Here is a 57,671-nt window from a genome sequence, read left to right as displayed (position 1 = left end):
AGTTAGACGCAGAATCAGGGGCGGTGCAAGGGAAAAAGCGGCGGCGGGGGTGAAATAGTCCGCTCGCCGCTGTTTCCGGTCACGCCGTTCTCTCTGTCCATTTCATTATGGAACCATGTAGGGCCTCATGCCAGTGGAGGGGAAAAGGCCCGTGGGGCCCAGCTCCGTCGGATATTGAGGCCGCGAGAGGAAGCGGACGAAGAAACCGACCGTCTGCTCGTTGTAGTCGCGGGAGTTGTTGAGGCTGAGGAAGCCCCCCACATACCAGTGGTCGGAGATGTTGTACGCGCCTTCGGAGTGGAGGTCGTAGTTAGCTCCGACACTGGAGGTCGTCGGATAGTAGGGATTCGAAACTGCGAACTGCAACGTCGGGTCCAGAGGGAAATAGGGGGTGGAGCCCTCCTGGAAGGCCTGAATGCCAAAGCTGCCGTTGACGGTGTAGTGGAAGTTGGGACCGTACTGGCCGGTCCAGCTGAGGGGGACATTGGCCAGCACGTAGGCATCGGGGCTGAAGTAGCCGCCCTGCCCATAGGTGAAGTAGCGGATGTTGTGCGAATAGTGCATGCCGAAGAAGTTGGCCCCGATGTTGAGGTTTCCTTCGTCAGGCAAGGTGAGAACGCGCCAGTACGAGCCGGCATCTCCGTCGATGCGGTTGTTGGTCTGGACGTGCGTGCCGGTGATGTACTGGCCGCCCATCTGGACGTAGAGGCCGGATTTGGCGTCGCCCTTCGCGTATTGCAGGACGCCGCTGTTAGCGATGACTCCACCCCAGATGTTGCCGCTGTAAGTGGGCGAAGCGGAGCCGGGATCGCGGAGCCCGGCGTAAGAGAGCTGGGTATCGCGGATGGAGTCACGGTTGAAGGTAAAGGTGACGGGCCCGCCAGCAGGATGCCAGAAGAAGCGCCCGGTGTAGTTCTTAACCAGGAAGCCGTAAGGGGTGTAACCGACGGCGAAGCCGAAGTTCTGGGTGGTGAGCTGAAGCTCGCCGCCTACTCCTGCTGCGTTCTGCTGGCTGAGGGTGGAACCGGCCGGCAGAGTGCCGAGGCGGGTGGTGGCGGTGGTGGGCACGGCTGCGCCGCTGGAGGTGCCGGCGTCGAGGAATGACGGGCGAGCGATGAGCGTGAGCCGGGCAGCGCTGCCGAGCGGGGTGGATGCCTCGAAAGGCGCTTCAAAGATGGTCAGCTGATCAAGACCCGGCGTGCCGGTGCGGTGGTCAAGGAGAGCAGTGCCGCCAAGCCAGGGGCTGAGGCCGCCTTGAATCATGGCAAGCTGCATCTGCGCCTCTTCGCGCGGGGTGTGGGTGGTCTGCTCGTGTCCCTTCTGATAAGGACCGCGCAGGGGTGGGAGATTCTGCTGCATGAGCTGCTCGTCGCTGGCACCCTGCTGGGGAGCCTGCTGAGCATTGACGCCGTAGCTGGATGGGCGCTGGTACTGGGGCTGCTCGACGGGCCCGAGCGGAGCGCTCTGCTGCGCGTAGTAGATGGGCGCGGCTTGAAGCTGCTGCTGAGGCACGGTGTACTGCGCCGGAAGGTACGCGGGCGACTCCCCGATGGGCTGGGTGGCGGCGGCGAGGGTGCGAGTGACCTGCTCCATGCGCGCGTTGGGGAGCGGAGTGATGGAGGCGCTGGTGTCGTAGGTGGAGGCGCTGGCCGGCTCGCTGGCCGGCTCCGGGTCAGGCTGATCGTTGTAGATCAGCGGAGTCGCCGGAAGTGTGGGCGGCGGCGTGGATTGGGCGGTGGACGGAAGCACCTCAGGCTGTGGCTCCGCTGGTGCGGCCTCCGCCTGCTGGGTGAGAGGGCCGCTGTCGGAGCCGCTGAAGACGGGCGCGTCGAGGGCGGCCTGCGGGACGTATTCGCCGAGGGTGCGGACGCGCGGCGACTGCGGAGCAGGAGTCCTGCTGTAGGTCGAAGGGCTATTGGCGGGGGGGACGACGGGTACGGGAGGGGTTGAGACCTCTTCCGGGTCAGGGCCGTAAGGCGCAGTGGAGGCCTGGGCCACGGGAGCGGCCGCGTACCCGGCCGAGTTATAGCTGGGCAATGCGGGCATGGCCTGGCGCGCGCTCAGCTCCTGCGCATCGGCGTCGGGACTGAGCAGGCTGGCGAGATCGGTGGGAGCTGCATTAGAGGCCTGTGTACGACGCACGGGATCGGGCGTGCGCAGGGCGTTAGCCAGCGCGTTGGCCGGGCTGACCTGCGGCATGGCGTCGAGCGAGGCGCGCCAGTAAGAAGCTGCACGGGCGGAGTCGCCGCGCGCCTGCTCAAAGCGGGCGGCCAGCGAAAGCACCTGCGGATCGCGGGGATACTGCTCGAGGGCGCGGCGCAGCCAGTCCTCGGCCTGCTTCATGTTGCGGGCAGCGAGAGCGGAACCGACCATACCCTGATAGTCGCCGCTGGCGGGAGCGGCGAGCAGACCCGCCTGATCGAGAGACTGATAGATGGCGAGGGCCTGCTTCGGATCTCCGGACTTGAGGTAGCCGGAGGCCAGCGCCTTGCTTACATCGGGATTGCCGGGGAAAGCCTGAGCGGCGGCGCTGAGAATCTGCTGCGAACGGCGGACATTGCCCGCCTCGGCGGCCTGGCCTGCGCGGCGAACGCTCCAGGAGGCCCAGATGGTCTGTACGGTGCGACGCTGCTCGGCGGTGAGATCGGTGCGGCTGCCGAGGGCCATGAGCTCACGATAGAGCTCGCGGTCAGACTGAGCGTTGTAGAGCAGCCATGCATCCTGAACAGCAACATCGGGCGGAGGCATGACGTTCTGCGCGCGGTAATGTGCCTGCACAATGCGGAGCTGCTGAAGCGCAGCCTGGGTGTTGCCTGTAGCTGTGTAGATACCGGCGAGGGTCTGCTGGTATTGAACATCCTGGTTGAGCAGCTGGCGTACTGGAGCGGGAATCTGGGAGATCTGGGCGAGGGCTTCGCGATCGTGGCCGGTCTGGTGGAGCGCGGAGAGCAGTCCCTTCCACCCGTCGGCGTGATCGGGATGCTCGATGAGCACGCGGCGATAGATTGCGTAGGCCTGCTGGGGATTGCTGCGCTGCAGATAGATGGAGGCCAGCTGCAGCTCCAGCTGCGGCGCGGGGGGATGCTGCATGCCGACGGCCCGCTCGAGGAAGTTTTGGGCGATGTCGAGATGGTTCTGCTGCTGATAGATGGAAGCAACCATGGAGAGGAAGCCGGCGGATTGCAGGGCTGCGTCGTAAACATTTGGCGGCATCTGCTCGACGACGCTGACGGCCTGCTGGTCGGCACCCATCTGATGCTCGACGCTGACCAGACCCTGCCAGGCGCTTACGTTGGAGGGATCCTGATTGATGATGTCGTGATAGATGCCGGCGGCCTGCGGGTAGTGCTTGCCAGCCTCAAGGAGCGCGGCGTACTGCAGCCGGGTTTCCGACTTCATGTTGCGGCCGTTGTCAGGATAAGGAAGGCTGAGGGCCTGGGCCAGCACCTGCTGGGCCAGAGCATCCTGGCCGGTGGCCGAGTAAGCAGAGGCGAGTGAGCGAAGGAACTCAGGATCAGTGCTGAGAACCCGATGAACTGCCGGGGGCAGGCGGCGCGAGGTATCGATGGCGGCCTGCGGGTTGCTGGACTGCGCCTGCGCCATGAAGAGGCCGCGCCATGCAGCTTCCGAACCAGGCGTGGTCTTGACGAGCTGCTGATAGATGCCTGCCGCCTGCCCGGGCTGCTGCGCCTTCATGTAAACACCGGCTAGCCCTTCAAGGGCTTCCGGGCTGGTGGGGCGAAGGCTCAGAGCGGCGCGATACTTGTCCACGGCATCGGCAAGTTTGCCGCTGTTGAGGGCGGTTGTGCCGTACTGCATGGTCTGCCAGAAGCGCGAGGTCTTGAGCGCCTGCTCGACGGCGGAGCTCTTCAACCCGTGCTGCTGTGCGCCCTCCAGAAAGGTGGTGGCAGAGGCGAAGTCCCCCTGCTTCATGCGCAGAAAGCCCATGCCGGCGAGGGCCTGAGTGTTGTCAGGATGGCGGGCGAGGATCTCTGAGAAGCCGCTCTGCGCTTCGTCAAGCTTGTTGGCTCGCAGGGCGGCGTAGGCGCGGCCCTCGGCCGGGTCCTGGGGAACCACGGATTGCGCCTTTGCCTGACGAGCCTCGGTAGCGGCAAGTTCAGAGGCCAGCTGGGAGTCCTGATGCTGCTTGAGATAGTCGCGGATGGCCGGGATGGAGCCGGGATTCTGCGCGTCCCATCCGAGGGCCTGCCGCAGCGCTGCCTGCGCAGCGCTGTTGCCGGGAAATTGACGGAGGATGCCTATGCCCTCTTTGCGAGTGGTGGGCTGATAAGTAAGAATGCGCCCCAGGGTGACCGAATAGCGGGGGTCGGAGGGGTACTTCTTCGCCAGAGCACGGAGACCGCTGATGGCGTCTTCGCGACCGGTGTTGGTGGAGGCCTCCGTGTCGTAATAGGCCAGAGCCCAGTCCCCGTCGGGCGGATGGGTGCCCCAGACTTCGCGGTAGATGCGCAGAGCGGCTTCGGGCTGGCCTGCCTGGGCCAGCTTCGAGGCCTGCTGCAGGCGGGCGGTCTGGGTCTGGGTGCTGACCATGGACTCGACCTTGCCGATATCCGGGCTGTTGGGGCTGAGCTGGCGGAGACGATCGAGATACTTAGAGGCCAGCGCGTTGTTGCCGCTGGCCTTCGCAGCCCGCGCAAGGCCGGCGATGGCCTCAACATTATTCGGATCAGAGAGCAGCAGCTGCTGCCAGGTTTGAGCAGCGAGATCGATATGCCCGGAGGATTCAAGCGAGCGCGCCTTGTCGAGCAGCATCTTCTCGCCTGCTGACTGAGCCAGGCCGGTCGCCGAAGTCAGGGCGAGAACTGCCAGCAATGTCGTAGTCGTTAGCCTCATAGTCGCTTCCATTTCACGTTGAGCTCTCCGTCCGGGGAGAAGGAGAAGCGTTGCGTCGCCCATCCTCTTCCGAACATGGCGAGGTTCTGATCGTAATAAGTTGGCTGCTGCCCGAAGAGACCGGTAGACGGGTTCTTCTCCTGCGAGAGCCGGGATTGCTGCCGCCGAAGAGCGTTCTGAAGCCCGAGAGCCTGGAGAAAAGGCACTGTCGCAGCCGAAAAGCCCACCGGGCCATTGGCGCTGAGGATGGAGCCGTCAGGGTTCACCTTTTCAGGTGGCAGCGGATGCGAGCGGAGATAGGCGGCCATTCCCGACAGGGATTCCAGGACGGCGGCTCTGCCGGGGGCAGCGGGAGCAGTGATGCCAGCCCAGAGGTAGACACGGATGGCGTCATAGCTGCCGGTGGGTGCGGCGAACTGTCCCGGCGCGGGGGCAGGGCGGAAGCCTTCGCCGGGGCGATAGGTGACCCAATCCATGGCAAAACCATGGCTCGCGCTCTGGGAGAGAAAGCGCGGGAGATCGGCGGCGAGCCTGCGCCATGGTCCCTGCGGATCGACGGCGGCCATGCGTGCGATGAGCGGCTGGGGAAGGTAGCAGGGGTTAAGCACCCAGGTGTCCGCGTTGGGGTGAAAACCCGTCTCGCCGGGGAGCAGCATGGGACCGAAACCGGGCAGGTCAGCGACCTCCGTCGAGGCGATGCGAGCGGCGAGCGCCTTGCCGATGGCGGTATAGTGCGGCTGCTGCCAGAGTCGGCCCGCTTCCAGGAGCGAGTATGCGATCCAGAGATCGGAGTCCGCGGCGGAGTGCGAGTCGAGGAGCTTCCATTCGCCATCGCCAGCGCGGCCCCACTGCCAGCCGGGGAGGCGTGCGGTGAGATCGCCGCCGGCGAGGTTGTTCTGCGTCCAGTGGAGGAGCTTATCGAAGGTCTGGCGGTCGTTGGCAACCAGCGAGAAGAAGAGGCCGTAGCTCTGCCCTTCGGACGTGGTGCGGTCTCCCGCCTGGTGATCGACGACGCGGCCCTGCGCGTCGATGAAGACCGACGAGTAATCCTGCCAGAGAGGCCATCCCTGAGCGAGGCAGGAGATCGGCGCAGCGAGGAGTGCCGCGGCGAGAAGCACAGTCCTGAACGAACGCTTCCGACGGAATTCCACGCTAGCCTTCCATGATCTGCAGCCGCAACCGGGCGCGGCGGCGAAGCCAGGTTCTGGTCCACACCGCAAAGATGAAGGAGAAGAAGACGATTCCGAAGGCCATGGACCACGGAACCTCGGTGAACCACAGGTTGATTGCGTTCCACCAGGGAAGACTGCCTACGTGGTAGACGGAGTCGCCGATGCGGAAAGACTGGAAGTCGGAGCCATGAAGGACGGAGACGGTTCCGGAAATGTCACTCGACTGGGCGTTCTTGAGGAACGCGCTCATCATGGGATCGAAGGCGGCTGCATCCTTGACAGCGATGACGACGATGCTGCGTCCCCGGGAGTAGGGGGATTCCATCCCCTCGATCACGGTGTCTGCGACGCCGGTCGTCTCAAGCACGCCGGAGACGGACTGCTCGGTGGGTTTCATCTTCCACCAGGCGTTGCGGAACTGCGCGAAGAAGCCAGCCGTGTCCTGGACCTTGAGACCGTCGGGAGAGATAAGCGCGGGCATGGAGGCCGAGAGCTTGTTGAAGGCCGGCTGATCCTGATTGGCGCCAATGACGAGGAAGTCGCGATCGACACCCTGCTGCATGGCATCGGCATTGGCAACTGTGACCCGCAGCGCGGGGAAACCGGTTTGCGCACCGAAGTGGCCGAGGAGGGTGAGGTAAAGCTCGATTTCCTGAGGAGAGGCATCGTCCGGCAGAACGATGGTGGTCTGGCTCAGATCAGCGAATCGCGTGAAAGGAAAGCCGGAGTTGCTGAAGAGCTCGAGGTCAGGTAAGGCGGCCCAGTGCGGCAGTCCCCGCAGGTCAAGATAAGAGTCGCGCAGGATGGAACCCTGCATGTTGATGGGAGTCGTATCGACGCAGCCCGGCTTCTTGAGCAGCTGGAAGATGAAGTTGAACGACAGAGAGTTAGAGAAGGGACGCAGGTCGACGGCGGGAACTGCGACGCGAATGCGGTTCACCTTGGACGCCTGCTGCGCGGGCACCAGCGGCAGCGAAGCGATGTAGGCATCGTTGGCGCGAAGCTGAAGGCTGGACGCGGGTCCGATCGGGATGGAGTTGTAGCGATAGTCGAGCGAGAGCGCGACGTTGCTCTTGTCCGCGAAATAGAGGTCGGGAGGGAGACGCAGATAAGTGTTGAGCGGGCCGGAGCCGTCTCCCTGCAGGGAATCGACATTGGCGTAGTTCCACAGCGGAACGTTCCTGTCGGTGCGCGCCCAGCGGGGAGCGTCGTCGGCTTCGCGGAGCTGAGGCGGGAGAAAGGAGTTGATGGTAACGGTCGCCCCCTGAAGTCCGTTCCAGCCCATGGCAAGGGCGCGGGCCGCGGTGAGCAGCTGGTCCTGGTCGCCACCGGTAACGATCAGGAGTTTTCCGTAAGGGTCGCTGGGGTTGGCGCGGATGGCGAGGGTGGGGCCGTTGACTGATGGGAGGTTGGCGCCGGCGGGCAGTGTGCCGGAGTTCTCGGCGATCAGGATAGCGTTGCCGCGTGGAATGGAGCCAATCGAGACGGGAAACCGCATGGCGCGATAATCCCCCAGCATGCCGAAGTAGGAGGTGACGATGCCGGCGGCCTCAAGGGCCTTGGCCGAGGGCTGCGCGCTGAAGACGATGGGCACAACGGGCGGGGTGGTCAGCGCCGAGTCAAAGAACGGGAGGGGCAACACCTTGAGGTCATCGGCGAGGGGCAGCATGTCGCCAGACATCGATATGGTGGAGTTGTTATCGACGCGGCTCCAGAGAGCGGTGTTTGCCGGGTCCTCACAGGTCATGACGTAGTGGCCGATGAACTCGAAGGAGAGCTGGTTGTTGCGCACCAGCAGCTCAGCCGGCAGGGTGAGGGTGGCGTTGAGGATCGCGTCGTGATCCGGCCCCGGCTCGGGAGCCTGCAGGGTGGCGAAGAGCGTGCCGTTGAGCATCACCTTGATGTGGCTGAGGTGCGCGATGAGGCCCGGAGAGAAGTGATAGATGACATGGAGGCTGGCCTGCCTGACAATCTCGTTCTGCGGCAGCGAGAAGGAAAGATCGCGGCGGCTGTCAATGCCTCGCATCTCAAGCGGCTGCGATAGACCGATGTCTTTCAAGGTGAACTGGCTGGTGAAGGCGCCCGCGGTCTGGGTTGCGGTGGCCGATGGCGTGGGAATGTTTGCCGCGCGAGCAGTGGAGGCTGCGCCGCCCAGCAGAGCCATGGCCAGCAATAACGGAGCTACGCGTTCGACTGCCAGGTTGCGGCTTCTGGCTTTCTTAGGCTTGCGGAAGGTAACGGTGTTGAAGGCCTCACGCAGGCCAAGCCCGGACAACTGCACGATGCGGAAGAAACTGCGCATAGGCTGATCGGCTTCGCGGGACTCGCCCCAGCCGAGCCAGGTGTCAGCACGTGAGTAGAGCACCATCGTCAGCAACTCCTCTTCAAAGATGGTGAGGTCGTCGAACTGCAGTCGCAGCATGTTGCCACTGTGCCCGACAACGGTCGAGGGCAGATCGGCATCGCCGATGTGCAGAGGGAAAATGATGCGGGTTGTGTCTCCCATTTTGAGCGGGACAGATTCAGACATGGTGAGGGCAGCGCCGCCGCTCGACACGTCAATGGTTTCGCCAGAGATCAGAGTTCCCTCCGCAAGCTTGATTTTTGCCGGCACCTGCACGGCAATGCGTACCTGCTCGCGACGCTGCTGCGATTCACGGGCGACGGCAGTGGCGGTACCCAGGATGATGATGTTGAAGACGGTCCACAGCGCATTCATCACGATGGTGCCGGGATGTGTGCCGTCCCACAGCCAGTTGAAGCCGGGGATGTGAACGAAACGCGGCAGCACGGAGAGAAGACCGATGAAGTTGAAGACAAGCATGACGATGAAGGGCTGGGCGATGCGCGAGTCGAAATAGGTGCGGTTCACGGTACCGCCCTTGTCAGTCACGTTGAACTTGCCGAGCTTGGGATTGACCATGGCGAGCAGGGTCGGAAGCAGGATGTAGGGTGAGAGCACGGTCTCGTAAATTTCATTCCAGAAGGAGTGCCTGTGCTGGCCCTGGATGCGCGAATTCGTGATGTTGGAAAGCGTAAGGTGCGGCAGCGCATAGGCGAAGATGGCAGCCCAGTAGCCGGGTACATTGGTGTGCGAGAGCAGCAGATAAATGAGCGGCGCGGTAAGGAAGATGAGCCGCGGCATCGCGTACATGAAGTGGGTCATCGCGTTGAAGTAGCAGAGTCGCTGCGGCAGCTTGAGCCCTTTGGCAAAGAGGGGGTTATCCGTGCGCAGAATCTGGATCATGCCGCGAGCCCAGCGGATGCGCTGCTTGACGTGGCCTGAGAGGCGTTCGGTGGCGAGGCCGGCGGCCTGCGGAATATTGATGTAGGCGGTGTTCCAGCCATTCATCTGCATGCGCAGCGAGGTGTGGGCATCTTCAGTGACGGTCTCGACGGCGATGCCGCCGATCTCATCCAGAGCCGTCCTGCGAAGCACGGCGCAGGAGCCGCAGAAGAAGGTGGCATTCCAGAAGTCGTTGCCGTCCTGCACGATTCCGTAAAAGAGCTCGCCTTCATTGGGAATGGTGCGGAACTGATGGAGATTGCGCTCGAAAGGGTCAGGCGAGTAGAAGTGATGCGGCGTCTGCAGCATCGCGAGGTTCTTATCGCGCTGGAACCAGCCCATGGTGACCTGCAGGAAGCTGCGCGTGGGGACGTGGTCGCAGTCGAAGATCGCGACATAAGGCGAATGAAGCTTTTTGAGAGCGCGATTGATGTTGCCGGCTTTGGCATGGGCGTTGTCGTCGCGCGTCATGTAGCCGATGCCGGCCTCTTCTGCAAACCGGCGAAACTCCTCGCGCTTGCCGTCGTCGAGGATGTAGACGTGCAGCCTGTCGGAGGGCCAGTCGATATTCATCGCAGCCAGCGCGGTGTAACGAACGACGCTGAGGGGCTCGTTATACGTGGGAATGACGAGATCAACATCCGGCCAATCCTCGGGATCCTCAGGCATGGGCACCGGCGCGCGGCGCAGCGGCCAGATGGTCTGCATATAGCCGAAGAAAAGGATGACAAAGGCATAGGCCTCGGCAGCGACCAGGACCCAGATGAAGAGCGCATCAAGCGGACCCCACTTGTTGCCGGGGTCGTGGAAGAAGCCGATCACCGTGCCGATGCGCCACCATGCGTAGCGCACGGTGGAGAACATGGACATCATCATCAGCGTGAGGGTGATGAGATAAGAATCAGAGGAGCGCGCCAGCCACATGCCAAGGATCAGCAGGACCAGGCCCATGACCGCCTGCTGCGGCCAGGTGAGCTGCACGGTGGCAAAAAAAGCAAAGCCGATCAGCCCGGAGAGCATGAGCAGAAAGCGGATCAGGGAGGGGAAAAATCCGTCGCCAGATTCAAGCGCGGAGAAGAGCCTTGACGTCATCGCTCGCTCCAGCGAGTTGCGCGGAAGTCCGTGGCGTTCGATGTTGAGAGCTGTTGAAGCCAGGTGGCCAGGTTGGAGAAATCCTCAATCGCAGCCGTACCGGGAGCGTAGTCGACTACGGTCATGCCTTCGGCGAGCGCCTCGCTGAGGGAGTAGCTGCGTCCGATGGAAAACGGCAGCAGGCGATCTCCGAGCTGCTTGCGCAGCACCTCGCGTACATCAAGATGCAACGGTACGGCAGCATCAAACTGATTGAGCACAAAGTACGGTTGCACCGGCTGCCCGAAGCTGTCCTGCTGCGAATGGAAAAAAGCGTTGAGGGCCTGGAGGGTGACCACTGAATTCATGTCAGGCACAACAGGAACGAGCACGACGGGATCAAGCCGCAGCAGGCGGCGCATGGAGGCCATGGAGCCTGTCTGCACGTCGATGAGGACGCGGCCTACTCCGCGAGCGTCCCGCTGAATCTCGTCGATCATGCGGTCGCGCTCGGAGTTCTCACGGCCGAAGCGCTCCACGTCGAGACTTACTACGCTGACGGGCTGGTCTTCGCAGCTGCAGGAGAAAGTCCGAACCGTGTTCGGACGGAGGTCGCGCGCGCCGAAGTAGAACGGCAGCAACCCGTACGAGGTCGTGTCAACCAACAGAGTGCGCTCACCCTGCGCCGCGAGGACGCGGCCGAGGGTGGCGACCAGGCTGGTCTTGCCAACGCCTCCGGCGATGGAGAAGACAGCCAGTGCGGGAGCCCGATGTTCCGATCTGCGGCCAGCGGGACGGTCTCCATGATCCTCGCGATCGAAGACCCCTTTCAAGGCGAACCAGCGCGAGGCTACATCTTCGCGGGATTGCTGCAACGTGTCCTGGGCGTCGGAATATAGATCGTGCTCCAGAGCAGCAGGCCAGCGGGAGGATTCACCCTCAAAGTCGAACTGCTGCACCGGCACGGGACGCCACGTGGGCTGGCTGCCCGCGGCGGGACGCACCGCGCGAGGCGCTGCGAAGGCCGGTACCGCGGGAAATTGAGGAGCAGAAGGCAGTTCAGGGACAGGCTCCGGCTTTCGTTCGGAAGCAGCAGCGGCAATGGCAGGGGGCAGAGGAACGGGCGCCTCAGGAACCGGAATCTGACCGGAGTTTTCCTGCGCGACCTTCTCAACAGCCTCACGGGCGAGAGCATCCTGCTCGCTCTGCGCGCGATGGCGATTCTGGGCCCGTACCTGCTGACGGGAGTCCCCGAAATCGCGGTACTTGACGCCGTGCATGTTTGCCCAGGAATAGAGTGTGGCGATATCTGCGGGGGGCTGCTGCGGTTCCTTGCCGGACTGACTTTCCGTCATTACCCTGACCTCTTCCTTACTTAAAAATCTCCTGTAGAGCCGCGCTTCACGCTCGTTCAGGTTGCTGCATCGCGGGGGATTTAACAGCAAGAGTAATGTCAGGCGATGTGCACCGCAATAACACTGATGGGCCAGATGTATGCTCCTCCGTTGCATATCTATCCTCCGGAAGAGCGACTTTAACCTATTTACCTCCAGAGACTTGTGGCCTGGTAACAGCTTCGGGCCGGTTCCTCCTGCATGCACCGCTGGTCACCCTGAAGGCCGGGCAGATGCAGGCGAGACCGCACACAGGTAACCCTGCTGGAAGGTTACCTGCATTTGCGGTATCGCTGTGATATTTTTGAGTAGAGAAGTAGTGACGTGAGCTCGTAGCTCAGTTGGTAGAGCATCGCCCTTTTAAGGCGTGGGTCCTGGGTTCGAGCCCCAGCGAGCTCACCACCCGGCTAGCGCCGGGTGAAGTGAGTATCAGACACAGCACGCAGCCGTTCGGCTGCACTCTCAGGGGTAATGTCGCGCTGCGGCATGCCCAGCATCTCAAATCCCACCATAAACTTACGGACGGTAGCCGAGCGCAGAAGCGGCGGGTAGTAGTGCGCGTGGAAGTGCCACTCCTCGTGATCGCCGCCTTTGCAGGGCGCCTGGTGGAAGCCCATGGTGTAAGGGAAGCTGGTCTCGAAGAGGTTGTCATAGCGGACGGTGGTCTGCTTGAGGATATCGGCCAGGGCCGCGCGCTGGGACTGGGTGAAATCGGCGAGGGAGCGGAGATGCTGCCGGGCGATCACCAGGGTTTCAAAGGGCCAGACTGCCCACCACGGAACCACAACGAGGAACTCGTCATTTTCGGCAACGATACGGGTTCCCTGCCCCGCCTCAGTCTTCTGATAGTCGCAGAGGAGACAGGAGCCGTGCTCGGAGCGGTAGGCGAGCATGGCCTCGGTCTCCTTGGCGGGCTCGTCGGGAACGTGCTCAGTTGCCCAGATCTGGCAGTGGGGGTGGGGGTTGCTGGCGCCCATCATGGCGCCGCGGTTCTCGAAGATCTGCACGTAGCCGGTCTGAGGGAGGGCGCAGAGTTCGTTGTACTGGGCGGTCCAGGCGTCAACGACGCCCTCGATCTCAGCATGAGACATGAGGGCAAGGGTGAGGCTGTGGTCAGGGTGGAAGCAGACGACCCGGCAGCGGCCCCGCTCGGCCTCAGCGCGCAGCAACGGAGAGGCGGTAGCGCCGGGCGCAGGCGAGTCAGGCAGCAGGGCGGCGTAGTCATTGTCAAAGATGAATACGCTTTCATAGGAAGGGTTGGTATGGCCGCCAGCGCGGGTGTTTCCCGGGCAGAGGTAGCACTGCGGATCATAATGCAGATCGGAGAAGCCGGAGGCTTGATTGACTTCGCCCTGCCAGGGGCGCTGGGTCCGATGCGGAGAGACGAGGACCCACTCCCGGCGGAGGGGATTGTAGCGGCGATGCGGAAATGCCAGATCAGACACCAGAGTTCCTTTCAATCGGTCGGTTTATCGGGGACGGGAGCGGAGGCCAGATACTCTTCTGCGAAGCGCTGACTGTAGTCTTCGAGGAGGGACTCGACCCGTTGAGGGTTGGGCGACTGCAGGATGAGTCCTGCGTGGTGATGCTTTTTCATGCGGAAGACGATCTCCGGCGCATCGAAAGCGGTCGTATCCGGCTCAGCGGTGCGCGCGAGGCAGAGTACGCTGCCGGAGTAAAGGGCGTTGACAGGCGGCAGGGTGTAGGGGTCTCCGCGAAGGGAGCAGACCTCGATGCGCGCCCATTCCGCCCAGAGGTTGACGCCGGTGGCGTATTCAACCACCTCGGCGATGAAGGCGCCCCCCACACGGGCGGCAGCCTCAAGGAAGTAGTAGCGGCCGTCTTCGGCACGGATATATTCGGCGTGGGAGACGCCACGAAGCAGCCCCATGGCAGGCATGAGATGTGCGTTGAGGGCCGTGAGTTCCTCAGAGTCGTGCGAGCTGCGGTCCAGGACGCGAGTGGTGAAGACACCTCCCTCATGCATGACCTGCATCGGCGGCTTGCCGTAACCACAAACCGTGGAAAAAACGACATGGCGCTCGCTGGTGATGGCGTCAACATGGAAGATGTGGCCGGGGATGAACTGCTCCAGCAGATAGAAGCTTTGGCGGTCGCCAAGATCGTCCAGGATGCGCCAGAGCTGCTCGGAGTCGTGGACCTTTCTGATGCCGATGGCGGAGGCCTCGGAGCGGGGCTTGAGAACCCAGGGAGCGGGAACGCTGGCCATGTAGGCGCGCAGCTCGTCGTAGTTAAGGATGGGGACGAACTCCGGGACGAGGACGCCTGCGCGTTCAGCTACATCGCGCATGGTGAGCTTGTCGCGAAAGTGAGTCGTAGTGGTGCGGCCCATGCCGGGGATGCGCATGTGTTCCCGCAGATGCGCGGCGGCCTCCATATCAAACTCGTCGAGGGCTACGATGCGGTCGAATTTTCGGCTGCGGGCAAGATAGGTGACGGTGTTGGTCAGCTGCTCGAGGGTCAACCCCTCGGGCATGGTGATCAGCTCCTCGAGGGCATCCAGCGGCCAGTCGGCATGACGCAGCTTATCGACGGTAAGCAGGATGACGCGGCAGCCCATTGCAGCGCACTGGCGCAGAAAGGCCTGTCCCTTTTCATAGGTCGAGATGCAAAAGATCGTCTCACGTCGGTCCATCGTCATAGATCTGCGCCCATTTTCACTGCGGTTAGTTCTACCATAAGGAGGCACCGCCACCCATCGGCTGTTTTACTTATGATTGAGCTCTCTGCGAACGAACTTATTGTGATGCACGACCGGCTGACGGCGGAGTGGCATCGTGTCCTGCCACCCGGCGAGCTGCCTGCGCACGATTTTTCTGCAGCGGCAGCCGCTCAGCACCTGGCCAATTTTGAGCTGTGGCATACGGAGGATCGCGCTCGCGCGCCGTTAGCGACCGATGGTGAAATTGCCGCGGTGAAGCGTTCGATTGACCGCATCAATCAACGACGAAATGACCTGACGGAGCGCTGCGATGAACTGCTGCTCCAGGATCTGGCCTCACGGAGGCTTCCTGAGCCGGAGGCTACGCTGCACTCGGAGAGCCCTGGGTTGATGATCGATCGGCTGTCGATCCTGGCGCTGAAGATTTATCACACCGCAGAGCAGATGAGCCGCCCGGACGCGCCGCCCGGCCACGCTGAGCGGAACCGGGAACGACAGCGCGTGCTGGTGGAGCAGCGAAGCGACCTTGCCGCCTGCCTGGATGAACTGTGGCGGCAAGTGCTCGCGGGCGAGAGACGCTTCAAGGTTTATCGTCAGCTGAAGATGTATAACGATCCGCAGCTGAACCCTGCCATTTACAGGAAGAGCTGAGGGCTCAGTTCCCTACTGGGGCGTGTCGAGCGGGTGCTGCGACTCCTGAAAGAATTGGTTCTGCAGCTTGAGGCTTTCGTCATCTGCCTTCACTGCGCGGATGACATCGGCTATGCCCTTGATCCAGGCGTCCATGTCGGATTTGCCGAGAGCAAGGTTGGCATGCGAAGCATCTCCGGCGTAATGGTTGGGGAAGCGGGCATACCACCAGATACCGGTATAGACGCCATCGGGCAGATGAAGCCGCTTCTGATCGGCCCCGGACTCGCTGGGGACGCGATCCATGTGCAAGAGCTCAGGATGCGAAACCATGATGTGCGAGGTTTCGGACTCGCCTGCGTGCATATCAACGGTGGAATGCTCAGCGGGACGGCCGGGCTGGTTGTGACTCCACCAGTAGACGTAGACAACATAGCTGTGGGGTGACTGCATCTGTGTTTGAGCGAAGTACGGAAGCAGGTTTTCATTGCCTCCGTGCCCGTTGACGATAATGATCTTCGTGCAGCCGTTGCGGCCCATCTCATCGGTGGTTTCCTGCAGAAGGCTGAGCTGCATGTTGGCACTGTAGGCCAGAGTTCCGGGCTGGTGCCTGGCTTCACCGATCTGACCGAAGTAATAGGCGGGAAAGACGACTGCGTATTCTTCTTTGGCAGCGCGCGCCGTGACGTAGCGAACGTTGAGCAGGTCGGTGCCGAGGGGCAGATGCGGTCCGTGCTTTTCGATGATGCCGAAGGGGAGAACGCAGACGCCTTTGGATTGATGGATAGCGGCTGCAAAATCGGCAGCGGTCAGCTCTTCCCATTGCGGGGAGAGCGTGGATTGCGCCCGGCAGACACACGACAGCGAAAGGCATAGGATGGTGAGGAATACACGATACACTCTCGATTCTCCTTCGCGAGCATCATAGTCTTGACTGCCGGACTGATGAACAGACTGGGTAGAAGCGGACGGAATTTGACGCAGCACCGGCTTCTGCGTATAAAAACGAGGTCATAGGGAATGTCTGAAACGAGCGCCATGGGCGCCAGGCTTTCCACGCTCTCTCCAACCGAGAAGGATGCGCTGATATGCACGAAACACGCTCTGCGACTGGCTCTCGACGCACGCCCCGCACCATAGCAGGAAAGGTGCGGCCCGCCGTAAATGCTGAACGGCAGCAGGCGCTGGAAAAATACCAGACTGCGATGCAGTTGATGCAGGAGGGCAAGTTCGAAAAGGCTCGTGTGGTCTTCGAGGCGCTTGCCCCGTCTGCACCGCCCGAACTTGACGATCGCATACGCACTTACCTGCTGGCCTGCGAACGCAGCGTCCAACGGTCGCCCCTCAGATTCGACACGCTCGAAGAACAGTACGACTATGCCATTTCGCTGCTGAACACGGGTGACTATGAAGACGCACGCGACCAGCTCGAAGCGATCCTGAAAAAGAAAGAGCAGGCCGATTACGCGCACTACGGACTGGCGATTCTGGACAGCATCACCGGGCAGGCGGAAGAGTGCCTGAGCCATCTGACCCGCGCGATCGACCTGAATCCTCGCAATCGAATCCAGGCGCGCACGGACAATGACTTTCAGGATATGGCCGACGATCCGCGCTTCACGGAACTGCTTTATCCTGAATAGCGACGGCCCGGCGAGGGCTGCGCGCTACACTGAAAGCACTTCATGAAGACTGCTTCCCTGGCTCAGGACGCCGCACGCGAGCGCCACGAATCCCAACTGAGAGTCGTGACGCTCGGCGGTGGCACCGGGCTATCAACACTGCTGCGCGGCTTCAAGCACTATGTCGCCTCCGCTCATGCGTCGAGCACAGCGGACGCCGGCAGCCTGATCAGCGATCTTGCGGCGGTGGTGACGGTGACCGACGATGGCGGCTCCAGCGGGCGTCTGCGGAAAGACTTCAACATGCTGCCGCCCGGCGACCTGCGGAACTGCATGGTTGCTCTCTCAGAAGACGAACACCTCATCTCCCAGCTTTTTCGTCACCGCTTTCGATCAGGGGGCGAGCTGGAGGGTCACAGCTTCGGGAACCTGTTTGTCGCGGCGCTCTCGGAGATGACGGGCGACTTCGCCCAGGCGATCAAGCTGGCAGCGGAAGTGCTGGCCACGCGCGGGCATATCTATCCCGCGACAATGGCCAATGCGACGCTGGCGGCGCAGATGGAAGACGGCTCGATTGTGCGCGGGGAGACGAACATTACGGCAAGCCGTCACCGCATCGTGGAGCTGATGCTGGAGCCGGCGGAGGTGGAACCGCTGCCGGAGACGCTGGCCGCGATCGAGTCTGCGGATCTGATCACGATTGGACCCGGCTCCCTCTTTACCAGCGTCATCACCAACCTGCTGGTGAAAGGTATTCCGGAGGCACTGGGCCGGGCGAAAGCGACGCGGGTGTACATCTGCAACCTGATGACCCAGGCCAACGAGAGCCTGCACCTGACGGCCTCGCAGCATATCGAGCGCATCTACGAGCATGCCGGAGAACCCATCTTCGACTATGCGCTGGTGAATACAGCGCCGGTCTCCGCTGCGCTGCGGGAGCGGTACGCGGCAGAAGAGGCGGAACAGATCGTGGCCGACACGGAGCGCATCGAAGCAATGGGCATCCGCTGCATTACGGGCGATTTTGCGGATGAGGGCGACGTGCTGCGGCATGCGGCAGATCGGGTGGCGGCGACAGTGCTGAGGCTGGCGCTGAAGGGGCCACCGGGAGAGAAACATCTGCTCTCTTGACATTGTGAAGCTGAGCAAGCAAACTCCCACTACAGGCAGACCAGCGCCAACAAGATATGCTTCCCTGCAGCAGAGCGAGGAAAGGCACTTGGCGGGACCACAAGTAACCCGGATCAGCTACACACTGGATTCTTCTCTGGACAGCGTCAGCCGGGTAGAACAGACGGCCGAGCAGCTGGCCAAGAAGGCCGGGATGGACGAAGACGAACTCTTCCGCTTCACGATGGCAGTACGCGAAGCGGCGGTGAATGCTGTTCTTCACGGCAACGCCTACGATCCCGACAAACGCATCACTGCCTCCTTTGAAAATACGGGGAACTCGCTCGTTATCCGCATTGCAGATCAGGGCAAGGGACTCGATCCCGATACCCTTCCCGATCCACTGGCGCCGGAGAATCTTCTGCGCGGCTCAGGCCGCGGCATCTTCCTCATTCGCTCCTTTATGGATGAGGTACACTTCAAGCTATTAAACCCTGGAACTGAGTTGACCCTGGTCAAGCATCTGGGCACGGCAAGCACCTAAAGGAGGACTTCTAAAGTGAGCATGAAGATCAGCACTCGTCAGGTTGACGGAGTCACCATCATGGACCTGAGCGGACGAATTACCCTGGGAGAGGGAAGCGTACAACTGCGCGATGCAGTTCGCGATCTGCTTTCCAAGGGTCAGAAGAGCATCCTGTTGAATCTGGGCGATGTGAACTACATCGACAGCTCCGGGATCGGTGAACTCGTCAGCGCCTTCACGACTGTGCGGAACCAGGGAGGCGAGCTCAAGCTGCTGAATCTGACGAAGAAGGTTCACGACCTGCTCCAGATCACCAAGCTTTATACGGTGTTCGACATCAAGGACGACGAAACAAGCGCCATCGCTTCTTTCACGCGTTAGCTACAAACAGCAGGTTCTCGATGGGCTGCCGGACTCATGCCGGCGGCCCTTCTCTTTTGTGTGTAAATCCATCCTTTGATGGAGTCAAAAATCGATCTTCGCGCTCATGACACGAATCAGGCAGGTGCTTAAGCTCAAGATGTCTCTTGAAAAGCATCAACCCCTCCTGACCTGGCTGAAAAGCCAGGTTTTTTTTGCGAAGGTTTCGAAAGTAATTGTTTCTTACTCTCAAGTAATGCAAATGAACGCTGTAACTGACTAAAATTAATGGAGAAATTTTAATGGAGTGAAGATATACTTCACCTATAAACCTTGGTTCAGACAAAAGAATAGTAGTTTTTAGTTTTCCTTTGCACCTTTGTGTCTTTTTTCCACAGACTCGCGATTCTCCACCGGAGCAGGCGCCCATTAACCGGCGCGAGGATCGGATATATTGTCAGCGCTTTCATTGCCGGTTGATTCCCCTAAATTCAGCGGTACTTTTCGTCGTTCCTTTTTGCTCCCGGGAATCTTACTAGCCCTGCTCGCCGGGCTGGTGATCTGGCAGATCTCTACACTGTTGAGCGCGATTCGCTGGCTGGACCGGAGTTCCCAGGTGCTGGTCGCGATGGCGCAGGCGGACCACGACATCGATGACGAAGCGACGGCCGTGCATAGTGAGCTTCTTACACGGCAGCCATCCTTCCGCGAAGAGTTTGAGCAGTTTTCCTCCAGGACAGAACAGCAAATCAGGGATCTCAAAGTTGCAGTCGGTGACAGTCCGACGCAGATGGAGAACCTGAGCCATATCGCAGCTGCGCATGAGCGGTGGGCTGCCGAGTCCCGGCGCCAGATGGCGGGCAGTGCATTTCACGCGGCGGATGCCGGATGGAGCCGTGGGCTGAACAGTCTGCACAGCAGCTGGCAGCAAGCTATTCGCCTTGAAGAAACACTGAAGGCGGAGCGGATGGAAAAAGTGAGCCGACAGACGAGGGTTACACTCGCCCTGCTAAGTGCGCTTTGCCTTCTGCTCTGTGTCATGAGCTACGCGCTCAGCCGTCGAGGCGTCCATCGGGTTACGGCTGCTTACACAGAGGCATGGGAGGAAGCGCTCGGCGCGGAGCCGCAGAAGGAAGAGCACGAGAGTGGAGCCAAGCAGCAAATCGAAGAGCTAAGCAGCTACCTGGAGCAGACAAGTCAGCAGCTGCGGCGGCGGGAACGGGAGCTAAAGCAGGCGCAACGGCTGGCGGGCCTGGGCAGCTGGGAGATGGACTTCCGGACCGGCGCTATTACCTGGTCAGAGGAATTATTTCGCATCTTTGGCGTGGACCCCAGCAAGGGTGCACCTACGCTGGAGGAACATGATGGCCTCTTCTGCGAGGGGGGCTGGAGCGCGCTGAAGTCTTGTATCGAGCTCGCGGTTGCGGAGGACAAACCGTACGAGATTGAACTCGATGTGCTACGCCCGGAGGGTGGATGCAGACGAATCCTGGCAAAGGGTGAGGCTGATCGGAGCCCGAACGGCGACATGGTGCGTCTGCATGGAACAGTTCAGGACATTACGGAACGCAAGATCCTGGAAGACCGGCTCTCCTTCCAGGCCTATCACGATCTCCTTACCGGGCTGCCCAATCGCGAACTGCTGCAGCAGCGGCTGGAGGACGCGATACATTTGGGAACAGCGGCAGAGCGATTGACGGGCGTTCTCTACATTGATGTAGATAACTTCAAGTTCCTGAACGATACGCTGGGACATCCCATCGGGGATCTCTTTCTGAAGAGCATTGCGCAGCGGATCTGTGAGAGCGTTCGCGTGGAAGATACGGTAGCGCGTATCGGCGGCGATGAATTTGTCGTCGTCTGCTATCGCCTCGCAAGCGAGGCCGAACTGGAAGCGATCGCAAACCGCATTATTACCGAAGTGAGGAGACCGCATCAGATCGGTGGGACCTCTACCTTCATTTCTTTAAGCATAGGCATCGCGGTAGGGCCACGCGATGGCACCAATGTGCATGACCTGCTAAAGAGCGCCGACCTGGCCATGTACCAGGCAAAACAGGTCAGCCGCGACACCTATGTGTTTCACACGCCGGAGATGATCGAGCGGGTAAACACGCGGGTGGAGATAGAGAAGGACCTGCGCCACGCGATTGAGCGGGAGGAATTCCTGCTCTACTATCAGCCGCGCATCGACCTGGTGACGGGCAGGATTACCGGGCTTGAATCGCTGATCCGCTGGCAGCACCCTAGTAAAGGACTGGTGATGCCGGGAAACTTTATCGACGTCGCCGAGGCAAGCGGGCTCATTGTACCGATGGGCGAATGGGCACTGGACACTGCCTGCCGTCAGACGCAGGCGTGGCGGAAACGAGGCCTCATCGACTTCCCCGTCGCGGTGAATGTCTCGATTGCCCAGCTCAAACGGAAGACTTTTGTACAAAGCGTGGAAACGATACTACGACGGTATGAGCTGCCCGCCAGCAGCATCGAGATTGAGATAACCGAGTCGCTACTGCTGGAAGATGCGGATCTCTTCGCCCGACAGATCAGAGACCTGAAGGATCTAGGGCTCTTTATTGCAATCGATGACTTCGGCACACGCTACTCTAATTTGAACTACCTGAAAAAGCTGCCGGTGGACACGCTGAAGATCGATCAATCCTTCGTCCATGACATCGACAGGACAGCGTCCGACGCGGCCATCTGCCGGTCTATCATCGCGCTGGCACAGAACCTGAATCTGCGGACGGTGGGCGAAGGAGTAGAGAGATATTCGGAGCTTGCCTACCTGCGACAGTTCGGATGTGACGACATGCAGGGATTCCTGCTTTGCAGGCCGCAGCCGCAGGAACTGATCGAGAGGCAACTGAACCGGACATTTGATCTGCACGGGCAAGCTTCAGAGGTTGGTGAGATACTGACGATTTCATGAGCGCTCGTCCTGGTTGAAGCGGCTCGCAGGCTCATCGGCAGCCAGGATACTTCCCCACTCATGAAGATGCGCTGCACTGCCCCCGGCCGGCCAGGAAGCAAATAGCCAGCCTTCTTCCATCCATTACGGTTACAATCTTGCGCTCAGGCTTCAGCTTAGAGCCCGAAGTGTGTCATTCTACTTGTGTAGAAGTAACCGCAGTTCGGCCATTAGTCACGGTACCCCGCATTACCGCTGTCTATTCTCACGATTGCTGTCGTTAGATTGAGAAGTTATAGATGCACCTCGGGTAACTACACTGTCCGCTTACCCAATGAAGTATCAACCCAGTCCAAGACTGGAATCAGGCCAAGTGCCGGAGCACGAAGATTTTATGGATTCCCAAGCTTTCTGCCAGATTTTAGGAATTCGTTTTTTTATGGGGTCAGCACTGGAAACGCTCGATCAAATTCGGGAGGGGGGCCTAGTTGTGGTGCCTTCTGCCCCGACGCTGAAAGACCTGCCGGACAACAGAGTGTACCGCGAAGCGCTATTGAACGCCGACATGGCGATTACCGATAGCGCTCTCATGGTGCTGCTATGGAACCTGATGCACCGTCCCCGCATCGCAAGAGTTTCCGGACTTGCCTACTTCAAAGTACTGGTGGATGACAACGAACTTCGAACGCCTGGGAATACCCTGTGGGTGATGGCATCTGAAGAGAGCGCAGACGTGAATCTACGCTGGCTCGCCAGCCGCGGGATTCAGGTTGCTCCAAAGGATGTCTATATCGCCCCTATATACGGGGGCAGAATTGAAGACCCTGCGCTGCTGGCTCAGCTGAAAAAGAGGGAGTATCGGCATGTGGTGCTGACCGTAGGGGGCGGCATCCAGGAGTGCCTTGGCAGCTATCTGAAGAAAAATCTGGTCAAATGTCCTGCGATTCACTGCATCGGTGCGGCTATCGCGTTTCTGAGCGGGGATCAGGTCTACATACCCGGATGGGCCGACAGGACGGGGCTGGGCTGGCTGCTTCGATGCCTATGGAAGCCGACCTACTATGGGCCGCGGTATTGGCGTGCGCTGAAGCTGGTCAGCCTGATTCTCCGCTACCGCGCGAACCTGCCACCCCTGCGAGAAGCGGCAGCCGAGCATGCTCACGCAGCGTGAGGCAGCCGGGACCGCAGGCCGATAATGCGGATGCTTTATCGGCTAGGAAAAATCGAGCTGAACCTGATCTACGTAACACCATCCCCAGGTCTCCCCGGGCTCGAAGGAACGCATGACGGGATGGCCTGCGCGATGATAGTGTTTGGTGGCGTGCTTGTTGCGGGAGGAGTCGCAGCAGCCGACATGGCCGCACTCCAGACAAAGGCGCAGATGAACCCAGCTGTCTCCCGACTTCAAGCATTCTTCACAGCCATTGGGAGTGCGGGGAGCAACGTTATGAACGTGGGATAGATGAGTGCAGGTAGCCATCGGGTCTTCTCCTTTATCGCCCCAGGATACTAGGAACCAGCCTTGGCCTTTTTGATCTCCGCGGTCAGCGCGGGGACAACGTCAAACAAGTTACCGACAACCCCAACATCGGCGATCTCGAAGATTGGCGCTTCACGATCCTTGTTAATGGCGACGATGGTGCGTGCACCTTTAACGCCGACGATATGCTGGATAGCTCCGCTGATGCCGAGAGCTATATAGAGATTGGGAGCTACTGTTTGCCCGGAGCTGCCGATCTGCCGCTCAAGCGGAAGCCAACCGTTATCACAGATAGGCCGCGAGGCTGCCAGTTCGCCGCCGAGGACGTTGGCCAAGTCCTGCGCGAGCGAGAGGTTTTTCTCCTCCTTGATGCCGCGACCAACGGCAACAATGACAGGAGCCTGCGAGAGGTCGACGGCCTGCTTGGCCTCTTGAAATATTTCATGGGGAGTGATGCGCGCCGATGACTGCGAAACGGCAGCTGATGCTCTCTCGACGGGTGCCTGAGCTGCGGCGCTGGTATCCGCACGAAAAGCCCCTATCTGAATGGTCGCCATCCACGGAGCGTCTCCAGTAAAGGCGACGTCGGCGGTGAACTTCCCCTGAAACATCTGCCGCGTGAAGAGCAGCCTGCCGGCATCAAGCTTGTAGCCGGTGGCGTCCGAGATGAGCGTACGATCGAGCGCCAGGGCGAGCCGGGGACCGAAATCCCTTACCTGATAGGTATGGGGGAAGAGTACGACGCGGGGCTGCTTCTCACCGATGAACTGGCTGAGCGCATGGACGTAAGCGTCAGAGGTATACGCAGCAAGCTCGGGAGCTTCCAATGCATAAACGGACTGCACGCTCTGCTGCGCCAGCTGGGCTGCGAGCGGCATGACCTGATTGCCCGGCAGAACTACCTGCACCGGCCAGCCTGTCTCCTTTGCAATGGCCTGCGCGGCTGCGATTGTCTCGAACGAAGCGCGGTTCAGCTGACCGCTGCGCTGCTCTGCTACTACCAGAATGACGTCTGCCATAATCCCCCAAACACACCTCAGGGGAGCCGAAGCTCCCCTTGAGAAAAGCTGATACGCAAAGAGCTAGAAGGTGGGCTTGCCGCGCTTGAGGTATGTTCCATAGGTAGCACAGACCAGCCCTGCAAGGACCGCGAACACGTTGTAATAGAACATAGGATGCACCCAGCCCGGCGAGTAAGTCGCGTCCTGCCCGGACCAGAGGGTGAGCAGCACAGCAAAGAAGAAAAACTGTCCGGCGATGACCTGATAATTCAGGCCCCACTGACGGCGCTTTTCCAGCGCTTCGACCTGATTGGGGGTCATGTTGCGTTCTTCCGCTGGGATCAACATGTTTGCCATTTCCGTGATTCGCTCCTCAAGAAATTCAATGCTGCTAAATGACCCGCGCTGCGGTTCGCAAGTAGTCTACAACCTTCCGAGCCACTTCGGGCGCGGGACCTTCCATCATTTCTGTCCGCTTCTGCTTTTCGGGAACGTAGAGGCGCACAATCTGCTGCAGATTGGGACTGATCTTCGACTCGACGTCGGCCCAGGTTACCTTGCGGACCGGCTTCATCTTTGCCTGCTTGATACCGATGAGAGTGGCATAGCGCAGCTTGTTGATGCCGCTTTGAATGGTCAGCAGCGCAGGCATCGTCGTTTCAATGTGCTGGTAGTGGCCGGCCTCGAGTTCCCGCTTGAGACGCAGACCGGTGTCAGTCTTCTCAATGCCGATAATGATAGTGGCGTGCGGTATGCCAAGAATTTCGGCGAGCAGAACACCCGTCTGCGCGGCCCCGAAATCGTCGGACTGAAGACCGGTGACGATCAGGTCAAAAGACTCCTGCGCAATGGCAGCGTGAATGGCACGTGCGGTGTTGGCGGAGTCAAGCTGAACGAATTTTTCGTCCTCAAGATGGATGGCCCGATCTGCGCCCTTGGCAAGCGCTTCGCGCAACACCTGCTGAGCGCGAGCGGGGCCGGCGGTGAGTACGACCACTTCCCCACCGTGCTTCTCTTTCTGACGAAGAGCCTCTTCGAGAGCATAAGCATCAGGCTCATTGACTTCATAGGAGACATCTTCATGAATCCATGTACCGGCGGCGTTGAGCTTGAGAGGCGCATCCTTCTGCGGCACTTGTTTGATGCAGACGAGTATCTTCATAGGGCAAACACCCGAGTATAGCGAAGCAGATTACGGTTGGCCAGCGGAAAGCGGCAGCCCGCGCGCAGAAGGCTTTGACAGAGAACCGACAGATTGCTACATTCAGAGTTGTACTTCTCTCCTGCTTCCGCTCAGGGAGTAAGCCAAGCGTCCCCGTCGTCTAGCCCGGCCTAGGACACCGCCCTTTCACGGCGATAACACGGGTTCAAATCCCGTCGGGGACGCCAACAAAACAAAAGACTTACAAGATAATCTCCAATTTGATTGCCGTCCGATAACGTCCAATAAGACGGCGATCATTCCGAATTCCCCTTTTTCGGCTCAAACACCAGCCGTGCAACCTTGCTCTGCGCGCTGCGCTTGATGTCGGTGACGGCCTGCGCATAGAGGTTCATCGTGACGCTGCTGTTCGCGTGCCGCAGCAGCTCCTGCACCGTCTTCACGTCCTCCCCGTGCGATTTCAGAATCGTCGCAAACGAATGACGGAAGGTATGCCATCCCACTTTGCCCGTGATTCCTGCCGCCTTGAGGGCCGGCCGAATGTACACCCGGAAAAGGGAGTAGGACCAGTACGGAAGCTCGCCCTTGCTGGCCGGACTGGCAAAGACCCAATCGTCGTCCATCGGGTAAGGCGACCGTCTGCGCCACAAGAGCAGAACCTCGGCCAGCTCGGGATCGAGCGGAACCGGTTTCTGCGATGCTTCCGTCTTGCAGGGGCCGACGCGCTGGAGCGAAATGGAACGGGTAACATGCAGTTCGAGGTTCTCGAAATCCACGTCCGACCACTTTAGCGCGAGCAACTCGCTTACCCGGAGTCCAGTGAGAATGTCGAGAAGCACGGCGGTCTTGCCCGGCTCCTTGAGATATTCAAGCAGCGACTTGAGTTGCTCGATGTTCAACACAAGCGGAACCCTCTGCCGCTTCGCGCTTTGGCGGACATGCGTAATGGGGTTCTTGTCGTGCCACTCCCAACGAATAGCGTGATTGAAGATGGCGTGCATGAGGTTGCGTATTTTTGCCTTGCTGCCGTTTGCCAGCGGAAGTGACTTCAGCCATTCTTCAACTATGACTGCTTTCACATCCTTCAATCGGTAGGAAGACCACCGTGGAAGAATCCAGCGTTCCAGATAGCCTTCATTCGTCCGAATCGTGGCAAAGGTTTTATTTCCGCCCTCGCACAGTTCCTTTTCGCGATAGTGCTGCGTCAGCGTACTGAAACTGATCGCGTCAATTTGTGCGCGCGGGGTTTCCGCGTTGATGCTTGCCCTAAGAGCCACAACCGCTTTCTGCGCCAATGCATCGGTCGGATACTCGTGACGAGAACCGATGATGCAACTGCGTCGTCTGCGTGTACCGTCCAGTTGTGTTTCATACCAGCGGTACTCCCAGACCTGATCGCCTGCTGCGCGCTCGTAGAGCCTCAATGAACCTTGCTGAAAGCGAATCCGCTTCATGGATATTCTCCTGTCAGCGGAAACGGGTGGCTCATTTCAAGCGTAGCTCATCCCCGTACGCTCCGCTATCGGTTTTGCGCGTCTTTTAGCTGGCAATCCTGGAGTTCATCCACCGATCGATTGCGGACTTGCGAAAGCGCCACAGCCTACCGCATTTCACGGCGGGGATCATTCCCATGCGCGCCCAGCGATGCAGACTCTTTTCGGAAATTCTGTATTGAGCCGCTACTTCATGGCTGTCATACAAGGGCTCAAGATGAACTGGACGATTCGTCCGCGATCTCACCGACCCTGCAGACTTCTTTTCCATACAGCACCTCACAGTCGTGATATAGAAAGCCTGAACTGACCGTTGCTACCCGTCCAATACTTCCTGTCTATGGCGCCATGCCTTCTGTCTATGGACAGGCCCGAAAATACGGCGTTTTGAGGGGGGTGCGATAGCTTCTGTCTATGGCCGCATCTGCGCGTTGCAAGTCGGGGAACAAAAAAGTGCCCGATTGACAGCGACAGAAAGCTCATCGAATCTGGAGCAGAAAAGATGGAAACAAGAAGTTCGATCTGCATTTTCTGAAGTTCTTTGCGCGCTGCCTTCGGTTTTGGAGTGCCGAGGCATGTTCGATCTTGTCGAGTTTCGCCACCTGAAGTACATCGCGGCCATCGCGGAAACATTGAATTTTACGCGCGCCGCCGAGCGGCTCTTTCTGGCGCAGCCCTCACTCAGCAAGCAGATCAAGGACCTCGAAGACGGCATCGGCATTCAGATCTTCGTGCGCCATCACGACGGTGTGCATGTCACAGCCGCCGGGCAAATGATCGTTTCCTATGCGATCGAAGCGGTGAAGTCGAGAAACGAGATCATCCAGGCCGCCCGCGCAGTCCATTGCGGAGAGATTCCACCCTTGAGAATCGGCTTCTCTTGCTTTGTGCAGCAGGAGATTCTGCGCTCTCTGAGTGATGCCTACGCCAGCCTGTTTCCTGGCTGTCCGATGCAATTCTCCGGCGGCGATCCGGCGCAGCTTCTTCGGCGCATGGAGGAGAAAAGCCTCGACGCGGCGGTGCTTCCTCTTCCCATCAGCGGCGACCAGTGGACAGTGGAGTCGGTTGCGTCGGCTCCATTGGTCGTCTGCATGCGCGCCGATGATCCGCTGGCGCGGCAAATGGAGATTCAGCCGTTAGTGCTTGCGAAGAGGCTGAAGATATTCCGCAATCCTGAGGCGCATCCCGAGGCGCACACTCGCCTGATGGAAATGCTGGGAGAGATCGGAATAACGCCAGAGGTCTCCTGCCTGGCCACGACACCCACAGATATTCAGTGGATGGTTCAGAGCGGGAGCGGGGTGGCGCTGATCGATCAGAAAACGCCGCTCGATTCAAGTCTCGCGACGAGGCCCATAGCAAACGTCAACTGGAGCGCGGACACGGCGTTCGTGCATCCCGTTTGGGCGGAGCACCCCGCGCTGCCGATACTGATTCGTCATTTTAGGAAAGCGAATGGCATCAAGCCCGCCAAACACACTCCGCGCAAGAAACAGACGAATTATCTTCAGTTGACGTTGCTTGCGTGAGCAATTAGGTGCGGCTCCTCGATGAGTGCATCGCCCCGTTAACGGGCGTCAACCGAGATCGCGCGTGGACAGATCGGTGGACACTGGCCGACTCGTAAGGGACGAATCAGAGCCTTCCTCTTCATCCTGTTTGGCTGTTGCCAGCTGCTGCTCATTACGAACATCAGCTGTTGCATGCAGGAATGATCGGAAATCTCAGTTGGCCAGCTTGTCTACGAGCCGATGAAGCGGAGAGCCATGAGGTCACCCAACCACCAGAACTCAGTCAAGCGCCTCTTCCTGCCGCTTGACAAGCTTACGCGCTCATGCTAAAATTTTTTCGCCGTTACTCCTACGGCCATCTCTTACTTCCTCAAAGGGATTACTGATGCCTCTCGTGCTCATTCAATTGAATGAGTTGTGCCTCGGCCGGACCGCCGAGATTGGTGAAGATATTCTTCTAAATGGTGCCGTGCGCGAGGTTGAACGACATGAAAGCCTTGGTTAGGCTTGGAATACTCGTGCTCGTGGCCGAGTTCTACGTTCTGTTGCCGGGATGCGGTAACGGTGGCTCGGCTGGCAACTCGGGCGGAAAGACCCAATCCACGCCCACTCTCCAGTCGATTGCGATTACACCCGCTAACGTCACATTAAATGCCGGGCAGACCCAGCAACTCACAGCAACGGCAACCCTGAGTGATGGGTCAACTCAAGATGTTACCAATTCTGCGATCTGGAGTTCTTCGAACCCATCTATCGCTACTGTCTCCAATGCGGGATTGGCAGCTGCCGTGTCTGCAGGCACGGACACAATCACGGCTTCGCTGTCGGGCGTTACCGGGTCAGCTGGGCTGATGGTCAGTGCGAAAGCACTAACCGCCGTTAAAGTATTACCGCAGGGGTTGACTTTATATCTCGGGAGTGCCCAGCAATTTGAAGCCATAGGCAGCTACAACGACGGCAGCACCGCGGACATTACCGGCTCGGTCAGTTGGAGTTCCTCGACACCGGGTTCCGCCTCGATCTCAGCGGCAGGTGTTGCTTCCGCCCTTGCCGCGGGTTCCACCACGATCACGGCGTCGAGCGCGAATATGTCGGGTTCGTCCATGCTGACCGTCTCGCCAAACAACTCAGGATTTACCGTGGTGGACGATATAACAGCCAGCCGCTTGGTTTCTTTTCGAGACACAGACGGGAGCGTCGTTCAATACAACGGCACGCGAAACGCCAATGGGGACCTCAGCACGATCACTTCCGCGCAAATCACTCATCCGAACGGCACCTCACAAACCGTTCTGTTCGATCAGCAGGAACTCCCAGTGGACTTTCGAATGTCGGATGGAAGTGAGTTTGCCATCCTTTGGCCCTCGAACGCAGCTCCACCCACCGTGACCGCATTCTCAAGCGATGACAGTTTTGTATTTACCGCACCATTCGGTTCCTCCTCCGGTACGACTGCCGCGCGCGCCGTTGCAGCGGCGGCAAAGCGGACCAGACAGAACCTGCGGAAGGAACAAAATGCGGCTGCGGCCAGCGATCCTTCGCTGGTTACGGTCAACGTGACAAGCTACGACGATCTGCCGGAAAACGATGCGACTGTCGACATCACGGAAAGCGGCACCTTTCTTGGAGGTTCAATACGGGCCGACCTCAACGGGAATGGTGTGTATCAAGCCCACCTTCCAACCGGCACCTCAGTTCCAAGTCTGCAAACCGTCGACGATCTGGTGCAGTCCACCGTGCAACCACTTCAGTCGACATGCAAAGCTCTAAATCAAGCGGAGTTAGTATCGGCGGCGGAAGGAACGCCATATAAGGCTTTGGGCACTGCCATGTGCGCAGGGCTGTCGTACACCCTTGATGCGTTTTTTCCCGAGGCGACGCCCGCATCAACTGCCATTACCACTGCTTGTGTCAACCTCGGAGTCGGCCTGCAAGTGTTGGATGATGTCTGCCAAATTACCGGAGACGCGAGTAAAGTCTCCCAATACCTTTCCTCCGCGGCCACGTCGGTCACCAGCTTCTTTAACGGGCTCCCGGTGGATGTAACCGCCACGGCCGTGCTGAACTTCGATTCCGAGCCGCAGACGAACAAGAATCAGCCGGGTGCCGGACCTTTCAGTCCATTTAACATTTCGGTCGGAAGCAAAGATCCCATCGACAAAGTTCAGGTCACGCCGTCGTCCCTTACGCTCCCAATCGACGCATCGGACAGCCTCACGGCGGGGGCTTACGATTCCAACTCGCATTTATTGCGCTCCTCCACCTTCCAATGGAGTTGGGCGAGCGACGACGAAAACGTAGCGTTCGTACCGGCAAGCGGAGTCCCGGTTCCAACTGGGACACTCCAATCCGTGGGGCTGGCGACCGTTACGGCAACTAGAAACCCAGGGACTGCGAACATCACAGCCACGGAGCAAATTTCCGGCCCGACCCCCGGGTCGGCCCAGGTCGCGGTAAAGGGTTTGAACGTCAGTGTTGCGGGCTCCCTCAACCAGATTGGAATCCCATCTTCGAGCCAGGTCACGTCTGATGGAAAGACGTTGTTAGTTACCAGCTTTGATAGCTGTAGCGTAACGCTATCGTGCAGCGTCAGCTCAGGAGATGGCGGACTGTACACCTTCTCTCTTTCGACTCCCACTAGTCCTGCTGCTGAGGGGCATACCTCTCAGATATATGCCCCCTATAGCTGGGCCGGCTATTACCAAGTGGCCTATTCTGGGACGACAAACACGGCATTTATCGCGGATAGTCAAGGCTATTTGCAGGGATTCAATCTGGCGGATCCAGCGGCACCCGCGTTCATTGGGGCTGCTTCGACTAGCTGCCAGGCTATGTCGGTCGTCCTCTCACCAGACCAGACGCAAGCGTATGTCTCCGATTCATGTAGCAGAATCACTCAGTTCAACGTGACGGTGCCATCCTCGATGACATCCGTGTCGCAGATTTCGCTTAATGGGTATCAGGTAGATTACATGGCAATCTCACCTGACGGCAAACAGCTGGTGATGTTCGGTCAACGCGACGTGTGGGTAGTCGATCTTTCGTCTGGTTCGCTGGGGGCAGTCACGATGAGCAGCCAGAATTCCACCGTGTCTGGCGCTCCGAATGGCGCGGGCGGGTTCGCGAATGGCGTCTATATCGGGTCGCGTACAGTACTCCTTGTCGGCCCGAGCGGCGCTACGATCTTCGACTTGACAAACGTCAGTTCGCCCTTGGTCGTTGGAGCACTAACGTTTAAGAGTTCACCAGTCATTCAATCGCTGCTCGCCTATTCCGCCACGTACTCGGACCAAACACATCTTGCGTATGTCCTTGCTTCCGGCACTTTCTACGTAATCGACGGCTACCACCCGCAAAATCCGGTTATCGAGGCAAGTGCAACCCTGCCAACTACCACGAAACAATATGCAGCGGGCCTGTTTTCCTCTGTTTCGACTACACCGGACGGAACCACGGCGTTTGCAACCGAGGGAGGCCAGCTGACGATAGTGAACGTTCAGTAACGGCGTGGGATGCAGAGGGCGAGCGCCCAGGTTTTTGGGTCGCTGGTTTCACTCGGGCGATTGTGCTCAAGTTCTCGTTTTTTATGGATGACTCCTGAAAAGCGCCGATGTCACTGGGAATGATTCTCGCTTGACACTAAATCGCAAATTGAAACGAAGTAAACCTACCATCGACCCGTCTCCATGTGGAGTTCAGCGATGGCTCGGTCATCATGCAGACATGCCCATTTGGCCATAGCTGCGGTCTATGGCGCCATAGACAAGAAGTCTTGGACAGAGCAGAAAAGCGGCGCTAACTTTTGGCACATGACGGCAACATTCCTTGCCGTCGGAGGTGCCAATGATTCCGCAAAGAATTTCCGAATGCCACACTCAGAAGCCGGGCAGGAAGTCTTCGGAAGCGCTGTCTGAAAAACATCGCTGCCGCTGGTGGCCGACGATTCTGATGGCTGCGCTGCCGCTTCTCTTCCCCATCGCCGCTATTGCGCAGAGCGGCTCGCCCTTCGATACGGGATTCACCGCGCTCCAGCTCCTCTTCACCGGGACGGTTGCCAGAGTGGCGAGCCTGATCGCCATTGTGATCGGCGGCTACCAGTTCGCGCATGGCGAGCCGGGCGCGAAGAAGGCGCTGGCGGGAGTGGCCGCCGGGACCGGCATTGCCGTGCTCGCGGTCAACGTCCTGAGTTGGCTCTGGGGAATCTGAGTTCCCCGGCCACAACTACCGCCATTCAAGTTTCTACAAGTGTGAGGGGCATTCGATGCAGACACACACGCACAACCCGCGACGCAATCGGGTCTTCAAGAGCCTGCACAAGCCCCTCACCTATCTGGGCGTGGAGCGGACACTGTTCTACTTCGTCTGCGTCGGGGCCGTGGGCGCGTTCAACCTGTTCAACAGTCTGCTGGCCGGGCTGGCTGTCTTTCTGGGCGGCTACGCGTTTGGCCATTGGGTGACGGCGACCGATCCGGCATTTCTTCGCATCCTGGCCAAGGCGGAGCGGTACAAGCCACGCTATGACGCGGCCAAACAGAGCACACCGCGCGTGGAGGTGGTCTGATGCTGCGCATCGACAAGGTCATCCAGCCGTGGAAGGACGCCGCCGCGCTGTGCGACCACCTCAACCTGTACGGCTTCTGGAACGACACGGCGTTCCTAACCAAATCCGGCGACCTCGGCATGGTGCTCCACGTAACAGGCGTGGACTACGAGAGCCTCGATCACGGACAGCAGGAGTATGCCGTGAAACGGCTGGAAGCGGCGCTCAAGCTCTTCGGCCCCGGCTTCCATGTCTACCAGTACCTGTTCAAAACGAATCGGCCACAGATTCCATTTGCCAAATACGATGACCCAATTGTGCAGACCAGCCAGGACCGGCGGCGGCAGTTCTTTGAAGACAAGGCGGACAGGCTCTTCGAGATCGAAATCTACTATTGCATTCTGATTCGCGGCTCGCGGTCGAAGACCGGTGTTGGCGCCGCACTGGCGCAGATGTTCCGCGATCCGGCGGGCGGCTGGAATGAACTGCAGGCACAGTTCAGCGGGCGCGGGATGAAGCGCCTGTTGCGGTCGCAGATCGAGCGCGATCTTGCCCGGCTCTCCAGCCAAGTGCAGGCATTCATGAAACAGCTCAGCGACCTGACGCCGATGGAGGTGCTCGATCAGGAAGGCCAGTTTCGGTTCTTCCGCCGTCTGCTCAATTACGACGACTGGCGGATTGCCGGGAGGCCCCAGCACACGCAGTTCCTCGATTTTCAGGTGTGCCACTCCGACATTGAATCGGAGCGCGATCATCTGCGGGTGGGCGATCACTTCGTTCGCGTACTGACGATGAAGGAAGCCGTAGCTGAGACTCGCCCGCTCGCGCTCGATGCACTCTTGAAGATTCCGACAAATTTTATGGCCTGCACGGAGTGGATGCACCTTCCAGCGGACAAGGCGCGCAAGGAGGTCAACAAGCGCAGGCGGCACTTCAATATCGCCAAAACCGGCTTCGTCTCGCAGATGGGCAACGATGCGGCAAAGACCAATCCGCGCGACGTGCTGGTCGATGAGTCGAAGCAGGCCGACATCGAAAACCTGGGCGATTGCCTGCGGGCGCTGGGCGATGGACAGCAACTGGGCGAGTTCTCGCTGACCATCGTGCTCTACGGCAAAGACCGTCTGGCGCTCGAACAACTTGCCGGTGAGTTCGCGGGAGTCTTCACCAATGCCGACGGCAGCCTGTTTGCCGAGACCTACAACCAGCTCAACGCTTACTTCGCCATCGTGCCCGGCAACTACGCCTTCAATCTCCGCAAGCTGTATCTCTTGAACACCAACTACGCCGACCTGAGTTTCCTGTTCACGATCCTTCCCGGCGAGACAAGGAATGCGTATCTCGATGCCGAATATCTGGCCGTGCTCGAAACCGACAACGATACGCCCTACTACCTGAATCTGCACTGCGGCGAGGTGGGACACACGTTGATTCTTGGAATGACCGGCTCGGGCAAGACGTTCCTGTCCGTGTTTCTTGTGCAGAGCGCACAGAAGTATCAGCCGCAGACGTACATCTTCGACATTGGCGGCAGCTACGAATCAGTGACGCGCATCTTCGGCGGAACGTATTTGAACGTCGGGCGCGAGTCGCGCGACTTCACCATCAACCCCTTCTCGCTGCCACAGACGCCAGAAAATCTGCAATTTCTCTTCAGCTTCTTCCGCGTGCTGATCGAAGGACGCGCCCAGCATTATCGGATGGACTTCAAGGAAGAGCAGAAGCTCTGGAATGCAATCGAGCGCGTGTACATACTGGAGCCGGGTCAGCGCACGGTGTCGAATCTGGCCAGCATCATCGGCGAAATGAAGGACCGGCTGCATCGCTGGACGCGCGCGGGACAGTACGGGTTTCTCTTCGACAACGCCGAGGACACGCTTACGTTCGCTCCCTTCCAGACCTTCAACTTCAAAGGATGGAACGATGCGCTGGAAGTGCTGGAGCCGCTGCTGTTCTATGTGTTGCACCGGGCCGGCAACGAGATCGCCGATCCAAGCAAGCTCGCCACCTTCAAGATGTTTCTGCTGGACGAGGCATGGCTCTTCTTTCGCAACGAGACGATTCGCAACTACGTGGTGCAGGCGCAGAAGACCTGGCGCAAGCATCGCGCGGCGATGGTGCTGGCCACGCAGTCGCTCAAGGAATTGCAGGAATCGGGACTATTGCCGGTTGTCGCCGAGTGCTGTCCGGCAAAAATATTCCTCGCCAACCCTGAGATGGACCGCGCGGTCTATGCCGAAGCGTTTCATCTGAACGACATGGAATTGGATCTGATCGACGGACTCGTTCCGCCAGGACAGATGCTGATCCGCAAGGCGCAAAGCTCGAAACGAGTGAGATTGAATGTCGATCCTGTTTCGTACTGGATCGCCGTCAACAGCGCCAACGAAAACCTGAAGAAGTGGAAATACTTCGACCAATTCGGCTTCGCCGAAGGTCTGCGCCGCCTGGCCGAGGAGCCGCTGCCAAACGCAACACATTCTCGCCCGAAAGGAGTTGCCGCATGAAACGCATCCTCATTCCACTCGCCCTCCTCACCGCCATTCCGTGCGTTCCAGCAATCGCGCAGGACGCTTCCGCGCGCACCGTGCAGTATCACGCCCAGGATATTGTTCCGATTCACGCCAAGCTCAAGTACACGACCCTGATTGAGCTTCCGGCGACAGAAAAGATCATGGAAGCTGCGACCGGCGACAAGGATTTTTGGGTGGTCGATATCGTCGGCAACTTCTGCTTCGTGCATCCGGCGAAGGCTGGAATCTCCTCCAATCTGAACCTCATCACCGATAAGGGCAACATCTACAGCTTCACCTTGCAGGATGTTTCACAGTCGAGCGAAACACCTGATTTGAAAGTGATCGTAGTTCTTGCCGACCGCTCGTCGATTGTCGCTTCCAGTGGCCCGCCGCAGTTCGTACCGGCAGCGCAACTGGCGCAATCCCAGCAGCAACTCGCCGCCGTAGAATCGCACATCACGCAGGCGGTGGATGAGTACAAGAGCGCCTATCCGATGCAGTTGAAGTTCGATTACACCTTCAAGGCCAACGAGCCGCCGTTCGATATTCAGGCGATCTATCACGACGACAAGTTCACCTACATCAAGACCGATGCGCCGGAGAAGTTCTCGGTCTACGAGATGCGGGACGGCAAGCCAAATCTGGTGACGTATCAGCTCTCGAACGGAACCTATGTGATTCCGAAGGTGATGGATTCCGGCTATGTCGAGTTGGGCAAGAAGCGGATGGAGTTCTCCCGCAAGCATTCGTGAGGTGCGCGATGGCTGAGTCAGTGACAAATCTTCCGAACGACAAAGTTGTTGAGCCGGAGCTGCGCCGCGAGGAGCGCGTGCCCGCAGGTGTCGTGCCGAAGAACCTGAAACCCGCGCTCTACCTGGGAGCGGCGCTGCTGGTGATTGTGGCGGCGGTCTTCAGCGGAACAGCGAAGAAGCCGCCCGCACAGCAGAACGGTAGCGGGCACGACGCTCCGCAGCCGGTGCTCCAGGACAATACCGCCAACAATGTCGCCGACCTTAAGAGTCAGGTGGCCGCCGCCGAAGCGCAGACCGCTCAGGATGCTGCGCAACGACAAGCAACAAGCCCGGTTGCGGGTATGACCGCAGCACAGCAGGCCGTTGCTGCGGCCTACGGGCCAACAGGTCAGTCGTCTACGTGCGCTCCCGGCCAGCCCTGTGCGCCGTCGCAGCAACAACTCTCTCCCGCCGAGCAAACCGAGCAACAGCTCGCAGCAAAGGATCGCGAGCTGGCTTACGCCTCGCGCTTTGCCTCGAACCTCGTCTACTCGCAAGCCCAGCAATCGGCGCATCCGGAGCAACACACGCCCGCCTCTGCGAACATCGACCCACCGGCCCCTGTTGCAGGCGCGAACGCATATCCATACGTGGCTCCGCTGGGATCTGCAAATACGAGCCTGATTGCGCCGCAGGCACCAAGCGCTGGCCAGTCACAAAGTCAGCCGCAGCACCGGCCCGAGGTGAACATCGATTCGGCCACCGGTCAGCCGTATGTGGTCTACGAAGGTACGGTACTGGACACAGTTCTCATCAATCGCCTGGACGGTGATGCTGCCGGTCCGGTCAAGGTTTTGGTCTCGAATCCTGTCTACTCGCATGATCGCCAACATGTGCTGATTCCGGAAGGGACGATCGTGCTGGGCGAGGCGCGGAAGATCGGCGCATCCGGCTTTGGCCAGCAGCGGCGCATGGCCGTCGTCTTTCACCGCATGATTATGCCGGATGGCTATTCAGTCGATCTCGACCAGTTTCAGGGCCTGAACCAGTCGGGAGCCGAGGGCCTGAAAGACAAGGTGAACAACCATTATCTGGAGATATTTGGAATGTCGATTGCGCTGGGTGTGATCGCCGGTGCAGGCGAAATTGAGCAGGGTGGAGGTACGATTTCTACCAGCGGGTCGCAGGCATTTGCGACCGGGGCCTCCGCCAGCGTTTCGCAGTCGGCTACCTCTGTGCTCGACCAGTTTCTGGAGATACCGCCGACGATTACGATCCGCGAAGGCCATCGGGTGAAGGTCTACTTCACACAGGACATGCTGCTGCCCGCATACGAGAACCACACCATTCCACAGTCGTTCTGAAGGAGGAAGTATGCGCCGCACCGCTATCTTTGTTGGATTCACCGCAATTCTTGCCATCACCGTGCTTGGGTGTCAGAGCCATCAGGCCAAGGTCGACGCTCTGCAAAAAAAGTATGACCAGCTTGGTAAGCAGTTTCAGCAAGACTGCTCGGCTGAGTATTTCAAGGTACCTCCTACACTCAGCACGAAATGCTCTGCTGAGAAACAAAACCTGGATGCAACGTTGGTACAGCTTCAGGCCGAGCGTGCCAAGAAATGATTGAGGAGAATGCACCATGAAGTGCCAACTGATACTCGCCATCGCTACGGCAATTGCCGCAACGTTACCCGCCCGCGCCCAATTTGGTTCAGGGATCGTTTTTGACCCGACGCAGTCCGCCCACGCCATTCAGCAGATTGGGCAGGCAAGCCAGTTGTACACCACTACCGTCAACACCATGCAAAATGTCATTGGAGCATACAACCTAGCGCGTCAGATGGCGAGCCTGCCCGAGACGCTTTACACAACCTACGGCACGCTCGGACCGCAGCAGTGGGCCGCGATCATTCAGCCGGCCAACACCTATGGCAACTCATCCGTATGGATGAATGCAGCCGCAACGGGTTATGGTGCGCCGGCGGCAACACAGGCGGCCAGCATCAACACAACGGGCCGCATCGCCGGGTACAGCTCGCTCAGCCCGCAGGGCCAGCAGGCGATTGCGGCACAGGGGGCGACGGTCGATCTGGCGAACGCCGTCAACGCAACGAGCCTTGAGACCGTCGGAGCTATCCGTTCCGCCTCCGCGCAGCGCGAGGCCGACATTGCGCAACTCGAAGCCGTGAGTCATTCCACCGACCCGTCCCAGCATACGGAGATGGCAACCTTGCAGCGGATCAATCAGGCCCTGCTGATCGAGCTGCGCTCGCAGCAGGAAACCAATCAGATTCTTGAAGCCAACGCCTTGCAGCAAATGGTTGGCCAGAAGGTGCAGCAGGACAATCTGAAATCTCTGTTTCAGACCGGCAACAGCTATCAGCAGAACTTCAACGAACTCACGCCGCAGCAGTCGAGCGCGGGCACCGAGTGGGCCTTCCACTACTGAGAAAGGATGGCAATCATGGACTTTCTGATTCTCATCAAGAACGGCTGCGACAACCTGACAGCGACAGTCGCGCCTTCCGTGGACGCGCTCGGGCTGCACATGGTGCTGTCGCTCGCCACCATCATGATGGTCTGGTTTGGCGTTCAGGAGGCGCTGGCCTCCGCGCAGGGTGGCCCAGGTTTCAACGTCGCAAAGTTCCTGAACTTCTTCCTACTGATTACCTTCGCCTATTGCTTTGTAAGGTTCTATGACGGCTCGATTCCCGGCATCGACTATTCTCTCAAAGGATTTGTCAGCGGTGGCACCAGCACTCTGGTGGATTACATCGGACATGATTCCACACAGGAAGTGCAGGCAACCATCCATAAAGCCCTTTCCAATGTCGGAATCTCTTCGCCATCCTTTACGGAACCATATACCCTGCTCTGTACCTTTACCGTTCAGATCGTCCTCAGCATTTTGACTGCGTTGATCGCAGTCATTATCGCCTATGGAGCGATCGGTGCAACGGTGATTGGTCTGCTCGGGCCGGTCTTCATTCCGTGGATGGTCTTCGAAAAGACAGACTTCCTCTTCTGGGGGTGGCTGAAGGCATTCGTCGGCTTTGAGTTCTATAAGGTGGTCGCAGCCGCAACCATGAGCGTTGTGAGTCATCTGCTCATCACCTATCTGGCCAGTGGCGCGATGAACTTTGCCGATCCAAAAGTTTTGGTCGCACTCATGCCGGCACTGCTCATGCTGTGCTTCATTGCGGCCTTCATACTCTTCAAGATTCCAACCATGACCGCATCGCTCTTCTCCGGCCACATCGGTGGGCATGGATTCGGGGCGGGTGGTGTGTTGACCGCCGCCATTCTGCGGGCGTTTTAGGGATGCGGAGGTATGGACGCGATGACGACAACCACGCCCACTCCAGAGATGACGCGCGCGGCGGAACGCTATCTCGAACAGTATGGCGATCCGCTGGTGATGAATACCTGGCTCAAGATCACTATTCTCTGCCTTGTTGCGGTTTGTCTCATGCTCGCCGTGCTCGTCTTCCGCAGTCAGAAGGCGCTGGCCGGTATGCACCCGCTCATCATTCGCATCAACGATGTGGGTCGCGCCGAAGCGATCGACTATCGCAACTTCCAGTACCGCCCGCAGGAGGCGGAGAACAAGTATTACCTGACCCGCTGGGCCGAACTCTATTTCAGCCGCAATCGCTTCACGATTGAACGCGACCAGACTGATTCTCTCTACTTCCTGAATAGCGACGTGCAGCGGGCCGTGATTGCCGAGGAGCAGAAAAACAAAATCATCCAGACCTACCGGGATGACAGCTTGCTTCCGTATGTCGATGTCGAAGTCAAGAACGTTGTGCTGGACGATCTCCGGCAGTCACCCTATTCGGCGCGCATTGAGTTCGAGAAGGTGTATACGAATCCGGCGGATCATACCGAACTCAAGCGCGAGCGATGGACCGCCAGCGTGACCTATGTCTTCCGCGACAACGTGCAGAACAACGAGTTGGCCATCAATCCTCTGGGATTGACCATCGTCCGCTTCCGGGCCGACCAGGCGTTCGAGTAGGAGAATCGCACTTCCCAAAGCGAGGCAGTCTTCATGTCCAACGCCGCACACATCTCCGGCCAGAACGCACCCTTTACGCTTCCGCATTCGCCCGCCCTGCGTGGGTGCAATCCCTGCGTGGTAGCCGATGCCTTTACCTCATCCTTGCACGTGGGGGCAGCAGGGCGATTCTGCGCTCTGGATGCCAGCGTTAGCAGCCACGAGAAAACCCTCGACGATGCGATCCATGAAGTGCTTGTCTCCGTGGTCTCTCCCTTGCTTGTCCGGTCACACGCTTCGGGCCTATTCCGGCGCCCGGCGGCACATCGCCGCTCTGCTTTCCAGACTCCTCTCCCAAAGCAAGTTTGGGCCCCTGCTCCAGAAAGCGCGGCTCGGCACTTGGGAGCCGGGCCTCTCGCTCAGGCTTCGCCAATGGGTGACCCGGCCAATCCGGGAATTCAACCTTAGGAGACTTACCATGTATCAGAACCGCATCACACTCATCGGATTTCTCGGCAAAGACGCCACCGCCGTTTCGACCAAGAACGCAAACTTCACCGCCCTGTCGCTGGCCACCAAAAGCTCCTACAAGGACAAGGCGACGGGCAAGTACATCGACCACACCGAGTGGCACCGCTGCATCGCCTGGGGCAAGCTGGCCGACTACGCGAAGACCCTGAAGAAGGGCGCACACCTGGCCGTCGAAGGCGAGTTGCGCAGCCGCGAGCGGACGGACAAGAAGACCGGCCAAAAGGAACGCATCTGGGAAGTGCGCCTCTCATCGATCCTGAAGCTCGACCGCGCCGAGAAGGCCGCCCCGGAAGAGACGGCAGGCGATGACTTCAACCCCGAGGAAGAGGCGGCTTAATCGCCGCTTCTTCCTCGATTCCCGGAAGCCCGGCTTCACGCCGGGCTTCTCGACTGGAAACACACGCGATGAACTTCGACTTGATCCTTCCGTTTCTCCGCCCCATCGAGCCACTTCTGCGCGACGATGAGGTCAGCGAGATCCTGGGCAATCCCGACACGAGCTGGTTTACCGAACGTGACGGAAAGCTCTGCCGGGAGCCGGGCATATCCTTCGCCCCAGCCAGCCTGCGAACGGGCCTCGAAGTGATCGCCAATCACCTCGGCAAGCGGCTCGACGACGACAACCCAAGCCTGCACGCGAGGCTTCCTGACGGAAGCCGGATTGCGGTGTGGATTCCGCCAGTGGTCGGCCCGGCTCCGGCAGTATCGATCCGCAAGTTCACCAGCCGCCATTTCACCGTCGAAGACCTGATTGCGCGCGGGACGCTGACGCGCTCCGTTGCCGAGTTTCTTGCCGAGCAGATTCAGGCAGGCAAGACGCTGCTCATCAGCGGCGGAACCGGGTCGGGCAAGACGACGCTTCTGCGGATACTGGCCGACGCCATTCCGGATGAGGAACGTCTCGTCATCATTGAGGACACGCCGGAGCTTCAGATCCGCAAGCCGAACGTCGTCTCCACCGAGTCGCAGACGCATACGTTCGGGAAGTCCGTCACATTCGAGGAACTGCTCAAGGATGCACTTCGCTTCCGGCCAGACCGGATCATCCTGGGTGAGGTGCGCGGCATGGAGGCGCGGACGCTACTCGATTCGTTTAATACCGGCCACTCTGGGTCGCTTGCGACCATCCATGCCAACTCTGCAACCAAGGCGTTGCGCCGCTTCGCGAATCTCGTACTGCGCAGTCATCAGCAGACCACCTATGAAGACATCGAAGCCGAGATCGGCGAGGCCGTCGATTACGTCGTTCATATCGAACGCCAGCCGGGCCGGCGCATCCTTCGCGAAGTGCTGCGTGTGGACGACTATGACCGCAGGACGCGGCAGTTCGTAATGGAGCACGTATTTCAGGCAGAAGCGCAGCCGGAACTGGAGGCAATTCCATGCTGAATCCGGTGCGCAATCGGAGACGCTTCGACATTGCTTCGGCCCGCCAATGGTTGGCCGAAGGAGCACCGATCTCCGACGTTCTAACCATGCTCGAAGTCCGGCATCGCTTCGAGCTTTCGAGCGCCGATTGTCGAGTCTATGCCGTGGAGATTCTCCGAGCGGCGCAGCAGGCCATACGCGCTCCAAAGCCAACTCTCAGTCCACAACGAAAGGAAGCTCATCATGCCCTTGCTTGAAATCATCCAAACCCGCCGGATTACGGCCATGATCCGGCTCGACGAAACCACCGCCAGCCAGATCGACCAGTACGCTGCGTTTCTCCATGCAACCGCGGATGAAGTAGTGGACAAGGCTCTGGCCTATGTCTTCGCCAAGGACCGCGACTTCCAGGACTTTCTGCGCACACCGGAAGCCACTCATGTTCCGCCGAGCCTGCGCGTGCGGCACTTCGGCCAGAGCGGTGCGCAGAACGGCGCGGCTCGCGAGGCCGTGAACGGCGCTGCGAAGCGTCCCAACGGCTCTGTGGCAGACCGCGATCCAGTGGCCGGAAAGCGTGCTGCGGGGGTGGAGTGAGACCATTCGGTGCTGCGCACCGGGTTTATTTCGACACTCCACCCCTGGAAGGGTGCTGCCGAGGAACTTTGGTTCCTCGCTGCGAACTTGTTGGAACGAATGCTATTCCGCCAGATCGCGTTCCTACCAAGGAACCGGGGCTATTGAGAACAATTCACGCGAAGCGCACGGAGGATACATGCAAAGCGGCAACATAACCAGCGCTCATCTTCCCCAGCGATTGAGAGGGCGTGTGGCGCGCACCCGCAGCATCGGGACCAAACTGACACCCGATGAGGAAAGGAAGATCGTCGCCGCTGCGGAGGAGGACGGCAAGGCTCCCAGTGAATGGGCGCGGGAGATTCTTCTCCGCGCGGCCGTCCATCGAAACAGCGAAGAGATGGAACGCCATATATTCACCGAACTCGTAGGACTTCAGATGCTGCTGATGAACACACTGGAACCTGTTCTCTGCGGCGAACGACTCACGCGAGAAGAGGCTGCGACGAAGTTCCGCCAGGTCCAAAAAGGCAAGGCCGCGCAGGCGCAGGAACTGTTGAACCGGCGCGCAGAAGCGAAGGAGAACTGACGATGTCGAGCGTAGAACAGTGGGGTCGCAAAGAGTCGCTGATCTGGCCACCGCGCGGCTATCTCTACACGTTGGGCGCATTGTTTCTCGCGGTCGTTTTCACCGGATTCCTCGTCTGGCTGCGCGTCGCCTACGGCCTCTCGCCGCTCGAACGATACTACCTGCCGTACGATTTGCGAACGGAAACTCTGGGCACGTTACATCCCTGGGGGGCCTATCCATTGGTTCTGGTTCAAGGCGGAAAATCGCAAATGCGCCCGGCTCTGAATGCCGATGTGCAACGCGGAAAGACACCGCAGGCGGTTGGCAAGCCATTGCCGTTCGCGCTGTCGGATCAGGCCCACAAAGATGGCTACCGAGTGCTCTTCCGCGAGGCTCCGCGCCGTTACTCGAACAAGGCGCTGCACGCCTGGATTGCGCACTGGATTTATGGTGACCAATCTATACCGCAGTTGTTTCTCTGGCAGTTTGTCTTCGGCTTTGCGGCTTTTCTGATTCAGCTTCCGCTTGCTATTCCAAAGGACATTCGCCGGCTCAAAGACCTGCGCTATGGACGACGGCTCAAAGGCCCGATTCTCGTCAGCCCGAAGGACTTTAACAAGGAGATCGTCGGCGACGGGATCGGTATCGCTACGGATCGCAGCAAGCAACCGCTGCGCATTCCACGTGACGCCGAGAACAAGCATTTCCTGATCGTGGGCGACACTGGATCGGGCAAGACAAGCATCATCCGCCAGATGCTTTTGCAGGTGGAAGCGCGCCGCGAAAGCGCTATCGTCTACGACCCGGCCTGCGAGTTCGTGAAGCAGTTTTACGACCCGCATCGCGGCGACATCGTCCTCAATCCTCTGGACGCGCGGATGCCGTTCTGGAGTCCTTCGCTGGAGCTGCGTCGTCGCGCCGAAGCCAAATCTCTCGCTGTCTCCATGTATCAGCCGGAGGGTGTGACCAACCGCTTCTTCGTCGAAGCGCCGCAGAAGATTTTTGCTCATCTGCTGACCTATCTGCCCACGCCAACGGAGCTGGTTCACTGGATGTCGAATCCCGCTGAAATCGATCAGCGTGTTCGTAAGACGGAGTATTGGGCGCTCATCGATCCGCGAGCGCCGCACCAGCGCGAAGGCGTACTCGGCTCGCTCAACATGACCGCCGACAGCTTCCGGCTGCTGCCGAAACAGGACGAAACAACCGGAACATGGACGGCTACCAAGTGGGCAGAAACACGGAAAGGCTGGGTTTTCATCACCTCGCGCCCCACGCTGCGCGAGGCCCTGCGCCCTCTGATCAGTCTGTGGATCGACATACTGGTATTGCGCCTTCTCAACGAACCCGATCGCGGCCAGAAGGCAGTCTGGTTCGTCATCGACGAGTTGGCCAGCTTGCAGCGCCTGCCACAGCTTCACACCGCCATCACCGAAAACCGCAAATCGCAGAACCCGGTCGTTCTCGGCTTTCAGGGCCGCAGCCAGATGGAGGCCCGCTACGGCGACGATGCCGAAGCCATGCTCTCGCAGCCGGCCACCAAGATATTTCTGCGCACCAGCGAACCGCGCGCAGCCAAATGGGTGAGCGAGGCCATCGGCGAGGTCGAGATCGAACGGCTGCGCGAAACCCACTACGACGGCTCCCGCGCAGGCCGCAACTTCGCGCTCGACCGCCAGACGGAGCCGCTTGTTTTGCCTTCGGAAATTTCCGGACTGGACGACCTGCGCGGCTTTTTGAAATACGGCAACCATGTCGCGCGCTTCTCGTTTCCATTTGTCGATCTGAAGGAAAAGCATCCTGGATTCATCGAGCGCGACATGGATGACCTGATCGCACCGCCCGCATTGCTGCATGACGAGTTGGAAAATGACCGAAGTGATCCTGTAGTAGAGGACGAACCAGACGGCACTCATGCGGTGCGGATGGAGTAGAGACTGCCATGCTGACCATCTCCAAGCCGCTTTCCGCCAGCCAAGCGCAGAGCTATCACAAGAAGGAATTCACGTCGCGGGAGCAGAATTACTGGTCCCAGCGCGGCGAGATGCGCGGCGAGTGGCAAGGCAGATTGGCAGAACAATTGGGCCTGCGCGGCCCGGTCTCCGAGGAGGACTTTGCCCGGCTGAGCCAGGGCCAGCAGCCGCAGACAGGCGAGCAGCTTGTCCGCCAGCGGGCTTCCTACCAATATAACGATGCCGATGGAAAATCCATCCGGACGATGGAGCATCGGGCCGGGTGGGATGCGACCTTTTCCGCGCCCAAATCTGTGTCGCTCACCGCCCTGGTCGGCGGCGACTATCGGGTACGCGAGGCACATCGCGAAGCCGTCACCGCCGCGCTTCATGAACTCGAACGCTATACGCAGGCGCGCATCGGCGGCAATCACCCACCGGAGACGACCGGCAAATTCATCGCCGCAAAGTTCGAGCACGATACCGCGCGTCCGGTCGATGGCTACGTGGCTCCGCAACTCCATACCCACGCCGTCCTCTTCAACCTCACCGAGCGGGACAACGGAGAAACCCGCGCCATCCAGCCGCAGAGTCTGTTCGCCTCGCAGCAGTTCGCAACCGCCATCTACCAATCTGAATTGACGTACCGGCTGCGGCAGCTTGGCTATGAAATCACCGCCGGACGCAGCGGTGCGCCGGAGATCAAAGGTTACACGCAGGAGTATCTCGACGCTTCCAGCCCGCGTAGCCAGCAGATACTGGAGTATCTGGAACGTACCGGCAAGAACGGCAAGGAAGCCGCCGAGATCGCAGCCCACTCGACGCGAGACCGTAAAGAGATTCATTCAACTGCCGAAGTCATGGCCGCTCACCGGAAACTGGCGGCAGAATTCGGCCATCAGGCCGAGGCGGTTGTTCGCGCGGCGCAGGATCGAGTGCGGCAACAGGAACAGAGCGTCTCTGCCAACCGATCTCAGGAGAGAGTTCGGGAATCGCTGACTTTCGCCCGCGACAGGAACTTCGAGCGCGAGGCCGTGGTGGACGAACGCCTGCTTGTCCGCGATACACTGCGCCGCGGCATGGGAGAGATCACCTATTCGCAGGTTCGTGCGCATCTCGAAAGCCACCTATCGGCCGGAGAATTCCAAACGATGGAGCGCCGACAAAGCTCGCCCGCCCGGCGGTTCACCACGGCCCGAACCATCCGCGAAGAGCAGGAGATTGTAAGCCGGATGCGCGCAGGGAAAAACGAACTTGCGCCCGTGTTGTCGCAACAGCAGGCAGTCACCTTTGCAGCACAGCATTCCCATCTGAACCAGGCGCAACGGCGGGTGATCGAGGATGTGCTCAACTCGCCGGATCGGATTCAGGGCATCCAGGGTGTTGCAGGCGCGGGCAAGACGACCACGCTTTCCGTGATTCGTCAGGCCATCGAAGCACAGGGATATTCGGTGGAAGGTTTTGCTCCCACATCCCGCGCGGCGAAGCAGCTTCGCGAAGCGGGAGTCGAGGCGACCACGCTGCAAAGTTTTCTTGTACGTTCAGCGCAACCGAACGACGGCACAGCACAAAGGCGCTTTTATTTCGTGGACGAATCGAGTCTCGCCAGCACTCGCCAGATGCACGATTTCCTTGACCGGCTCGGCCCCCAGGATCGCGTACTGCTGATCGGGGATACTCGCCAGCATCAGGGTGTCGAGGCGGGCCGTCCCTTCGAGCAACTGCAACAGGCTGGAATGCACACGGCGAAACTCGACGAGATTGTCCGCCAGAAAGATCCGGCCCTGAAATCCGCCGTTGAACTGCTGGCACGAGGCCGGAGCACTGCGGCGCTCATCGAACTGCGGCAGCAGGGGCGCGTGCAGGAAATTCCCGACCGGCAGGAACGTATCCGCAGCGTAGCCCGCATGTATGCCGCTGCGCCAGAGAACACGCTCATCGTCTCACCCGACAATGCTTCCCGGCGCGAACTGAACCTCGCCGTCCGGCAGGAACTCCGAACCATTGGCAAACTCGGCCACGATGACCATTCCTTCCGTGTCCTTGTGCAGCGGCAGGACATGACCGGGGCCGACCGGGCATGGGCGAATCATTACGAAATCGGTGATGTCGTGCGTTACGCGCGGGGCAGCGCAGCTTTGGGAATCGAAGCTGGTTCCTACAGCACCATCGTCGCCGTCAACCCATCCGCAAATCTGCTTACAGTCGAAAAGCAATCCGGCGAACTCGCCACCTACGACCCGCGCCGGCTCTCTGGCGTCAGCGTCTACCGTGAAGTCGTCCATGAATTCTCTGTCGGTGATCGCATCCAGTTCACCGCGCCGGACAAATCGCTTGGGGTCGCCAACCGCGACCTTGCCGTTATCGAATCGATCATGCCCGATGGCCGGATTACCGCCCAGTTGGACGGCAACCGCCGGGTCGAATTCAATGCTACCGAACATCGCCACTTCGACCACGGCTATGCGGTCACCAGCCACAGTTCCCAGGGTCTCACCTCCGAGCGCGTTCTTATCCACGCCGACACGAGCGTCCATCCTGACTTGCTGAGTTCGCGTTTCGGCTATGTCGCCGTCTCCCGCGCCAGCCATGAAGCGATGATCTTTACCAATGACCTGAGCAGACTGGCCCAGCAGCTTGGAACAGAGGTGACCAAAACCACCGCGGTTGAAATCAATCAATCAGTATCCATCGGCCAGGGTCTCGGGATGGATTAGTCCGATTCGCGGTGGCCCTCCAGAGGGCAGATGATCTTAGCGGCTTACAACCACCATCTCAAATGTGCCTGGTTTAGGTTGCGGGCGATGACCGGGGGCAGCGGGGAGCATCTCGGCCGTGGGCAGATAGATCTGCTGCGTCGAGCGATCGAGGCCCATGGTGCGTGCACCTGCAGCGGTTTTCACGGTTTGCTCGACCTCGAAGCTGCTGCCCTTCTTACCGATGACGGGGAGAGTGCCGTCTCCGCAACTGGCGAAAGCGTGTCCATCAGCGAATCCGGCGGCATCGTTGCCCAGGCCGATGAAAAGCGCGGCTTCGACCTTTCCGCTTTCGGTGTTCATCACGATCATCTTCTGCGGATTGCGGCAGCCAATAAAAATGTGGTGAGCGGAGGGATCGATAGCCATGCCCACGGGATGTCCACCGGACGCGACAGGCCAGCGATCAAGGACCTTGTTCGAATGCAGATCGACGACGGCGACGAGATCCTTATCTTCGAGATTGATGTAGGCTTTGCCGGAGCCGTCGGCAGCGAGGAATTCGGGAGCGCCACCGAGAGCAATGGTCGTGACTTTGCCATTGTTGGGATCAATGTCGGGATGGAAAGTCATAAGCGAATTGCCGTCGCCGGAAACGGCTAGGACGAGGTCGGTGCCTGGATCGTAGATGATGCCGTCGGAATCGGGCATAGTCTGGATTCGGCCGAGCACCTTATAGGTATTGAGATCGAAGACGAAGATGGCGCCCGAGCCCCCGCCGTCTGTGATAAATCCGCGATTGAGTTTGGGCACGAGGGCGACCCCATGAGAACGGACCTAGCCGGGAATGTCGGCGAGGAGCTTGCCGGTGCGTATGTCGATGGCCTGGGTATGGGTGGCGCGGGTGACGAAGAGGCGATGGTTGGGCGCATCGACCGTGACATAATCCCAGCCGCCTTCGCCGCCAGGATGAAATGTATTAGCGACGTGCCAGCTCTGAGCCTGGATCGGCGCGAAATTAAGAGCGGCGAAGAGGGCAATCAAAGCGAGACGATTGAGACGCATAGACATTCTCCTGGGAGCGAGTGACCTGTGGCGAAGTGTAATCTTCATGTTACCGACAGAGTTTACTCCCTCTGGACTAAGAGTCGTTGAAAGGACGCTTCAGTCATTCTCGTGCAAAAGCGGCTTGCCATCTGGCCCAACTTGAGTGTCAGAATGCCGGTCGTCAGTTGCCACCCACGGTTCCTCCAGAATCGCCAAACGATACTGGGACGGCGGCACAGCACGAAGACCTACGATATCAGCGTGGACTTCGACGGGATCTGCTGCTCGATTTTGCGAACGGCTGCGCGCACGTTACTAATTGTCGCGGCTCGATTGCCTCCGGGCGCAGTCTCGATCCCGACGACGCCAACTACGTTGCCCGAAGCGTCGTGCAGCGGCAGGGAGATGTCGAGGTTCTTGCCCTCGGTGCCGATGGAAGCGCGGCCGGTATGGAGGGGCACGACGTCGTCGGATTCGCATTTTTCACCGATGTCGGTCTTATCTGTCGAAGCAAGGCCGTAGCAACCCTCGCCGGGGATCACGGCTGAGATGCCGATTTCCGAAAATTCGGGATGGGCTGAGTGCAACTGGTTCACGAGGTTTTGAGCAAAGGCATGTGTCGCCCCGGGTTGACGGGGGGGGGCCGCAAACACCGCGGTAGTGGCAAACAACGCCAGAGCGAACCCGAGTGTAACGTTACGAGGACATTGCATGTGATCTTCTCCGGGTGCAGGTTGCACCTTAATGTGAGTCTGCGAGTTCGATCCTGAAGGGAGGCTTAAGACGGCTTAGGGCTTTGCTCAGACACCTGAGAATTAAGTTTGCGTAGGCTGGATATTTCCGCATGGGCGGTTTGCTGGGCGGGAAGGGTTACTTCTACCGTCGTCCCCTCACCGGGAACACTTGAGAGGTAAATTGTTCCGTTGAGGTTTTCGACAATTGCCTTCGCGATGGAGAGGCCAAGTCCAAAGCCGCCTGTCAAGCGTGAGCGAGAGGTGTCCGAACGGTAAAAACGCTCAAAGACATGAGGAAGATCGACGCAAGAGATTCCGCTGCCTTTATCGATAACTCGTACCCTGCACCCGCTCTCCACGTCTTCCACGTTGATTTGGACCTCGGTGCCCGGCTCCGAATGCTGTACTGCATTCTCAAGCAGGTTGGTCCAAAGGAGCGTTAGGTCCGATTCGCTTCCTCGAATTCGCGCATTGCAAGTGTCGTCGAAGACACAGGATACGGAACGAATCTGCGCAATCGGAGTGAGTTGCTCGATGGCGCCGACAATCGAATCCCCGACGCTTAACAAAGAAGATGTGGCAGGCGCTGCTTGCCGCGGGTGCTCCAAAGACGATAGCAGTAGCATATCTTGCACCAAACGCTCGATTCGATTCGTGTCCTCAAGCGCCTGACTGACACCTCGTCGGTAGGCATCCTTGGAAGGCCGTTCCTGCTCGAGGAGCTGGAGGGTAGATTTTTCGATTGCAACTGCCGTTTTCAATTCGTGCGCTGCATCACTCAGAAACCGCCGTTCGCGCTGAAATGCCTGCCGGACGCGGTCTTCCAACGCGGCAAGAGCCCGGGCCAGCGGAACCAGTTCGGTATTTCCGCCGACGTCACCCGGTCCGCTGAAGTCGGTTCCGTCTACTTCGATTTGATCGGCGTAACGAGCAAAATCAGTGAGCGGCTGCATTCCCCGGCCTACCGCCAACCAGGTCAGGAGCGCGGAGAAAAGTACAGACAGTAGGCCCGCCAAGACTGCGACTCGCGACGCTCTTTCAATTTGCGTTTCTGTGCCCTCCACAGGCATGGCGTAGAACAAGTTCACATGCAACTGCGGAATGTGGTTATCTTCCTGGTCGAGGATGGCGGCGTTCCACATGGCCGCCGCCCGAAACGCCCGGCCATCTCGCTTAAAGGTCCAGGTTTCCCCTGCCGTCCGAAGATGGTCAAGTATCGGTCCGACCCAAGCGAAATTTCCCGCAATCCTGTGCCCTTGATCGTCCGCGATGTAGAATAAATCGCCTGTTGGCACATTCGCTTGCTCGGCATCGAATTCCAATATACGGGGATTGTCATCATCCTCACCAACAAGAGCGAGCAGTTTCACCATTCGTGACTGCAATAAAGCATCGGCGTTCGACCAGAGCGATCTATGAATATAGGCCACGGATACGCCAACGGCACCACTGATCGCCAAAAGCTGCGCCACCAAAGCGAGCACGACCACTCGTCCGCGAATGGATGAAATGACTATGGTGTTTCCTCGTTTCGGATCACATAGCCGTGCCCCCGGAGAGTGTGGATAAGCCGCGCGGATGAGTTCCCGTCAATCTTACGCCGCAGCGCCGAGATGTAAACCTCGATGACGTTGCTGAACTTCTCCCAGTTGTAGTCGTACAGATGCTCGAGGAGTTTCTCCTTCGACACCACCATTCCATGATGCGTCATGAGATATTCGAGAGTGCGATATTCCATCGGCGTGAGTTCGACACGTCTCCCTGCCCGAAATACAGTTCTGTTGTTGGTGTCGAGCATGAGATCAGCAACTACCAGTTGCGCGCTTGCATGGCCGCCGCTACGACGTATGAGCACCTTGATGCGCGCGAGTAGCTCGCCAAGGTCAAAAGGCTTTGCAAGATAATCGTCTGCACCCTGCTCCAGCAAGTTGACAATAGATGCCTTTTCATCCTGCGCCGTCAGAATGAGGACGGGCGTCTTGTAACCGCGTGATCGCAGGCAACAAAGTATGTCGCGACCGGATCGGCCCGGCAACATGAGATCTAGTACGATACAGTCGAAGGTATTCGACGTGGCTAAATACAGACCGTCTTCTCCGTTCAGCGCGATATCGACTGCGAAGCCCGCATTTCGCGTGATGGCGGTCGCGAGATTTCTCGCCAGTCGATCTTCGTCTTCGATTACCAGAATATGCATATGCACCTGACTTGGTCAGCGCAAGGCTCCCGCTGACCTTTCAAACTGCTCTTATTAGTCGCTTGAGAGGCGAGGGTCCAATGCTGGGGCAATGGGCCAGGACGACACCATCGGGATTTGCAGCGGCCCTTCAAATGGATAGAGCAGACACAGACCCTCGGGACTTCTTCCAACACTCCTGCTGCATCACAGTTTAAGCAAAATAAACTGAAGATATGCTGAATTAGTTTGGTCCCGCCGCGCATTTTTTGCCCAGGGAACGATCGACTGCCAACTGGCCAAGTGTCAGGCGAAATCTCTACCAAATATTCACTCGGCAAAACAATCGAACCGACATCGACCTTCGCTTAAAGATGGGACAATATGCGATTCCGATCTCCTCTCGTGTCTGCTCGAATGCGGCACGAATAGCACCAAAGCTGAACCGAGCCAACGCCAACACATCCAGCGCAATGAGTGCGACACACGGAAAGCGAAAAAAACGATAATCGCCCTCCGAATCGTCTCCGAAACCTGCTCCACGGATTTCGATCACCTATCTTTCGAATTCCGCAAGCGTTATGCCTCGGTCCAGAATCTTAAGAACTTGCGCATTCTCTGCAACCAGAAAGGGTGCAGGGCGGCGAGAGGCCGGTCGCGCCGTCCTGCAATTCCCACTACTGCTTGCGTTCGTGGGACATGTCCCAGCGGAAACCGAACGAGTAGGTTGGCTGGTAATACTCGCGCTGGATGAAGTATTGAGGGCTGCCCTGGTAGAACCCGAAGACCTCGTTGTTGAGGTTTTGGCCCTGGAACATAAGTGTCCATTCGCCGACCCGATAGCTCGCCTGGGCATCCACCTGCAAGTGAGCAAACAGGTAAAGATCGCCGCCCGGTCCGGAGATGCCGCCCGGGGAACCGTCGGTGTACGAGTACGAATAGATGTTGGCTCCGTCATACGCGAATCCGCCGCGCAGCGCAAAGCGGCCCTGATCGTACGAAGGCATGATGTTCCACGAAGGCGCCTGACGCAGAAGCGCGGGTTTATCGGTTCGATTGCCAGGATTCACGTTGGTGGCTTGCGAAGTGGCCCAGCTATAGTTGGCGATCAGGCCCGTGCCGCTCAGCAGCCCGGGAAGATATGTGAAGTGCTGTTCGAAGCTGAACTCCAGACCTGCGATGTAGGCGCTGCCTGCATTTTTCGCCTGAACGACATAGCAGTTTTGGAGATTGACGGAGGTGCAAATCGGCCCCGGTCCAGGACCGGTTTGCTGCTGGACGATCGGATCTGTCAGGTTCTTGTAGAAGAACCCGGAGCGGATCATCCCAATCGGCTCGAGAAACCTCTCGTAGAGCACGTCCAGGTCGTTTGCGTGTTCGGGCACCAGTTTGGGGTTGCCAACCGTGATCGTCGGAGGAAAGGTGGAAGCGTCCTCGGCTCTCGATGCGGTCAAGAATTGAGGATCGGGGCGGGAAATGCCACGTCCGTATACGAAGCGGAGATCGGACTCGCTATCGAGCTTGATCTGCAGTGAGGCGCTGGGCAGGGGATCCACATACGAGTTGCCGCCCCGGATCCACGGAGAACTGCTGGCGCCTGTGGTATCGAAGCTGTAGGTCGTGTCGTTTGTTCCCTCGAAGCGCAAACCAGCGACCAGGTTGAACCGGCCCCAATCGAGGGTGTTCATGACGTAGCCGGCGCTGACCTTCTCCACCAGGTCGAAGTTGTTGGGATTGCCGCCCTTAGTGGTGGTCATCATGAAAGCGCCAGGGTGAGCCGCCAAAAATTTGTTTGAAGCCTCCCAACTGATGCCGTGGCCAAACTTATAGGCACCATTGTAATAGTTCCCGTTGTGGAAGCTGTCCACGAAATCAGTCATGCTGATCCCTGAGTCGTTATTGTATTGCATTGTTGGATCGTTTTGATTGTTGACCAGGGCACTGGGGGTGTAATCGTACTCATAGGAATCATCGAACTTGTGGGCGTTGCTGAACCATCCACCGAACTGGAGTAGTCCAAAATGCGAATTCAATGAGTAGCTGCGACCCACTGACACAGAACCTTGAAGATTCAGTTGCGACGCCTTTCCGTGGAGAGTATCGGATATGCTCTGCAGTGTATACAGATTGGTGTTATACAACTCCGAAAAGCAAGCGGAGCTGAACTGGGGCAGATGCGGATCCTTCGCACCGGCGTACCGGCAGTTGCTAGGCGTGACCAGCGCCGGGGTGTAGATAAATTGTCCCGGATTGTTCGGATCGGGCGCTCTCTGGGTCGTCGTCTTGACGGCGAACGAGTTGATCGCCTCGCCCCCATTGATCGGATTGAACATCTCCGACCTCGCCACAGATCCCTCCCAGTTGACCCACCACTTGCCCGCCGCGTGGTCGCCGCCCAGTATCAGGTCCGCGATCTGAAAACCTTGTTTGCGCCGCTCGGTGTACAAGTTGTGCTCTCCCCCGACGGGGCTGAGTTGAGTGTTATCGACAGTAGAAAGGGCGTAATCGTAGCGGTGTCCCCAATCGTCGAATTGGGAGAAGAGGCTGCGTGCCCAGAGGCGAGAATTTGGACTGAGCTTGTATTCGATGTCGAGGCCGCCGCCGCCCCGCCGGCGATCATAGTAGTACTGACGGATATCCATGTCGGAGAACTGGGCGGGACCGGCCTGAACGAGAGGAAGCGGCTCAATATCGTCGATGCCGCGGCCATTGTAACCGAAACTGCCGCTGAACATCACCCCCAGCTTCTTTGCCGCGCCAAAGCGCTTGCCCATGGTCACGCCCAGATCCCCTACGGGAACAGTGTTGATGATCGGCGTAAAGCCGCCATCGCTAAAGATGGATAGCGTAGGCTCGTCGCCAGCCATCTTGGTCTGAATGTTGACCGAGCCGCCGATCGCATCGCCGGGCTGGTCTGCCTCGAGTGTCTTGTATATCTGGACCGAGTCCACCAAGTCCGATGGCATTGTGTCGAGCCGGACATTGCGTACGCCGCCCTCGGGCGACGGAAGTGTGATGCCATCGATGGTGGTGTTGCTGAGGCGCGGCTCGGTTCCTCGCACCTGGACGTACTTGGGAGCCCCCTCGTCACGTTCCACGGTGACGCTGGACAGGCGCCCGACCGCAGCGGCTACACCAGCATTGGGAAGACTGGTGATGACCTTGGCGGGCAAAACATCCAAGATGTTGGAGGTGGATCGTTCCAGATTGATGGCCTGAGCTTCGCCGCTGGATTGCGCGGACGTTACCAGCACTTGCTGAGCTTTCGTGGATACCTGAAGAACCACTGGCACGCTTGTCACCTGGTTTGGAGCGGCTGTCACGCTTACGGTGTCGGTCGCAAAACCGACGTAGGAGATGGACAACGTGTATTTACCGGGAGAGACCCCTAGCAACGTGAAACGGCCTTCGCTATTCGTAGCAGTCCTCCTACCCGTGGGCGGGAGGAGAACTTCCGCCCCGACCAGGGCTGCTTGGCTCACATCCGTGATGGTGCCAGAGATAGTTGCGGTTTGCGCAAGTGCTGAAGTACCCAACAGGACGAGAAACAGGAAGGCGAGCGAGAGCGAGCCGAGTGGACGCCACATGAATTAGAATTACCGCCGTTTGACTTGTGATCGATTGCGCAGATGAGTCCGGCGAAGGCACATAGATATACCGGGCACGATGCGATGTCTTGAAAGCTATTGGCGGAAGATCACCCAAGGATGAAACGGACGTAAACATCCCTTTAAGTGAAGCTGAAGATTTTCTTCAGCTTCACCACCGGGCACTCGAGGTCGAGCCGGAGCGAATAGCAGTCTTTATCGCTTAAGTGATGTTTCTCCTGTCGCGGAAAGATGCTAAATACAAGGTTGCAAAGCTACGCTTAAATCCCGATTAACGCTTGGATCGTTTCCGGAAGCCCCGCATGCGCGCGTTAAGGTGTGCTTAATGCCGCGGGGCAGATACCTTGAAGAAGGAGGCAGTCCGTGCGAGTTCTGGTGATCGAAGGTTCTCGATCGATCTTCCCCTGTCCGCGCCGTCCCTTCCGATGCAAATAATCTTCGTTAACATCCGTTGAAGGTGTTCCTTTAAGCCATCCTTAAGGTTTCCCCTATTACATTTGGCACAGAAGGAGCGGATTCATGTTTATCTCAATCGCCGCCACCAAACACCACGGTCATTGTTTGAGCGACCGACTCGAAGACCAACCTAGCAGAGATTTGTGAATACGCCGCGCGTAATGGTCCACCCGCTAGTCGAGCCGACGCTCGTTCATAATTCCGCAAAATTAAAGAGAGCATTTTCTCAATTGCGGGAGGGCAAAGAAACGAGATTCACGCGCGTGCGTCGAATGAACGTACCTTCGAGATTCTCGCCCGGTGAACTGAGGTGACAATCTGCAAAGCGAACGATCAACCGATTCCGAGGATTTTGTATCGTGCAATCAAAAAATACGCTTCATCAAAGATTCCAGGCGGGGGAGTTCATCGTTGCGCCCGGTGCATACGACTGCATTTGCGCCAACGCCGTTCAGCAAGCTGGTTTCCACGCGCTCTATATGACCGGCATGGGCACATCGCTCAGCAGGCTGGGTCTGCCAGATTATGGTCTGGCCACCATGTCTGAGATGGTTTCCAACGCCTCCGCCATAGCCTCCTCCATCGCCGTTCCTGTCATCGCCGACGCGGATACGGGATACGGCAATGAGTTGAACATGGTGCGTACTGTGCACGAATATGAACGGCATGGCATCGCGGCCATTCACATCGAAGACCAGGTATTTCCGAAGCGATGCGGCCACCTGGGCCAAAAGCAGGTTGTGCCGGCTGCGGAGTTTGTCAGTAAGATTCATGCGGCCGTCAATGCCCGTTCCAGCGAAGACTTCCTCATCATCGCCCGTACAGATGCCAACGCAGTGCATGGTTTTAATGACGCTGTGAGCCGCGCCAACGCAGCACTAGACATGGGTGCCGACTTCGCGCTGGTTGAAGCGCCGGAGACGATTGATCAGATGGAAGCCGTGCCCCGCCTCGTGCATGGACCATGCGTACTGAATGTTCTTGTGGGAGGCCGTTCGCCGCTGTTGCCGCTCCGCAAGATTCAGGAGATGGGATATCGCTGCGTGCTGCTTTCTGATCTGCTCTTGAATGCGGCTCTCGGCGCTTATGATCGCGCCCTGCAACGTACCCTCGCCATGCATGAGGTTCTACACCTCGACCCTACCGCTCCCCCATCGGCAATCTTCTCTCGCTTCGGCGCGGCAGCGTGGGACAGCGTTCGGGCGGACCGCATGAGCCGGCCAGAGTGAGCGCGGCTTGACACCTTTGCTCCTGGCGATGGCAGCCGCTTTCCTGGCCGGTGGCATAAACTCCGTCGCGGGCGGCGGCACGCTCATCACGTTTCCGGCGCTGCTGGCGCTCGGAGTACCGCCTATTGCGGCCAATGCAACTAGCACGGTCGCCATCTGGCCGGGCTCCATTGGCAGCGCCTGGGGCTTTCGCCGCGAGCTGCGGTCAGTGCGCCGTGGCATCTTCCTGCTGATCATTCCCACCCTTCTGGGCGGAACATGTGGTGCGCTGCTGTTACGGATGACTCCGGCCGCCGTATTCGCGCATCTGGTTCCGTTTCTGATCCTCCTAGCCACGGTGCTTTTCACTGTGCAGGCTCCGGTTCAGCGGCACATTCAGCGGGCGCTGGGGACAGCCTCCGTACCCAACGGCAGCCGCCACACTGCGGCGTGGAGGGCAGGCGCCTTTTCAGTGCAATTTGCCGTTGGCGTCTACGGCGGGTATTTCGGTGCAGGAATGAGCATCATGTTGCTGACCGTGCTTGCGTTTTTGGGGATGGACGACATTCTGCAGATGAACGGCGTTTCCAGCCTTTTGAGCCTGTGCGCCAACGGGGTGGCGTCGCTGGTGTTTGCGTCCGCGCACATGGTGGTCTGGTCGTACGTTGGCGCAATGATGGGAGCTGCGCTGTTTGGCG

At 59.1% G+C, this 57,671-nt stretch carries 45 protein-coding genes and 2 tRNA genes (1 of these 47 only partly in view); 28 read left to right on the top strand and 19 right to left on the bottom strand.

Annotation, left to right across the window (positions count from 1 at the left end):
* Window positions 1-105 precede the first annotated feature (105 nt).
* From C7378_RS04675 to C7378_RS04660, 4 genes are read right to left on the bottom strand one after another with little or no spacing between them, the layout of a single operon-like run.
* A complete protein-coding gene (locus C7378_RS04675) occupies window positions 106-4,854 on the bottom strand; it encodes a cellulose biosynthesis protein BcsC (protein ID WP_165876659.1) in 4,749 nt (1,582 codons plus the stop codon).
* Complete coding sequence (gene bcsZ, locus C7378_RS04670; protein ID WP_131992347.1) at window positions 4,851-6,005, bottom strand: cellulose synthase complex periplasmic endoglucanase BcsZ; 1,155 nt, start codon at window positions 6,003-6,005, stop codon at window positions 4,851-4,853. The genes C7378_RS04675 and bcsZ overlap by 4 nt, the downstream gene beginning before the upstream one ends.
* Window position 6,006: 1 nt before the next feature.
* A complete protein-coding gene (gene bcsA, locus C7378_RS04665) occupies window positions 6,007-10,404 on the bottom strand; it encodes a UDP-forming cellulose synthase catalytic subunit (RefSeq protein WP_131992344.1) in 4,398 nt (1,465 codons plus the stop codon).
* On the bottom strand, window positions 10,401-11,738 hold the full coding sequence (locus tag C7378_RS04660) for a cellulose synthase operon protein YhjQ/BcsQ (RefSeq protein ID WP_165876658.1): 1,338 nt from the start codon (window positions 11,736-11,738) through the stop codon (window positions 10,401-10,403). Before C7378_RS04660 ends, bcsA begins: the two co-directional genes overlap by 4 nt.
* A 365-nt stretch (window positions 11,739-12,103) precedes the next feature.
* On the opposite strand from C7378_RS04660, the gene C7378_RS04655 reads away from it, so the two are divergent.
* Window positions 12,104-12,179 (top strand) — tRNA-Lys (locus C7378_RS04655).
* Between the two features lie 5 nt (window positions 12,180-12,184).
* Here the strand turns inward: C7378_RS04655 and C7378_RS04650 are convergent.
* Both C7378_RS04650 and C7378_RS04645 read right to left on the bottom strand, forming a co-directional pair.
* On the bottom strand, window positions 12,185-13,222 hold the full coding sequence (locus C7378_RS04650; RefSeq protein WP_131992338.1) for a UDP-glucose--hexose-1-phosphate uridylyltransferase: 1,038 nt from the start codon (window positions 13,220-13,222) through the stop codon (window positions 12,185-12,187).
* An 11-nt stretch (window positions 13,223-13,233) separates the two neighbouring features.
* A complete protein-coding gene (locus C7378_RS04645) occupies window positions 13,234-14,439 on the bottom strand; it encodes an ATP-grasp domain-containing protein (protein ID WP_131992335.1) in 1,206 nt (401 codons plus the stop codon).
* Between the two features lie 72 nt (window positions 14,440-14,511).
* On the opposite strand from C7378_RS04645, the gene C7378_RS04640 reads away from it, so the two are divergent.
* Window positions 14,512-15,111, top strand: a complete 600-nt coding sequence (locus C7378_RS04640) for a DUF4254 domain-containing protein (RefSeq protein WP_131992332.1) — start codon at window positions 14,512-14,514, stop codon at window positions 15,109-15,111.
* Window positions 15,112-15,123: 12 nt separating this feature from the next.
* Here C7378_RS04640 and C7378_RS04635 read toward each other — a convergent pair whose 3' ends face one another.
* Window positions 15,124-15,990, bottom strand: a complete 867-nt coding sequence (locus C7378_RS04635) for a creatininase family protein (protein ID WP_165876657.1) — start codon at window positions 15,988-15,990, stop codon at window positions 15,124-15,126.
* 188 nt (window positions 15,991-16,178) lie between these two features.
* Between C7378_RS04635 and C7378_RS04630 the strand changes: the two genes are divergently transcribed.
* The 6 genes from C7378_RS04630 (at window position 16,179) to C7378_RS04605 (ending at window position 22,790) form a co-directional block, all read left to right on the top strand.
* Window positions 16,179-16,733, top strand: coding sequence for a TPR end-of-group domain-containing protein (locus tag C7378_RS04630; RefSeq protein WP_131992326.1), 555 nt, complete (start codon window positions 16,179-16,181; stop codon window positions 16,731-16,733).
* Window positions 16,734-16,775: 42 nt separating this feature from the next.
* The gene (locus C7378_RS04625) at window positions 16,776-17,843 is read left to right on the top strand and encodes a gluconeogenesis factor YvcK family protein (RefSeq protein ID WP_131992323.1); all 1,068 of its coding nucleotides are present in this window, start codon (window positions 16,776-16,778) and stop codon (window positions 17,841-17,843) included.
* An 88-nt stretch (window positions 17,844-17,931) separates the two neighbouring features.
* Window positions 17,932-18,366, top strand: coding sequence for an ATP-binding protein (locus C7378_RS04620; protein WP_131992320.1), 435 nt, complete (start codon window positions 17,932-17,934; stop codon window positions 18,364-18,366).
* A gap of 15 nt (window positions 18,367-18,381) precedes the next feature.
* Window positions 18,382-18,729, top strand: coding sequence for an STAS domain-containing protein (locus C7378_RS04615; protein WP_131992317.1), 348 nt, complete (start codon window positions 18,382-18,384; stop codon window positions 18,727-18,729).
* 559 nt (window positions 18,730-19,288) lie between these two features.
* Window positions 19,289-21,640, top strand: coding sequence for an EAL domain-containing protein (locus tag C7378_RS04610; RefSeq protein ID WP_165876656.1), 2,352 nt, complete (start codon window positions 19,289-19,291; stop codon window positions 21,638-21,640).
* 472 nt (window positions 21,641-22,112) lie between these two features.
* On the top strand, window positions 22,113-22,790 hold the full coding sequence (locus C7378_RS04605; RefSeq protein WP_243648064.1) for a WecB/TagA/CpsF family glycosyltransferase: 678 nt from the start codon (window positions 22,113-22,115) through the stop codon (window positions 22,788-22,790).
* Between the two features lie 42 nt (window positions 22,791-22,832).
* On the opposite strand, the gene C7378_RS04600 is transcribed toward C7378_RS04605, so the two are convergent.
* From C7378_RS04600 to C7378_RS04585, 4 genes are all read right to left on the bottom strand, one after another.
* Window positions 22,833-23,099: a ubiquitin carboxyl-terminal hydrolase 14 gene (locus C7378_RS04600; protein WP_131992308.1), complete on the bottom strand. Its 267-nt coding sequence runs from the start codon at window positions 23,097-23,099 to the stop codon at window positions 22,833-22,835.
* Between the two features lie 29 nt (window positions 23,100-23,128).
* On the bottom strand, window positions 23,129-24,118 hold the full coding sequence (locus C7378_RS04595; RefSeq protein WP_131992305.1) for an electron transfer flavoprotein subunit alpha/FixB family protein: 990 nt from the start codon (window positions 24,116-24,118) through the stop codon (window positions 23,129-23,131).
* 63 nt (window positions 24,119-24,181) lie between these two features.
* Window positions 24,182-24,457, bottom strand: a complete 276-nt coding sequence (locus C7378_RS04590; protein WP_131992302.1) for a hypothetical protein — start codon at window positions 24,455-24,457, stop codon at window positions 24,182-24,184.
* 34 nt (window positions 24,458-24,491) lie between these two features.
* Window positions 24,492-25,262 (bottom strand): electron transfer flavoprotein subunit beta/FixA family protein, encoded by a 771-nt coding sequence (locus C7378_RS04585; protein ID WP_131992299.1) that lies wholly within the window; start codon window positions 25,260-25,262, stop codon window positions 24,492-24,494.
* Between the two features lie 149 nt (window positions 25,263-25,411).
* On the opposite strand from C7378_RS04585, the gene C7378_RS04580 reads away from it, so the two are divergent.
* Window positions 25,412-25,489, top strand: a tRNA-Glu gene (locus tag C7378_RS04580).
* 69 nt (window positions 25,490-25,558) lie between these two features.
* Here C7378_RS04580 and C7378_RS04575 read toward each other — a convergent pair.
* Together C7378_RS04575 and C7378_RS18170 are read right to left on the bottom strand one after the other, a co-directional pair.
* Window positions 25,559-26,716: a tyrosine-type recombinase/integrase gene (locus C7378_RS04575; protein WP_131992296.1), complete on the bottom strand. Its 1,158-nt coding sequence runs from the start codon at window positions 26,714-26,716 to the stop codon at window positions 25,559-25,561.
* An 85-nt stretch (window positions 26,717-26,801) separates the two neighbouring features.
* The gene (locus C7378_RS18170) at window positions 26,802-27,026 is read right to left on the bottom strand and encodes a helix-turn-helix domain-containing protein (RefSeq protein WP_131992293.1); all 225 of its coding nucleotides are present in this window, start codon (window positions 27,024-27,026) and stop codon (window positions 26,802-26,804) included.
* Between the two features lie 304 nt (window positions 27,027-27,330).
* Here C7378_RS18170 and C7378_RS04565 point away from each other — a divergent pair, with 304 nt between their 5' ends.
* The 17 genes from C7378_RS04565 to mobF all read left to right on the top strand — a co-directional run bounded on the left by C7378_RS04565 (window position 27,331) and on the right by mobF (window position 47,765).
* A complete protein-coding gene (locus tag C7378_RS04565; RefSeq protein ID WP_131992290.1) occupies window positions 27,331-28,284 on the top strand; it encodes a LysR family transcriptional regulator in 954 nt (317 codons plus the stop codon).
* A gap of 470 nt (window positions 28,285-28,754) precedes the next feature.
* Window positions 28,755-31,769, top strand: coding sequence for an Ig-like domain-containing protein (locus C7378_RS04560; RefSeq protein ID WP_165876655.1), 3,015 nt, complete (start codon window positions 28,755-28,757; stop codon window positions 31,767-31,769).
* Window positions 31,770-32,109: 340 nt separating this feature from the next.
* Window positions 32,110-32,472, top strand: a complete 363-nt coding sequence (locus C7378_RS04555) for a TrbC/VirB2 family protein (protein ID WP_131992284.1) — start codon at window positions 32,110-32,112, stop codon at window positions 32,470-32,472.
* Window positions 32,473-32,527: 55 nt separating this feature from the next.
* Entirely contained in the window at window positions 32,528-32,827 is a 300-nt protein-coding gene (locus C7378_RS04550; RefSeq protein WP_131992281.1) for a VirB3 family type IV secretion system protein, read from the top strand.
* Window positions 32,827-35,313: a VirB4 family type IV secretion system protein gene (locus tag C7378_RS04545; RefSeq protein WP_131992278.1), complete on the top strand. Its 2,487-nt coding sequence runs from the start codon at window positions 32,827-32,829 to the stop codon at window positions 35,311-35,313. Before C7378_RS04550 ends, C7378_RS04545 begins: the two co-directional genes overlap by 1 nt.
* Window positions 35,310-36,074, top strand: coding sequence for a TrbG/VirB9 family P-type conjugative transfer protein (locus C7378_RS04540; RefSeq protein WP_131992275.1), 765 nt, complete (start codon window positions 35,310-35,312; stop codon window positions 36,072-36,074). The genes C7378_RS04545 and C7378_RS04540 overlap by 4 nt, the downstream gene beginning before the upstream one ends.
* An 8-nt stretch (window positions 36,075-36,082) precedes the next feature.
* The gene (locus C7378_RS04535; RefSeq protein ID WP_131992270.1) at window positions 36,083-37,417 is read left to right on the top strand and encodes a TraB/TrbI/VirB10 family type IV secretion system protein; all 1,335 of its coding nucleotides are present in this window, start codon (window positions 36,083-36,085) and stop codon (window positions 37,415-37,417) included.
* A gap of 10 nt (window positions 37,418-37,427) precedes the next feature.
* Window positions 37,428-37,676, top strand: coding sequence for a hypothetical protein (locus C7378_RS04530; protein WP_131992267.1), 249 nt, complete (start codon window positions 37,428-37,430; stop codon window positions 37,674-37,676).
* A 16-nt stretch (window positions 37,677-37,692) separates the two neighbouring features.
* Complete coding sequence (locus C7378_RS04525; RefSeq protein ID WP_131992264.1) at window positions 37,693-38,502, top strand: hypothetical protein; 810 nt, start codon at window positions 37,693-37,695, stop codon at window positions 38,500-38,502.
* Window positions 38,503-38,517: 15 nt separating this feature from the next.
* The gene (locus C7378_RS04520) at window positions 38,518-39,372 is read left to right on the top strand and encodes a type IV secretion system protein (RefSeq protein WP_165876654.1); all 855 of its coding nucleotides are present in this window, start codon (window positions 38,518-38,520) and stop codon (window positions 39,370-39,372) included.
* A gap of 21 nt (window positions 39,373-39,393) precedes the next feature.
* Entirely contained in the window at window positions 39,394-40,074 is a 681-nt protein-coding gene (locus C7378_RS04515; RefSeq protein WP_165876653.1) for a VirB8/TrbF family protein, read from the top strand.
* 457 nt (window positions 40,075-40,531) lie between these two features.
* Window positions 40,532-40,921: a single-stranded DNA-binding protein gene (locus tag C7378_RS04510; RefSeq protein WP_131992255.1), complete on the top strand. Its 390-nt coding sequence runs from the start codon at window positions 40,532-40,534 to the stop codon at window positions 40,919-40,921.
* Between the two features lie 68 nt (window positions 40,922-40,989).
* Complete coding sequence (locus tag C7378_RS04505; protein WP_131992252.1) at window positions 40,990-41,973, top strand: TadA family conjugal transfer-associated ATPase; 984 nt, start codon at window positions 40,990-40,992, stop codon at window positions 41,971-41,973.
* A 222-nt stretch (window positions 41,974-42,195) separates the two neighbouring features.
* Window positions 42,196-42,546, top strand: a complete 351-nt coding sequence (locus C7378_RS04500) for a hypothetical protein (RefSeq protein ID WP_131992249.1) — start codon at window positions 42,196-42,198, stop codon at window positions 42,544-42,546.
* Between the two features lie 178 nt (window positions 42,547-42,724).
* Window positions 42,725-43,114 carry a plasmid mobilization protein gene (locus C7378_RS17640; RefSeq protein ID WP_165876652.1) on the top strand — a complete coding sequence of 130 codons (390 nt, stop codon included), beginning with the start codon at window positions 42,725-42,727 and terminating at the stop codon, window positions 43,112-43,114.
* A gap of 2 nt (window positions 43,115-43,116) precedes the next feature.
* A complete protein-coding gene (locus C7378_RS04495; protein ID WP_165876651.1) occupies window positions 43,117-45,030 on the top strand; it encodes a type IV secretion system DNA-binding domain-containing protein in 1,914 nt (637 codons plus the stop codon).
* An 8-nt stretch (window positions 45,031-45,038) separates the two neighbouring features.
* The gene (gene mobF / locus C7378_RS04490) at window positions 45,039-47,765 is read left to right on the top strand and encodes a MobF family relaxase (protein WP_131992243.1); all 2,727 of its coding nucleotides are present in this window, start codon (window positions 45,039-45,041) and stop codon (window positions 47,763-47,765) included.
* A 36-nt stretch (window positions 47,766-47,801) separates the two neighbouring features.
* Here mobF and C7378_RS04485 read toward each other — a convergent pair whose 3' ends face one another.
* The 6 genes from C7378_RS04485 to C7378_RS04460 all read right to left on the bottom strand — a co-directional run bounded on the left by C7378_RS04485 (window position 47,802) and on the right by C7378_RS04460 (window position 55,288).
* Window positions 47,802-48,557 (bottom strand): YncE family protein, encoded by a 756-nt coding sequence (locus C7378_RS04485; RefSeq protein WP_131992240.1) that lies wholly within the window; start codon window positions 48,555-48,557, stop codon window positions 47,802-47,804.
* 24 nt (window positions 48,558-48,581) lie between these two features.
* Window positions 48,582-48,809, bottom strand: coding sequence for a hypothetical protein (locus C7378_RS04480; RefSeq protein ID WP_131992236.1), 228 nt, complete (start codon window positions 48,807-48,809; stop codon window positions 48,582-48,584).
* A 230-nt stretch (window positions 48,810-49,039) separates the two neighbouring features.
* A complete protein-coding gene (locus tag C7378_RS04475) occupies window positions 49,040-49,504 on the bottom strand; it encodes a hypothetical protein (protein ID WP_131992233.1) in 465 nt (154 codons plus the stop codon).
* Window positions 49,505-49,569: 65 nt separating this feature from the next.
* Window positions 49,570-51,009 (bottom strand): sensor histidine kinase, encoded by a 1,440-nt coding sequence (locus tag C7378_RS04470; RefSeq protein WP_207901339.1) that lies wholly within the window; start codon window positions 51,007-51,009, stop codon window positions 49,570-49,572.
* 29 nt (window positions 51,010-51,038) lie between these two features.
* Entirely contained in the window at window positions 51,039-51,722 is a 684-nt protein-coding gene (locus tag C7378_RS04465) for a response regulator transcription factor (RefSeq protein ID WP_131992226.1), read from the bottom strand.
* Between the two features lie 656 nt (window positions 51,723-52,378).
* Complete coding sequence (locus C7378_RS04460; RefSeq protein ID WP_131992223.1) at window positions 52,379-55,288, bottom strand: TonB-dependent receptor; 2,910 nt, start codon at window positions 55,286-55,288, stop codon at window positions 52,379-52,381.
* 836 nt (window positions 55,289-56,124) lie between these two features.
* On the opposite strand from C7378_RS04460, the gene C7378_RS04455 reads away from it, so the two are divergent.
* Window positions 56,125-56,994, top strand: coding sequence for an isocitrate lyase/PEP mutase family protein (locus C7378_RS04455; protein WP_131992220.1), 870 nt, complete (start codon window positions 56,125-56,127; stop codon window positions 56,992-56,994).
* Window positions 56,995-57,001: 7 nt separating this feature from the next.
* On the top strand, window positions 57,002-57,671 hold the 5' portion of the coding sequence (locus tag C7378_RS04450; protein ID WP_243648063.1) for a sulfite exporter TauE/SafE family protein. 110 nt of this gene lie beyond the right edge of the window; the window shows 670 of its 780 coding nt (coding positions 1-670); it begins with the start codon at window positions 57,002-57,004; its stop codon lies beyond the right edge, outside the window.

This window comes from Acidipila rosea, assembly GCF_004339725.1.
GTDB lineage: Bacteria > Acidobacteriota > Terriglobia > Terriglobales > Acidobacteriaceae > Acidipila > Acidipila rosea.
Note: the sequence above shows the minus strand (reverse complement) of the source record. Positions and strands in the feature narration are given on the sequence as shown.

Coding starts and splice junctions, on each gene's coding strand:
- C7378_RS18170 (WP_131992293.1), bottom strand. CDS start 27,026: ATGGAAAAGAAGTCTGCAGGGTCGGTGAGATCGCGGACGAATCGTCCA.
- C7378_RS04640 (WP_131992332.1), top strand. CDS start 14,512: ATGATTGAGCTCTCTGCGAACGAACTTATTGTGATGCACGACCGGCTG.
- C7378_RS04575 (WP_131992296.1), bottom strand. CDS start 26,716: ATGAAGCGGATTCGCTTTCAGCAAGGTTCATTGAGGCTCTACGAGCGC.
- C7378_RS04530 (WP_131992267.1), top strand. CDS start 37,428: ATGCGCCGCACCGCTATCTTTGTTGGATTCACCGCAATTCTTGCCATC.
- C7378_RS04465 (WP_131992226.1), bottom strand. CDS start 51,722: ATGCATATTCTGGTAATCGAAGACGAAGATCGACTGGCGAGAAATCTC.
- C7378_RS04660 (WP_165876658.1), bottom strand. CDS start 11,738: ATGACGGAAAGTCAGTCCGGCAAGGAACCGCAGCAGCCCCCCGCAGAT.
- C7378_RS04545 (WP_131992278.1), top strand. CDS start 32,827: ATGCTGCGCATCGACAAGGTCATCCAGCCGTGGAAGGACGCCGCCGCG.
- C7378_RS04550 (WP_131992281.1), top strand. CDS start 32,528: ATGCAGACACACACGCACAACCCGCGACGCAATCGGGTCTTCAAGAGC.
- C7378_RS04625 (WP_131992323.1), top strand. CDS start 16,776: ATGAAGACTGCTTCCCTGGCTCAGGACGCCGCACGCGAGCGCCACGAA.
- C7378_RS04675 (WP_165876659.1), bottom strand. CDS start 4,854: ATGAGGCTAACGACTACGACATTGCTGGCAGTTCTCGCCCTGACTTCG.
- C7378_RS17640 (WP_165876652.1), top strand. CDS start 42,725: ATGCAAAGCGGCAACATAACCAGCGCTCATCTTCCCCAGCGATTGAGA.
- C7378_RS04565 (WP_131992290.1), top strand. CDS start 27,331: ATGTTCGATCTTGTCGAGTTTCGCCACCTGAAGTACATCGCGGCCATC.
- C7378_RS04520 (WP_165876654.1), top strand. CDS start 38,518: ATGGACTTTCTGATTCTCATCAAGAACGGCTGCGACAACCTGACAGCG.
- C7378_RS04500 (WP_131992249.1), top strand. CDS start 42,196: ATGCCCTTGCTTGAAATCATCCAAACCCGCCGGATTACGGCCATGATC.
- C7378_RS04495 (WP_165876651.1), top strand. CDS start 43,117: ATGTCGAGCGTAGAACAGTGGGGTCGCAAAGAGTCGCTGATCTGGCCA.
- C7378_RS04590 (WP_131992302.1), bottom strand. CDS start 24,457: ATGGCAAACATGTTGATCCCAGCGGAAGAACGCAACATGACCCCCAAT.
- C7378_RS04540 (WP_131992275.1), top strand. CDS start 35,310: ATGAAACGCATCCTCATTCCACTCGCCCTCCTCACCGCCATTCCGTGC.
- C7378_RS04525 (WP_131992264.1), top strand. CDS start 37,693: ATGAAGTGCCAACTGATACTCGCCATCGCTACGGCAATTGCCGCAACG.
- C7378_RS04510 (WP_131992255.1), top strand. CDS start 40,532: ATGTATCAGAACCGCATCACACTCATCGGATTTCTCGGCAAAGACGCC.
- C7378_RS04595 (WP_131992305.1), bottom strand. CDS start 24,118: ATGGCAGACGTCATTCTGGTAGTAGCAGAGCAGCGCAGCGGTCAGCTG.
- C7378_RS04630 (WP_131992326.1), top strand. CDS start 16,179: ATGCACGAAACACGCTCTGCGACTGGCTCTCGACGCACGCCCCGCACC.
- C7378_RS04535 (WP_131992270.1), top strand. CDS start 36,083: ATGGCTGAGTCAGTGACAAATCTTCCGAACGACAAAGTTGTTGAGCCG.
- C7378_RS04645 (WP_131992335.1), bottom strand. CDS start 14,439: ATGACGATGGACCGACGTGAGACGATCTTTTGCATCTCGACCTATGAA.
- mobF (WP_131992243.1), top strand. CDS start 45,039: ATGCTGACCATCTCCAAGCCGCTTTCCGCCAGCCAAGCGCAGAGCTAT.
- C7378_RS04505 (WP_131992252.1), top strand. CDS start 40,990: ATGAACTTCGACTTGATCCTTCCGTTTCTCCGCCCCATCGAGCCACTT.
- C7378_RS04480 (WP_131992236.1), bottom strand. CDS start 48,809: ATGCGTCTCAATCGTCTCGCTTTGATTGCCCTCTTCGCCGCTCTTAAT.
- C7378_RS04585 (WP_131992299.1), bottom strand. CDS start 25,262: ATGAAGATACTCGTCTGCATCAAACAAGTGCCGCAGAAGGATGCGCCT.
- C7378_RS04600 (WP_131992308.1), bottom strand. CDS start 23,099: ATGGCTACCTGCACTCATCTATCCCACGTTCATAACGTTGCTCCCCGC.
- C7378_RS04475 (WP_131992233.1), bottom strand. CDS start 49,504: ATGCAATGTCCTCGTAACGTTACACTCGGGTTCGCTCTGGCGTTGTTT.
- C7378_RS04560 (WP_165876655.1), top strand. CDS start 28,755: ATGAAAGCCTTGGTTAGGCTTGGAATACTCGTGCTCGTGGCCGAGTTC.
- bcsA (WP_131992344.1), bottom strand. CDS start 10,404: ATGACGTCAAGGCTCTTCTCCGCGCTTGAATCTGGCGACGGATTTTTC.
- C7378_RS04555 (WP_131992284.1), top strand. CDS start 32,110: ATGATTCCGCAAAGAATTTCCGAATGCCACACTCAGAAGCCGGGCAGG.
- C7378_RS04460 (WP_131992223.1), bottom strand. CDS start 55,288: ATGTGGCGTCCACTCGGCTCGCTCTCGCTCGCCTTCCTGTTTCTCGTC.
- C7378_RS04515 (WP_165876653.1), top strand. CDS start 39,394: ATGACGACAACCACGCCCACTCCAGAGATGACGCGCGCGGCGGAACGC.